This is a genomic window from Roseobacter sp., assembly GCF_039970775.1.
Lineage (GTDB): Bacteria > Pseudomonadota > Alphaproteobacteria > Rhodobacterales > Rhodobacteraceae > Roseobacter.
Genome location: NZ_JBDVLG010000049.1, coordinates 114,522 through 159,635, shown reverse-complemented (window position 1 = coordinate 159,635; position 45,114 = coordinate 114,522). Strand labels below are relative to the sequence as shown.

The following is a 45,114-nucleotide window of genomic DNA, read 5'->3' as shown; positions in this document are numbered from 1 at the left end:
CTTTGCGCTGTGCCTTGCGGCACCGGGTGGGTGGGATTAGGGCGCGGGGAATGTCAGCGTCAGCCCATCATAAGCGGGTTCGATATGGGGCGGGGTTTCGGCCATCACCGTGTCATAGTCGAGGTCGATATGCATATTGGTCAGCACCGCGCGTTTGGGGTTGACCCGGTCGATCCATTCCAATGTGCGCGCCAAATGGGCGTGGGTGGGGTGTGGTTCGCGGCGCAGGGCGTCAACGATCCAGCATTCAAGGTTGTCCAGCACAGGCCAGACCGTATCGGGGATCTGCGACACGTCGGGCAGGTAGGCGAGGTCGCCGATGCGAAACCCAAGGGCGTTGATGCCACCATGGGCTACTTCGAAGGGGGTAAAGGTGATATCACCTCCAGCGCCGCTGATGGTGACATCCCCGTGCATCAGGTTCATGTCGAGGATCGGCGGGTAGGTCGACCCTTGGGGTTGCACAAACGCATAGTCGAACCGGTGCAGCAAAGCATCACGGGTGGGTGCATCGGCCCAAACCGGCAGGCGCGCGCGCATGTTGAACACGATCATGCGCAGGTCATCTATCCCGTGCACGTGGTCTGCGTGGGAATGCGTGTAAATCACCGCATCAAGCCGCCCGATATCTGCGGCCAGCAGTTGATTGCGCAGATCGGGTGTGGTGTCGATGAGCACGGTTGTCGTGCCTGCCGCACCTTGCCGTTGCACCAAAAGCGAACAGCGTTGGCGACGGTTCTTGGGGTTGCTGGGGTCGCAGTCGCCCCAATGCCCGCCCAACCGGGGGACACCGCCGCTTGACCCGCAGCCCAAGACCGTCACCCGCAGGTCATCCATCAGGTGGTCCCTTTGAACTGTGCCACTTTGGTAAAGAGCCGGTCAAAGTTGGCCTGCGTGTGGGCTGCGAAATCGCCATATTCGAGGCCCATCGTTTCGGCACCCCGGCGCGCGGTCTGCGCGGTGTAGGCGGGTTCGTTGCGTTTGCCACGATAGGGGGGCGGTGCCAGGTAGGGCGCGTCGGTTTCCACCAAAATCCGGTCCATCGGGCAGGTGGCGAAAATATCGCGTAGGTCTTGCGATTTGGGAAACGCGGTAATGCCCGACATCGACAGATAAAATCCCAGATCCAACGCGGCCCGCGCCAGATCAGCCGAGGACGAAAAACAATGCAGCACACAGGTGTAGGCGCCGTTTTGGTGTTCTTCGGTCAGGATGCGCGCCATGTCGTCATCGGCGCCCCGCGCATGGATGATCAGCGGCAGGCCCGTGGTTCGCGCGGCCTCGATATGCACCCGCAGCGAGGTCTGTTGCACCTGCGCGGTTTCGGCGGTGTAGTGATAATCAAGACCCGTCTCGCCAATGCCAACGCATTTGGGGTTCTGGGCGATGGCCAGCAGATCGTCCAACGTGGCCATGGGCTCGCTGGCGACGCTCATGGGGTGGGTGCCTGCGGCATAAAACACCGGCGCATGGGCCTCGGCGAGGGCCCGCACGGCAGGTTCGTTTTTTAGCTTGGTGCAGATGGTCACCATGCGCGTCACGCCGGCCTCGGCGGCGCGGGCGATGACATCATCGAGCTGGCCTTCGAAATCGGGGAAATCAAGGTGACAGTGGCTGTCGGTGATCTGGGGTATGTCGGTCATGCCGGTCCGGTAATTGCGCGCCGGCGTTTGATTACGCTCTGGCGGTTTGGCTCATCTTGATCAGGGTATCTAGGACCAGCGCGGCAGGGTCAAGGTTCACCGCGATCCCGTGGCGGGCGCGGGCGCTGGTATCTTGTGCAATCTGCGCCCAAGCACGGGCGGCGGCCTGATCAGGGGCCAGCCGCGTTAGGGTTGCGGCCTCTTGGGCGGCGGCCTCAATGGCGGGGGGGTGGCCGGTTGCGCCGGTGCGGGCCAGCCGGGACAGGGCCAGATCGATCAGGTCAAACAACAGGTCGCGTTTTGTCTCGGCCCCGCGCGCGGCGGCGCTTTCGGCCAGTTTTAACGCAGCGGCGCGGTCAAATTGGGGCATCGACCCGATCAATCGGATCAGCGTGCCATAGGTGATCATCCCGTCCAGCGCCGCCAGCCGGATCGCCGCGCCCACAGACCCGCCCGCCAATTCGGCCAGTGCCTCGGCGCCGCCGCTGACATCGACCTGCGCCTGGTCAAAGGCCCGCGCCATATCTGCCGGTGCCAACGTGCCCAACCGCAACGTGCGGCACCGCGACCGGATGGTGGGCAACAACCCCGATGGCTGGTGGCTGATCAACAAAAGTGTCGCGCGTTCAGGGGGTTCTTCGAGCATTTTCAGCAGCGCATTGGCCGCGGAGGTGTTCATGTCGTCGGCGGCATCCACAATCACCACACGCCGCCCGCCATCGGTGGCCGACAGCTGAAAGAACCCCGATAACGCGCGAATATCATCGACCACAATCTGGTCGCGCATCCGGTCTGTGTTGGGGTTGGGCGTGCGGGTGATCGCCTTGAGGCCGGGTTCGGCACCTGCTGCAATGCGCCGCGCCACGGGGTGATCTGGGTCGATGTGCAGAGTTTCAGGCGGGGGCGGTGCGCCAAACAACCCGTCTTCATCCAGCGGTGGGGTCGCCAGCAAAAACCGTGCGATTTGCCATGCCAGCGTTGCCTTGCCCACGCCGCGCGGGCCGGTTAGCAGCCACGCGTGATGCAACCGCCCCGTGGCAAATGCATCCAGAAACGTCTGCTGTGCGGTGTCTTGGCCGAAAATCTGTGCGGTGTCGCGCGGGTGAGGCGCGCCGTCTATTTGGTCGGGCGTGGTCATGTGATCGTGGCCGTGACGATGGCGGCGATATCTTGGGCGATGGCATCTATTTCGCGCGCGCCATCCACAACGCGGAACCTGTCAGGCGCGGCCTGCGCCAGATCCAAAAAACCCTGACGCATGGCGGCTTGCAGGCCTTCGCCAAAGGCCTCGAACCGTTCATCGGCCGTTTGGCGCGACAAGGCACGGCTCAGGCCCACGGCGGGGTCCATATCTATCAACACTGTCAAGTCCGGTTCGCGCCCGATCATCAGGGTGTGCAACTGGTCGACCACGGCGCGCAGATCGCCGCGCGACAGACCCTGATACATGCGTGTGCTATCGGCAAACCGGTCACAGAGCACGATCTTGCCCGCCGCCAGCGCCGGTAAAATCGTGCGTTCCATGTGATCGCGGCGCGCAGCAGTGAACAGCAATATTTCGGTTTCAGCCGACCAGCGATCAGGTTCGCCCTGCAACACCAGCGCCCGAATTTCTTCGGCCCCGGCGGATCCACCGGGTTCGCGGGTGACAATCACATCGTGACCCTGTGCTGTAAGGTCGTCGGCGAGCCGTTTGATTTGGGTGGATTTTCCTGACCCGTCGATGCCTTCAAAGGTAATAAATCGTGCCGGGCCGGGCGCTGGTGCGCTCACGTTGTCTCCTCGGGCCCCTGAACGATCATTTTGAACAAAACGCGCGCGGCTGTGGTGACCCGGCTGAGGAAACCACCCGCCGCCACATCGCGGTCCGCGACCAATGGCACGCGGGTTTCGGGCAACCCATCCAAGGTAAACACCAGTTCGGCGACTTGGTCACCGGCGGCAATCGGCGCGCTTAGCGGGCCGGTATAAACGACCTCGCCCTTGATTTCGTTGGCGGCCAGTGCAGGCATCAAGACGCTGAGATCTTCGCCCGCGACCAACCCAACGGTGGGTTGATTGCCCATCCAGACGTCGGCCTGCGCGAATTGTTCGCCCTCTTTTGCCAAGGGCCGCATTGCAAACTGGCGGAACGCCCAATTGACCACGGCCTGCGATTCCTGCGCCCGCGCGCGCGAACTGTCTAACCCGGTCAGTACAAAAATAATCCGGCGGTCACCCTGTTTGGCGGATCCAGTCAAGCCATAGCCTGCCTCTTCGGTGTGGCCGGTTTTGAGCCCGTCCGCGCCGATCCCCATGGACAACACGGGGTTACGGTTGAGCGTGTTGCTGGGCACGCGATTGTCGAATTTAAATTCGGTTTCGGCAAACAACGGGTAAAATTCGGGGAAATCTGTGATGAGCCGGTTGGCGAGGATCGCCAGATCATGCATCGACATCAGGTGCCCGGCCTGTGGCCAACCGCTCGAATTTACAAAGCTGGAATTGGTCATGCCCAATTCTTGCGCGCGTTGGGTCATCAACCGTGCAAAACCGTATTCAGTGCCGTCGGGCGACAGAGCCTCGGCGATGACCACACAGGCGTCATTGCCCGACAAAACGATGATCCCGCGCAGCAGGTCTTCGACCAAGATCCGCTCGCCAGAGCGCAGGAACATGCTGGACCCACCGTAGGATTGCGCGTGTTCGGACACGGGCAATTCCTCGTTCAGGTCGAGCCCGCCGTTGGTTTTGCCGCGCCGCACCGCCTCAAACGCCATGTATAACGTCATGAGTTTGGACATAGACGCAGGCGGCAGCGGTTGATCGGCGTTTTTGTTGAGCAACACGGTTCCGGTCGTTTGATCAATCACAAACGCGGATGTGGCTTGGGTGTCAAAGGCCGACACGGATGTGGTGGACAGGCCGAGGGCCAGAAGGGCAGTGGCAAGACGGATCACGGATGAGCGCTCCTTTTTGCGTCTAGTTGGACACGGCGTAGGCATCAGAGAAACCCTCGCCTTTGATGGTGGACAGCAGTGTTTTTTGCTCGCTCGCAGAACCCGCAGGCCCCACAACGACGCGCCAAAACGGTTTGCCGCCCAGCTGTTGTTCTTTGACGGTGGGGATCAATCCGGCCCCGCGCATCTGTTTGGCGGCGCGTTGTGCGTTGGCCTGTTGGCTGAAAATCCCGATTTGGATGAACGGTTTTGACAGCGCCGATTGTGGCAGGCTGGATTGCACGACGGGGGCGGGGTCTGCGGCAGCGGGGCTTGCCGGGGTCGGGGCTGCGGCATCAATCGCGGCACCGGCTGCGGCAATCGGATCAAGAGAGGTCTCCGTGATCTCGGCGGGTTGGGCGATCGTGTCTTGCGCGGGGGGGGGCGTGGCCACAACGAGCTCTTTGCGCAGGGCCACGACCTCAAGGTCGGTCGGTGCACCGGCCAAAATGCCCAACGCCTCGGCCGCATCAGATGACATTTGCAGACGCGGGCCCGGAATATCGCGTTCGCGGCGGAACAGCGCGCCAACGACGAACTGCCCGTTGGACGCGTTGCGGATAAGCACCCGCTCAGGGTCCGTCACATCGGGGTGGGCCACCCAGACACCACCCAACGATGGCCGCCCATCCCACAACCCGGCTTCATTGGCGGCGAATATCTCGGGGGCTTCGACGTCTTGCTGGGTGCCATCCCCGGCGGCAGGCGCGGCAGCACTGGCCGCCGCTTGCGGTTTTGGTTTGAACGCATCGGCCAGATTAAAGCCGCCCGCGGTGTCGCATGCGCTGAGTAAGGTCATCGCAAAAATGCCAAAGGTGATCTGACAACCGGGTCTGAAATAATATCTGCTCTTGCCGCTCATGCTGAGTGTCCTTGCCTGTTCACCGATGATCCGGCGTGCTCTGCGTCCCACTAAAGAGGGATCTTGCGGGGCAGCCTACCGTGGTGCGCGGCGTCTGGGAAGACGTCAGGTATCAATTCGGCGACATTCCCCATCAAAAGATTGGGTTTTTTAGGTTTCAGAATCATTTTTGTCAGATTAGGACGGTTTCGTCGGAGGAGTGGCAGAGTGGTCGAATGCACCGGTCTTGAAAACCGACGTACGTGAAAGCGTACCGTGGGTTCGAATCCCACCTCCTCCGCCATGATCTGGCATTTACCCCCCTGAAATCTGAGTGCTGGGTACGGCATTGGCGATACCCCCTTCGGTCAGTCCCCCATTCAGTATCTGCAGACGATTTGACCCGGGGCACCCAGCCGCAGGTTCAGGGTTACTTTCCACATCTGAGTTGACGGTGGTCGCTTCAATAGTGGCGGTCAGTCGTTTTTGTTCTTTGGTATCGGCGGCCCCAATCTGATCACCTGTGATTGAAGTGGTCGCTCTTCGATCTGTGTAATGTGGGGCTGATTGCTTTGGGAAACTGCGTGGGGCAGGCACAATGCTGCGCGCGCAAGGGGAATCGTCGGCGGTAGCTGGGGCGTGCTGATGGGAATCATCCATGGCGATGGCGGGGTGATTGCCAAAATCTGCCAAGTGGTGTGCCGCGTGCGACCAACAAGATGTTGTGTTGGTTTTGGTGTATCGCCCATTGGCTCCCTATATATGGGGAGGCGACGGGCGGTATTTCGCGCCTCTGAGGTAAAACTGTAACACTTCGTGAGTGGGCCGCCCGCAATTTTGTGGATTGTTTGGTGTGACGGTCAAATTGTCGCTTTACCCCCAATTCTCTGTGGACAGTTTCGGGGTAAAATTTGCTCAAACAGGCTAAACGGGCCAAACCATTTAAGAAATTTGGGTTGGGTATTTGGCGTCGAAATCGGCGGGCTTGGGGATATTAACCTGCTGTTAATATGTTGAATCGGGTGGTAGGCCTGCCCCTCTAAAACGACCCATGCGTCAAGCCGCTAAACTACAAAAAAATGACAAAAATTGCGTTGACCGAATAGGGTCATATACGTCAATTTGTAGATGTTCACGATAACGCCACAAGATGTAGTACATACGCTCAAGGCGGGTCGACGGGACAAAGATGAGCAGACGATTTCATGGGTTTGATCCAAGGGTGGCAGCGCCAGACGGTTGCGCCACCACGTGGATGCTGTGTCTTTGATTTGCGGCGGATGGCTGGGGTGATGTCGCAATGACGATGTCGGTCTGAAAAGAAACGTGCTGGATATGAGGCAGCGAAAAAATGAAAATTGAACGCAAATTCACCAAAGCCGGGCAAGATGCATACGCAGAGCTCGATTTCGTGACCACCGTATCTGAAATTCGCAACCCAGACGGGACAATCGTGTTTCGTCTCGACCAAGTCGAAGTGCCCCAATCGTGGAGCCAGGTTGCCAGCGACGTCATCGCGCAGAAATATTTCCGCAAGGCCGGTGTCCCGACGGCGACGCGCAAAGTAAAAGAAAAAGGCGTGCCCGAATTTTTGTGGCGGTCTGTCCCAGCCGAAGGCGCGACCATGGGCGGCGAGACGTCGTCGAAACAGGTGTTTGACCGGTTGGCGGGCGCTTGGGCGTATTGGGGCTGGAAGGGCGGCTATTTCACCACCGAAGCCGACGCCAAATCGTATTTTGACGAAATGCGCCACATGCTGGCGTCTCAACGTGCGGCCCCCAACAGCCCGCAGTGGTTCAACACCGGCCTGCACTGGGCTTATGGCATCGACGGTCCGGCGCAAGGCCACCACTATGTGGACTACAAAACCGGCAAGCTGACCAAATCCAAATCGTCATACGAACACCCGCAGCCGCACGCTTGTTTCATCCAGTCCGTATCTGACGATCTGGTCAACGAAGGCGGCATCATGGATCTGTGGGTCCGCGAGGCGCGTCTGTTCAAATACGGGTCGGGCACGGGCACGAACTTTTCCAGCCTGCGGGCGGCGGGTGAAAACCTGTCGGGTGGCGGCAAGTCATCGGGCTTGATGGGGTTCTTGAAAATCGGCGACCGGGCAGCGGGCGCTATCAAATCGGGCGGCACCACGCGCCGCGCCGCCAAGATGGTGATCGTGGATGCGGATCACCCCGATATTCAGGATTTCATCAACTGGAAGGTCATCGAAGAGCAGAAAGTCGCGAGCATTGTCGCGGGCTCCAAAATGCACGAACAGAAGCTGAACGGTCTGTTTGAGGCGATCAAGACATGGGACGGCGCCGAGGCAGACGCCTACGACCCCGCCAAGAGCGACGCGTTGAAAATGGCGATCCGGTCGGCCAAAAAGGTAGCGATCCCAGAGACATACGTGAAACGCGTGTTGGACTACGCCAAGCAGGGCCACACCAGCATCGAATTTACCACCTACGACACCGATTGGGACTCGGAGGCGTATAATTCGGTCTCGGGGCAGAATTCCAACAACTCGATCCGGGTGACCAACGCGTTTTTGACAGCTGTTGAAAAAGATGCCGATTGGGAATTGATCAACCGCGTCGACGGCAAGGTCACCAAGACCGTGCGGGCCCGCGAATTGTGGGAACAAATCGGTCACGCCGCATGGGCTTGCGCCGATCCGGGCATCCAATACCACGACACGGTGAACGACTGGCACACTTGCCCAGAAGACGGCGCGATCCGGGGGTCGAACCCGTGTTCGGAATATATGTTTCTTGATGACACGGCTTGTAACCTTGCATCGATGAACCTGCTGACGTTCTTGCAAAACGGCGAATTTCAGGTCGAAGACTACATGCACGCCACACGTTTGTGGACGGTCACGTTGGAAATTTCGGTGACGATGGCGCAGTTCCCGTCCAAGGAAATCGCGCAGCGGTCTTATGATTTCCGCACGCTGGGTCTGGGATATGCCAACATCGGCGGGTTGCTGATGAATATGGGGTACTCGTATGACAGCAACGAGGGGCGCAGCCTGTGTGGTGCTTTGACCGCGATCATGACGGGGGTGTCTTATGCAACATCCGCTGAAATGGCGGGCGAATTGGGTCCGTTTGCCGGATACGCGAAAAACACCGACCACATGTTGCGGGTGATCCGCAATCACCGGACGGCTGCGTATGGTCGGGCTGGCGGCTACGAAAATCTATCGGTTGTGCCGGTGCCATTGGATTACAAAAACTGCCCCGATGACCGGTTGATCGACGTGGCCCGTGGCGCTTGGGATCAAGCGTTGGAGCTGGGCGAGGCGCATGGGTATCGCAACGCACAGGTGTCGGTGATTGCCCCAACAGGCACCATCGGTCTGGTGATGGATTGCGACACCACCGGGATCGAGCCTGACTTTGCATTGGTTAAATTCAAGAAGCTCGCCGGTGGTGGGTACTTCAAGATCATCAACCAGTCGGTGCCAGCCGCCCTTGAAAAACAAGGCTACGGGTCGGCGCAGATCGAAGAGATCGTGTCTTATGCGGTCGGTCACGGCACCATCGGCAATGCGCCGGGCATCAACCACACCTCGCTGGCGGGGCATGGGTTTGGCCCCAACGAACTGGCCAAAGTAGATGATGCGTTGGCGTCGGCCTTTGACATCCGGTTTGTGTTCAACCAGTGGACGCTGGGTGAAGAGTTCTGCACGCAAGTGCTTGGTATTCCTGCGGATAAACTGAATGATCCGACGTTTGATCTGCTCAAGCATCTGGGCTTTTCCAAGGCTGACGTGGATGCCGCCAACGATCACGTCTGCGGGACGATGACGCTGGAAGGTGCGCCGCACCTTAAAGAGGAACACCTGTCGATTTTTGATTGTGCCAACCCGTGCGGTAAAAAGGGCAAACGTTTCTTGGAAGTGAACAGCCACATCACCATGATGGCTGCGGCACAAAGCTTTATCTCGGGGGCGATTTCCAAGACGATCAACATGCCCAACGACGCGACGATCGAAGACTGCCAAAAAGCCTATGAGCTGAGCTGGTCATTGGGTGTGAAAGCCAACGCGTTGTACCGGGATGGGTCCAAGCTAAGCCAACCTTTGGCGGCGGCCTTGGTCGAAGACGACGAAGAGGCGCAAGAGATCCTCGAAAGCGGCTCGATCCAGGAAAAGGCGACGGTTCTGGCGGAAAAAGTGGTCGAGAAGGTGATCGTCAAAGAGATCGTCAAATCGCACCGTGAAAAGATGCCGCAGCGCCGCAAGGGCTATACCCAAAAGGCGATCGTTGGCGGGCACAAAGTGTACCTGCGCACCGGCGAATACCAAGACGGCAACTTGGGTGAGATCTTCATCGACATGCACAAAGAGGGTGCGGGTTTCCGGGCGATGATGAACAACTTTGCCATCGCGGTGTCGGTGGGGCTGCAATACGGTGTGCCGCTGGAAGAGTTCGTCGATGCGTTTACCTTCACCAAATTCGAGCCCGCGGGCATGGTGCAGGGCAATGAGACCATCAAGAACGCCACATCGATCCTGGATTACGTGTTCCGCGAATTGGCGGTGTCTTATCTGGATCGTACCGATCTGGCGCATGTGGCCCCCGAAGGGCACAGCTTTGATGACTTGGGTCAGGGGGAACAAGAAGGCGTGAGCAACGTGTCAGAGCTCTCTGAGAGCGCTGCGAGCAAATCTCTTGAGGTGCTGAAACAGATCAGCTCAACCGGGTACCTGCGCAAACGTTTGCCACAAGAATTGGTGGTGTTGCAGGGCGGACAGCAGGGGACAGCGGGCCAGCCCGTCAGCCTCGACAATATTGCGCCGGTGGCTGCGGGCAATGCGGCGGTTGCGGTGGCGACTGCGGCTGTATCCAGCAGCGCAACATCGATGGATGCGCGCACCAAGGCCAAGATGCAGGGCTATGAAGGCGAGGCCTGCGGTGAATGCGGCAACTACACATTGGTGCGCAACGGAACCTGCATGAAGTGCAACACCTGCGGCGGCACAAGCGGCTGCAGCTAAGGAGGGCGACGATGATTGAACGGTCAACAAACGCGGTCGCACAGCGACATTCCTACATCACTGCATCCGGGCGACGGTTTGAACTGACGGAGCATCCGATCGATGCGACGCCCGAAGCAGAGGATGGGTTGTTCCTGTTTTGCACCGAAGGGATTTTCTGGTTCAACCCGCTTTATGTGGGGCAGATCGAAGAGCTGCGCAGCCGGCGTGCGGCGCATGACAGACGCGGCGCCGCAAAGGCGCAGGGGGCCACGAAACTGTTGGTCGCGGCTGATCCCGATCTGCCCGCCTGTGGTCTGCAAGACGCTGAAATGGAGCTCATCGGCGAGCTGCGGCCCAAGTTGAACGTGCAACAGATGCGCACAGGTCCCACCACGCGGACCAACTAAGAGATCGCGTCCCAAAGGGGCGTGTAGGGGTCGCGGTTTTGCCTTGGCACACCGCACCCCGACGAAACAACGGGTGGGTTTGGCAGGTGCCGACCCCACCCAAAGACCAAGCGGGGTGAGATGCCGCAGAAAACCCAAGGGTTTTCGGGACGGTCTCCCGCAGGGGAAATCCGGTGGATTTCCAATATAATTGGGGACGGGCAGGGTGGGACCTTGGCCTCTCTGATATCCGGGGCGGGTGCGCTCGCCCCCGACGACGTTCAGGCCGCAGGCAAAAAAATACCGAGCGGTTAACAAAGAGAGCCTGAATGGCGAAACTGACCGGGGAGCGTTCGCGCTCCCCCTTTTTTGTGGGTTTCGATTGGGTGGCTACGGCATCTAATACAGGTCGGACACCGGCGCTTTTTGCGCAATCCCCATATCCGCGCGCAGCTTGGAGCGCGCACGCGCCAGCCGCGACATCACCGTCCCCAAGGGCAGGCCGGTCCGTTGGGCCAAAACGGTGGGGCTGGTTTCCCCCTCGGCGATCATATAGATCAACAGCGCCTGCGTTTCGGGTAGCTTTTCGACCGCTGCGGCCAAATCGGCGCAGGCCATGCGCGCGGGGGCCGTGGGGGGAACTGCCGCGCTGTCATCCTCTAACGGGGCGGTCGGCTTGTGCGACCGCCACCGTTGGCGCGCCAGATTGCGCAGGATCGTCATCGCGTATCGGTCGATGTCTTCTACGGGGGCGCCTTTGCGCAGCGCCGCCCAGAGTTTGAGCGCGGTTTCTTGGGCCAAGTCGTCGGCATCGCTGGCGCTATCGCTCAGCCGCCGGGCCCGAACGGCCAAACGGGGCAAGAGGGCATCGAGAACAGGAGAGATGTCGTGGGTCGGGCGCATATCGGGGCTCCTTTATTTGGGACCAACGCCAACATCGCAGGTCTGTTCCGGGGGGCTAGACGGGGGCTTATTGCCGATCGCCCATTTGGGGGCTTTTTCGGCGATCTGTCGCTCCTGCTGCGCGCCGCAATCGGCGAGGAACGGCCCGTACGGGGGCAGCCACCACCGTGCCGGGACGATATCGCCAAGTTGCGCATCTACAGTACTGAGGCGCCAAGCAGCGCCTTGGACACTATTGTTCAAACCTTAATGGGAGTACCCAAATGAAACTGATCACCAAAACCACAGTCGCGATGATTGCTATGATGTCGGCTTCTGCGGCATTTGCACAGTTGGCGGCAGATGCGAATGGCGATGGCGTTCTGACAATCGATGAGGTTCAGGTTGTGTATCCAGACATCACCGCAGAGTCCTTCACAACAATGGATCTGAACGCAGATGGTGCCCTGGACGAAGCAGAAGTTCTATCTGCTCAAGAAGCGGGGTTGATGCCGGCCTAACCCGGCACGCGGCCTGAACCCTCTCCATTTCCAAACCACACCACTGGTGTTCAGGCCGTCGAGGCCCGGCTTCTCCCCCAAGAGGCCGGGTCTCTTTTTATGTCCGTGATCTCACGCGGGCAGGTGAATGTTGAACCGCCCCCGCAACTGCGCATCCAATGCGGAGTCAAACCGGGCGGCTGCACGGTGTTCCAAAATCTGCACCTTGCGGGCCGTCGCCTTGGCGATCAGGTCAGGCTTGCCCAATTCGTCCCATTCCTTGGGGGATGTGCGGTCACCCAGCACCGGATAGACGTGGTCTTGCTCCATCCGGCCCAAGGTGTGTTGGGTGCCCAGATAGTGCCCCGGCCCCTCCAGACACACCGCGCGGATCTGATCAAGCGCCAGCGTGTCTTGGGTGACCTCAATGCCGCGCACGCAGCGCATTGCCTGACCAATCAGATCATTGCCCAAAATCAGAGATTCGTGGCAAAACCCCAGCAGGGACGCATGCATGCCCGCGGCCTCATAGACCATGTTCAGCCCCGCCAACCCCGCCATCACGTTGGAACACATCTGTTCCCAACCCGCCTGCATGTCGGGCAGTTTGGCATCGGCAATGCCCGCAGCGGCCCCGCCGGGCAGGTCGTAGTATCTGTGCATTTGCGCGCAACCCGCCGTCAGCAAGGCCTGTTCGCCGGACCCACCCGTCATCGCGCCGGTGCGCAGATCCAGACCAAAGGGCCATGTGCCAAACACCGCCGGGTGCCCCGGACAGATCGCATTCACATAGACCAACCCCGCCAGACATTCGGCCACCGCCTGCACGATCGCGCCCGCCACAGTCGATGGCGCCGTGGCCCCGGCCATGCCCGCAGACAATAACAACACCGGCATGCCGCCTTCGATGCAGGCCTCCATGACCTCGCAGGCTTCTGTCGCGAATTTCATTGGTGGCACGACAAAGCAATTGCTGTTGCTGATGAAAGGCCGCGCGCGCCACGCGTTTTCGCCGCCTGCGATCATGTGCAACATCTCGAGCCCGTGGCGCACGCTTTGGGGTTGCGAAAAAGACGTGCCGATGTGTTTGGTGGTCCCCGCTGCGCAGGCATAGATCGAGTTCAGATCCATCTCGAGGGTGTCTGTAATGTCGCGGCACACCATGGGGCGTTGCAAGAAATGGATGTTGTCTAGGGTGTCGGCGATGCGGGCGGCGTCATGCAGATCACGCACGCCGCATTCTCGGTATTGTCGGCCGTCGGCATCAACCAGATGCACCGCTGCACCAGCTGTGCCGTAGTGCACCCGCGCGCCTGACAGATCCAGATCGTGCCGAGGGTCGCGCCCCATCAAGGTCACCGACCGGTTGGCGCGCGCCAGCGTGTCTTCGACCAACGCGCGGGGGAAACGGATGCGCCCGTCATCGCCCAAAACCGCGCCCGCGCCGGTTAGATATGCAACCCCTGTAGCAGGCGCATCGGCCAGCCCGATCTGTTCGAGCGCCTCAAGAGCGGTGTGGTGGATGTTGTCTTGGTCGGTGGGGGTCAGCGGTGTGTAGGTGCCGCCGGACATACCAGGGCGTATGGGGCGCAGATGTGCGGCCAAGGGCGCCGCCCGTGCGGCACGGCGCGCTGCGCGACCGCCATTACGAGTGTGTGTTTTGGGCATTTTGGGGTGTCCATCGCTAAGGGAAAGGAAATGTGACCTTGTCCCTTAGGGTCGCCCGCGCGCCGCACGCCCGCGATCCGCACCGATGGTACGGACAATCAAGGTGATCTTGCTCAGATCGTCTTGCATGCGGGTGTCCTCTCTTGTGGTCAGTTTTTGGCAAAGGGCGGCAGCGGTCAATCGCGTTTGCGACGCCGCGTCGTTTTCAGACCTTTTTGCCGGGATCGAGGGACGCAGCAGAGGCCCGCCGATAAAACCGGACTGTTGGCGCCGGTTTAGGCCCTTTTCTGCCGGGTCACGTTTGATTGATCCGCTTGGCATTGAACCAAATCTGCGGATCCACAGGTATCACCCAAGGCGGCGGGCAAAACGTCGTCTGACCTCGAGCGAAAGGACAAGACAATGAAATACAGTTTGAGCGCAGCAGCCGTGATCACCGCAACAAGTTTGATGGCGGTGCCGGCGTTTGCCGGGTCTTTGGATCAGCCGGTGATCGAACCCGTGACCGCAGCGCCTCCGCCCGCGCCTGCGATCACAGGGGGCAACTGGACGGGGTTCTATGCCGGTGCGCAGGTCGGCAACCTTGATGTGGATGGCGAGGGCGGTCTTGCCGGTGCGAATGGCGATGACACCAGCTTTGGTCTGCATGCGGGGTATAACTATGATTTCGGCACTTGGGTCGTCGGTGGCGAGTTGGACTACGACGATGCCAGCATAGATTTGAGCGGGGGGACGGCTTCGGTTGATTCCGTCTGGCGCGCGAAGCTGCGTGGTGGGTATGATTTTGGCCGCACGTTGGTCTACGCCACAGCCGGTCTTGCCGAAATCGACACATCCGTGGGCAATGATACAGGCGATTTCTACGGTTTGGGCGTGTCCTACAAAGCCACCGAGCAATTCATCGTGTCAGGCGAATATCTGGTGCATGATTTCTCAAGCTTGGGCGGGGCTTCGGGTATCGACGCCGATGCCGATAGCTTTAGCATCCGGGCCTCTTGGCAGTTCTAACACTGCCTTTCCCTCCCCCGGTAGAAGGTCCGGTGCGCCTCCCCGCACCGGACCTTTGCGGGGCTTTAGGCGCGCAGGTCCGCGTGGGCGCAAAGCTGCCGCAGCGCGTGTTCAAACGCGTTGTCCTCGACGGTCATCGCCACACGGACGTGCCCGGCCGCAGACGCCCCAAAACTCTCACCCGGCATGACCGCGATATGATGCGTATCAAGCAGGTCATTGGCAAAGGCCTCGCCGGTCATGCCTGTCGCGCGGATGTCCAGCATCAGATACATCGCCCCCTGCGCAGGCACCAACCCGACGGTGTTTTGCGCCGCTAAAACCGTTTGCGCCAAGGCCCGGCGCCGCTGGAACGGTGCTGCGATTTCGGTTTCAAAGGCAGGCCCCTGTTGCAAAGCAAATTCGCTGGCGTCTTGGATGAAACCGGGGACCCCGTAGGTGGTGTGGGTCGCCAGCGTGATCAGATCCCCCACAACGGCCTCTGGCCCCACGATCCAGCCACAGCGCGACCCGGTCATCGCGTGGGATTTTGACATGGACCCCACAACCAGCGTGCGGTCGGCCATGCCGGGCAGGGCGCGCGGTGACAGGTGGCGGCCTTCCCAGATTTGGGTGTCGTAGACCTCGTCCGAGATCAACCACAGGTCGTGGTCGTGGCACACATCGGCGATGCCAGCCAAGGTCGCGTCGGAATAAACCACCCCTGTGGGGTTGTTGGGGGTGTTGACCAACAAAGACCGTGCGCCCGGTGCCTGCGCGCGGATGTCGTCGACACGCGGTTGAAACGCGTCTTCGGCGTGGGTGTGGATGGCCTGTGGGATCGCCCCAGCCCCACGCAACGTGCCGGGGTAGGTGGCGTAATACGGGTCGATATATAGGGCACGGTCGCCGGCATCACAGGTGGCCATATGCGCCGCAAACAGCGCGGCTTGCCCGCCCGGTGTGATCATCACGTTGTCGCGTGTGGTGGGCACGCCGGTGCGCGCCTGCACCCGTGCGGCCACCGTATCGCGCAGCCCATCCGTGCCCGGCACCGCCGCATAGCCCGTATGCCCGGCCAGCGCGTTTTCATGCATGTTTTGCAAGATCGGAGCCGCGGTGCGGATGTCATGTTCGCCGATGGTCAGCTCGGTGACGGCGACGCCCTGGGCGAGCATCCGGCGCGCCTTGAGGAATACGTCCCAGCCATCGGACCCGCCGCCCGTCAACCCCATGATCCGTTGTGATCTTTGCATGCCAGTCTCCATTCCGTGACGGTGCAGGGGCGCAGAGGCCATATGATTCGTCAATCAGCCTTGACCCCGCACAGCACCACAGGCTAGGAAAAGGCATGAACACCACGACAACCATTTGCTGTATTATTTGCTGAACTCCCCCAGCGGGCGGTTTTAGGTCGTTTTCATACCTCCAAGACATTGCTAAGCCCGCGCCACCCCTGCGCAAGGACGCCTGTCATGACGACACTTCATCTGCACAACACCAAGACCAAAGCCAAAGAGCGCTTTGCGCCAATCGACGATCAGAACGTGCGCATGTATGTCTGTGGCCCCACGGTTTATGACCGCGCGCATCTGGGCAACGCGCGCCCGGTGATCGTGTTTGATGTGCTGTTTCGTTTGCTGCGCCATGTCTACGGCGAAAACCACGTGACCTACGTGCGCAATTTCACCGATGTGGATGACAAGATCAACGCGCGCGCAGCCCAAAGCGGGCGCAGCATTGGTGACATCACCGATGAAACGATCCAATGGTTTCTGGGCGACATGGCCGCCGTTGGCGCGTTAGAGCCCACCGACATGCCGCGCGCTACGCAGTATATTCCGCAGATGGTGGCGATGATCGCAGACCTGATCGCCAAGGGGCACGCCTACGAGGCCGAGGGGCATGTGTTGTTCGCGGTCGATAGTTATACGGATTACGGGGCGCTGTCGGGTCGTGCGGTCGAAGACATGATCGCGGGCGCCCGTGTAGAGGTCGCGCCCTACAAGCGGAACCCGATGGATTTTGTGATGTGGAAGCCGTCGGATGCGCAGACGCCGGGGTGGGACAGCCCATGGGGGCGGGGCCGTCCGGGGTGGCATATTGAATGTTCCGCGATGGCGCGGGACCTGTTGGGCGCGCGGTTTGATATTCACGGCGGCGGGATTGACCTGCAATTCCCCCACCACGAGAACGAGATCGCGCAGTCGTGCTGTGCGGGCGATGGGTTCGCCAATGTCTGGATGCACAACGAGATGCTACAGGTCGAAGGCAAGAAGATGTCCAAATCCTTGGGCAATTTCTTCACGGTCCGCGATTTGCTGGACCAAGGCGTGCCGGGCGAGGTGATCCGTTTTGTGATGCTGTCCACGCATTACCGCAAGCCGATGGATTGGACAGAGAAAAAGCGGGACGAGGCAGAGAAGACCTTGCGCAAGTGGTCAAAGGCGCTGGATGGTGCTGAGGCCAACCAGCACCCGCATCTGGATGTCGTCGAGGCGCTCAGCGATGATTTGAACACACCACTGGCATTGTCGTTGCTGCACGCGCATGCCACCAAAATCGAAGACGCGGTGAGCGCGGGCCGTTTCAAGGCGACGCTTGCGGTGCTGGGCGTTCGCGCAGAAAACGTGACCGCCGTTGGGCAATCTGACGCACATGCAGTGGAAACCGCTGGCGTGTTGGATGACCTCATTGACCGTATGGCCAAAGCGCGCGCTGAAAAAGATTACGCCACGGCGGATCAGATCAAGGCGGGTTTGATGGATGCGGGTGTAACGGTCATGATCACCAAGGACGGGATCGAGCGCGAGCTTGGATCAGGTTTTGACCCTTCGAAGTTGGAGGCCCTGAAATGACGTGTTCAGATGCGCCGACGTATGTGTAGTATCGGCGGGGGAGTGTGTCGCATCCTGTGGACCTGAGGGTTTCATTCTATGCAACGGGCGTGTGGTCGAAAGACCAACTGCCCCACCTCCAACCCAACGGTGGCTTAACGGCCCTCTTACCCAACAGCCCAAAGATACGGCGGGCTCTAGGCACTTGTGCGAAAGACCATCATGACCGAACGCCTTTACCTATACGACACCACCCTACGCGATGGTCAGCAGACCCAAGGCGTGCAATTTTCGACCGAAGAGAAACACACCATTGCCGGGGCGCTAGACGCGCTGGGCATTGACTACATCGAAGGGGGGTGGCCCGGCGCCAACCCCACCGACAGCGCGTTTTTCGACACAGCCCCCAAGACCCGAGCAACCATGACGGCGTTTGGCATGACCAAACGGGCGGGGATGTCGGCGCAAAACGACGACGTCTTGGCGGCGGTCATGAACGCGCGCACGCAGGCCGTTTGTCTGGTAGGCAAAACCCATGATTTTCACGTGCGCACGGCGCTGGGCATTTCTGAACGCGCCAACACCGACAATATCGCGCAGTCCATCGCGCATATCACCGCGTCGGGGCGCGAGGCTCTGTTTGACGCGGAACATTTCTTTGATGGGTACCGCGCCAATCCCGCCTATGCGCTCGAAACGATCAAGGCGGCCTATGATGCGGGCGCGCGGTGGGTTGTGTTGTGCGACACCAATGGCGGCACGTTGCCACAAGACGTAGGGCGCATCACCGCCGCGGTCATCGCGGCGGGCCTTCCGGGTGATCATCTGGGCATCCACACCCACAACGACACCGAAAATGCCGTGGCCTGCACATTGGCGGCTGTGGATGCTGGTGCGCGGCAAATCCAAGGCACATTGAATGGGTTGGGCGAACGTTGTGGCAATGCGAACCTCACGACATTGATCCCGATTTTGTTGCTCAAAGAGCCCTACGCCAGCGCGTATGACATTGGCGTCACGCCGGACGCGTTGGCAGGCCTGACCCGCATCAGCCGGATGCTGGATGAGATCCTCAACCGTGTGCCGCACCGGCAGGCGGCGTTTGTGGGGTCGTCGGCCTTTGCGCATAAGGCGGGGTTGCACGCCAGCGCCATCCTCAAGGACCCGACCACCTACGAACACATCGACCCCGCAGATGTGGGCAACGCGCGTATTATCCCGATGTCGAACCAGGCGGGGCAATCCAACCTGCGCGAACGGCTTGCCGGGGCGGGTTTGACGGTTGCCAAGGGGGATCCGGCGTTGGGGGTGATCCTGGACCGGATCAAGGCGCGCGAGGCGGACGGGTATTCGTATGACACGGCGCAGGCCAGTTTTGAGCTACTGGCACGCGAGGCATTGGGCCAGATGCCAGAGTTCTTTGAGGTCAAACGGTACCGTGTTACGGTCGAGCGACGCAAAAACAAATATGACAAGATGATCAGCCTTTCTGAGGCGGTTGTGGTGGTCAAGGTAGACGGGGTCAAAAAACTGTCGGTCAGCGAATCTATGGATGAAACGGGGGGGGATAGAGGCCCCGTGAACGCTTTGGCCAAGGCGCTGGCCAAGGATCTGGGGCGTTATCAGGACATCATCGACGACATGCGGTTGGTCGATTTCAAAGTGCGCATCACCCAAGGTGGCACCGAAGCTGTGACCCGCGTGATCATCGACAGCGAAGACGGGCAGGGGCATCGTTGGTCGACGGTTGGCGTGTCGCCGAACATCGTGGATGCCTCGTTTGAGGCGCTGTTAGATGCGATCCGCTGGAAGTTGCTGCGCGACACAAAGGGTACGTCATGAACGCGGCCATCCGGGATGCGTTTTTTCAGCTGCACCGGGATTTGCCCCGCGAAGGACCCGGAGAGGCGGCAGATGTTGCTTGGGCGGCGGATGTGGCCGGCACGCCCGGTGATGCGCGGATATGCGATGCCGCCTGTGGGCCGGGGGCTGATATTGCGGCATTACGGTTGGTGGCCCCGCAGGGCCATGTAACGGCATTGGACAAAACCGCTCATTTTGTTGATCAGGCGCGCGCGGTGCATGGGCACGATGCGGGCGTCACGGTGGCAGCCGGTGATATGGCCACAATCGATGGCCCGTATGATCTGATCTGGTGCGCGGGGGCGCTGTATTTTCTGGGTGTGACCGAAGGGTTGCAAACTTGGCGCGCAGCGCTGGCCCCCGGCGGGGCGGTGGTATTTTCAGAACCGTGCTGGTTTACCGATGACCGCCCGCCTGCGGCCGTCGAGATGTGGGATGGTGAATACCCCACCATGCCAGATGCCGCCGCCATTGCCGCGCAGGTCACGGCGGCCGGGTACCGCACGATCGCAACGCGCGCCCTGTCGGCCGCCGCGTGGGAGGCGTATTACACCCCGCTTGATCAGCGCATTGCGATGCTATCACCGGGCGACACACCGGCCATGCAACATGTGTTGGCGGAGGCACGGCGCGAAACAGATGTTTGGCGCGCGCATTCCGATAGCTTTGGGTATTTGCTGAGCGTGGTGCGTCCTGATGGGGTTTGATGCGGATATCAACGCCTGCGCCGATTTGGTGCAGCAAGGCGACGCAGATCGCTTTGCCGCGACGATGGCCAGCCCGGTCGCCGCGCGGCGCATCCTGTTTCCGGTATACGCCTTTAACGTCGAGGTCTCGCGCGCGCCTTGGGTCACCAAAGAACCCATGATCGCAGAAATGCGGCTGCAATGGTGGCGCGACGCGTTGGAAGAGATCGCCGAGGCCCGCATTGTACGCCGCCATAACGTTGTGAGCCCGCTGGCAGATATATTGACACCAGATCAGGCCCAGACGCTGGATCGGCTGATCGAGGCGCGCCGTTGGGATATTGGGACGGATGCCTTTGATGACGCAGCAGCCCTTTGGACGTATCTGGACGCCACCACCGGTGCGTTGTTGTGGGTGACCGCCCAGGCGTTGGGGGCGCCGGACGCGGATGAATCCGCGGTGCGGCAGGTGGCGCGGGCGGTTGCGTTGGCCAATTGGATGCAGGCCTTGCCTGAGTTAGAAGCGCGCGGCAAACGCCCGATGCATGATGGGCGCGCGCAGACGTTGGCGCAGTTGGCCCACACGACGTTGCAAGACCTTGATGCGCAACGGGGGCTCAGCAAGGCCGCGCGGTTGGCGTTGATGTCGGGGTGGCGCGCGCGCGGTGTCCTTCGGGCCGTGGCACAGCACCCCCAACGGGTGGCGCGGGGGGATTTGGTGCAGGCGCAGGTGGCGCGCAGTGCCGGGTTGATCCGGGCGCGGGTGTCGGGGCGGATCTGACCCCTAGGCGGTTTGCGCCTTGGGTTGCATCAGCAACCAGATCAACGCGCCCCCGGCCAGTACCAAAAACGGCACCATCGCGAGGTTCACCGCCGCCCAGCCTTCTTGGGGCACACCGCCCGAGCAGTTCATCAACCCGCCCGACGACAACGACGCCACAGTGACCCCGCCGAACACCAACAGATCGTTGACGCCCTGCATGCGCCCGCGTTCTTCGGGGGCGTGGGCGCCCGCCAACATGGTTGTCGCGCCGATAAAGCCGAAGTTCCACCCCAAGCCCAAGAGCACCAAGGCGCCAAAGAAATGCGGCAATGCCACGCCCGATAGTGCCACAGCGCCCGCAGCCGCCAAGATCACCAAGCCCAACCCCAAGATCCGTTCGACGCCGAAGCGTACGATCAGGTGGCCGGTGAAAAACGACGGCACGAACATCGCCAAGACATGGGCGGTGACGACATTTGATGCATCTGCCACCGCAAACCCACAGCCGACCACCGCCAGCGGTGTCGAGGTCATCACCAGGTTCATCAAGGCATAAGACACCATGCCGCAGATCACAGCCACCATGATGCGCGGGGTTTTCAGCAGTTCTTTTACGGATCGGCCGCGCGGTGTGTCCTGGGTCGGTTTAGCGGGCGTTGGGCTGTCGAGAAAGGCAAACAGCACCATCCCCATCATGTTCAAGACCATGATTGCTGTATAAACCGGGAAAAACCGCATTTCCGTTGCATCGGGGTTGGTTGTGGTCAGATAGGCCACCAACTGCGGCCCGATGATGGCTGACAGCAACCCACCCGCCATGACGTATGAAATCGCCTTGGGGCGAAAGGCCTCAGAGGCGCTATCGGCGGCGGCAAACCTGAAAAACCCCTGTGACGACATATAGACGCCTGTCAGGTAGCTGCCGACCAGAAACACCCAGAAATTGGATATGCTTAGCGCGTAGGCACAAATGCCCGCTCCAATGAAACCACCGCAGGTGCCGGCCCAAAACCCTGCGCGCCGCCCAAACCGTTGCATCAATGGGGACAGCCACGGCGCTGTGGTCATCGACCCAAAGACGATCATCGATATCGGCAGCGTGGCCAAACAGACGTTCAGGGCCATTTGTTGCCCCGCCAACCCGCCGACCACAAACACCATGGACATCTGGCTGCCCAGAAACGCCTGTGCCAGCACAAGGACCATCACATTGCGTTTCGCGCGGGTATCGGTTGGGGAGGTCATGCCTATTGCGTAGTCTTCTTGCCGCAGAGTGGCAAGACCTCTTGCGCCGCCTGCGTGGTTGCCTAAAGTCGCGCCATGGTCAGCGGTGAAACAGTTCTGGTTATGGCTGGTGCCCGAGAGGCCCATGTCCTTATCCCCCATCTGCAGCAGCGGGGGCGGCGGGTGATTGCGAGCCTGTCGCAGCCCGAACGCAGCTTTGGCCCCTTGTCGGTGCCCACGCGGATCGGCGGGTTTGAGAGCACTGCGGCGTTTGCGGATTGGGTGCATAACGAAAATGTGACCTGTGTCATTGATGCCAGCCACGCCTTTGATGCGGATGTGTCGCGCACTGCGGCAGTGGCGTGCGCCGGTAGCGATCTGCGGTACCTGCGGATTTTGCGCGCCCCCTGGAAGCCGTCGCGGCTAGACAACTGGACAGTCCATGACTGCCTGCGCCAAGCGTCCGACGATGTACCGCCGGGTGCGCGGGTGTTCACGAACACCGGGCGTGCGACGTTGGGGGCGTTTGAAGGGTTCCGTGGGGCGGTGTTGTTTGTACGCCAAACCCACCCGCAACAAAACCCTGCGCCCTTTGATTTCATGCGGTTCGTCCCCGGCACGCCGCCGTTTTCGCAAGGCGACGAAGAAACGCTGTTTCTTAATTTGCAGATATCGCGGTTGGTGTGCCGAAACGTCGGCGGCAGTGCGAGCATGTCAAAATTACTGGCGGCGCGGCGGATCGGGGTGTCGGTGGGGATGGTGCAGCGACCTGCGGCCCCTGTGGGCGCTACCGTCGTCGAAACCGTACCCGAGGCATTGGCGTGGGAAGCCAACAGATGACCGCGGGCCGTATCATCAATACCGATGCGGATGTGGCTGAAGGTGCTGCGTGGTTGGCCGCGCATGATCCGTGGCTGGCTGCGGCGCTGGATATCACCGGGCCGTTGCCTCTGCGCCGCCGCCCGGATGGGTTTGCGCAATTGCTCAGCGCGATTGTCAGCCAGCAGGTTAGCGTCGCGTCGGCGCGCGCGATGTGGGCGACGTTGGAGGGGGCAGGCGTGACCACCCCAGACGCCGTGCGTGCCCGCACCGCAGACGAGTTGCGCGCCTTGGGGCTAAGCCGTCAAAAGGCGCGCTATGCCCATGCCTTGGCAGAGGCGGGCATCGACTATGATGCGCTGCGTCAGGCCCCTGATGCGCAGGTGATCAAAACCCTCACTGCGGTCACGGGCATTGGCGTTTGGACGGCTGAAATATACGCGATGTTCTCGCTGGGGCGGGCGGATGTGTTTGCGCCCGGCGATTTGGCCTTGCAAGAGGCCGCACGTGTGATCTACGCGCTGCCCGAGCGGCCAAAAGACCGTGCCTTGCGCGTGATGGCCCAAGATTGGTCGCCGTGGCGGTCGGTTGCGGCGCGGCTGCTCTTTGCGTACTATAGACATATAAAACAACGGGATGGGATCACATGACACGGGTATTGACAGCAGGGCGACGTGCGCCTGTTTCGGGGGACACGCGGTCTGTTGTGGTGTTCTTGCATGGCTATGGTGCGAATGGCGCTGACCTGCTGGGCTTGGCAGATCCGCTGGCGGAACATTTGCCCGATACGTTGTTTGTGGCCCCCGATGCGCCCGAGGCCTGCGCGGGCGCGCCCATGGGGTTCCAGTGGTTTCCGATCCCGTGGATCGATGGGTCGTCCGAGGAAGAATCAGAACGTGGCATGATGCAGGCCGTCGAGGACCTGAATGCGTTTCTTGATGCGTTGATGGTGGATGAAGACGTGCTGCCCGAACAGGTTGTGCTGTTTGGGTTTTCGCAGGGCACTATGATGGCGCTGCATGTGGCGCCACGCCGCGAAGACGAGATCGCCGGGGTTGTCGGGTTTTCGGGTCGGTTGCTGAGCCCCGAGACATTGGCCGACGAGGCCGTCGTGCGCCCGCCGGTCTTGTTGGTGCATGGCGATGCCGATGATGTGGTGCCGCCGCAGTCGTTGCCACAGGCCGTTGAGGCCCTGCAAGAGGCCGGCTGGCAGGGTGTATTCGCCCATATCATGAAGGGCACCGCGCATGGGATCGCGCCAGATGGCCTGTCTGTGGCGTTGGCATTTATGCGCGACAAGCTCAGTCTGTAACGACGCGCCGGTGAGGTCAGCGCCCCGCCTGAGCACGGGGGGGCGGTATCCAACCCAGAACCGCAGCTGAAACAGACAAACGCGATTTGGCAAGGTTTTGAAGCGTTGGCCGGGCAGGTCGAGGACTTGATTACCAGACGTGGGTCCGGCTGATCATGCTGACGGATGCGGTGCCAAAGCAGATGAACATCGCCGTGGGCATGACCTTAGAGTAGACATATTCCCGCTTTCGCGCCGCTGGGTGTTTTAGAACGCTTCGCTTTGGGCGCGACGCCCCCTTGCACCTTCGTGCCGGGGCACTTAGAAGAGCGGAAATTTTACGTCCGCGCCCGTTTGGCGCGCCTTTTTTACATGGAGCACACATGCAGGTCACCGAGACGCTGAACGAAGGTCTGAAACGCGGCTATGCCATCACGGTCACTGCGGCTGAGCTGGAAGCTAAGGTCAACGAAAAGCTGGCCGAAGCCCAGCCCGAAGTGGAAATGAAGGGTTTTCGCAAGGGTAAGGTGCCGATGGCGCTGTTGAAGAAACAGTTTGGCCAGCGCGTGATGGGTGAAGCGATGCAAGAGAGCATCGATGGCGCCATGTCCGAGCATTTCGAATCTTCTGGTGATCGTCCGGCGATGCAGCCTGAGGTCAAGATGACCAATGAAGACTGGAAAGAGGGCGACGACGTCGAAGTGACGATGGCCTACGAAGCGCTGCCAGAGATCCCCGCAGTGGATTACAAGGCGATCAACCTCGAGAAGATGGTTGTAAAAGCCGAAGACAGCGCCGTTGACGAAGCTTTGGCGAACCTTGCAGAGACAGCGCAGGACTTCAAAGCGCGCAAGAAAGGCACCAAAGCGAAAGACGGCGATCAGATCGTTATGGATTTCGTTGGCAAGGTTGACGGCGAAGCATTTGACGGTGGGTCGGCTGAAGATTACCCGCTGGTGTTGGGCTCCAACTCGTTCATCCCCGGCTTTGAAGAGCAGCTGGTGGGTGTAAAAGCGGGCGAGGAGACAGCCGTGAGCGTGACCTTCCCCGAAGATTATCAGGCCGAAAACCTGAAAGGCAAAGAGGCGACCTTTGATTGCACAATCAAAGAGGTCAAAGAGCCCGTTGCCGCCGAGATCAATGACGAGATGGCCAAGAAATTTGGTGCCGACGATCTGGAGGCCCTGAAAGGTCAAATCGCAGAGCGTCTGGAAGCAGAATACGCCGGAGCGGCCCGCGCCGTGATGAAGCGTGGCCTGTTGGACGCGCTGGACGGGTTGGTTGATTTTGATCTGCCGCCGTCGTTGGTTGACGCTGAGGCCAAGCAGATCGCGCATCAGCTGTGGCACGAAGACAACCCAGAGGTCGAAGGGCATGATCACCCCGAGATCGAAACCACAGAAGAGCACACCACGCTGGCGACACGTCGCGTACGTTTGGGGCTGCTGTTGGCTGAGATCGGTCAGAAGGCCGAGGTTGAGGTCAGCGATGCAGAGATGACGCAGGCGATCATGAACCAGGCGCGTCAGTACCCCGGCCAAGAGCGTCAGTTCTTTGAGTTTGTGCAGCAGAACCAGCAGATGCAGCAGCAGATGCGCGCGCCATTGTTCGAAGACAAGGTTGTGGATCACGTCTTTGATCAGGCAGAGATCGCTGAGAAAGAGGTCTCTAAGGATGACCTGCAGAAGGCTGTTGAAGCGCTGGAAGAAGAAGCGGCCTAAGCCCCTTCTTTATGGCGACAGACATAACAAAGGGCCGCGGCATATGCTGCGGCCCTTTTTGCGTGCATGGGGGGTGGCCACGCCCACACAATGTGCAGGCGTGGCGCCAGGGTTATTCGGAGTCCAAGAGGCCCGTTTTAAAGACCAGACCCGCGGCAACGGCGCCGATGATCGGTGCGACGATAAACAGCCACAGTTGGCTGATCGCAGCCCCGCCCGCAAAGAGCGCAGGCCCGATGGACCGCGCAGGGTTCACCGAAACGCCGGTGATGTTGATGCCCACCAAGTGGATCACAGCCAGTGTCAGGCCGATCGCCAGCCCGGCGATGGCAGGGGCCCCACCGGCGCCCGTGACGCCCAAGATGACGACCATGAACAAGAACGTGGCGACGACCTCAAAGAGGAAAGCGGCACCGATGGCGTATTCGCCCAGATACCCCAGACCCCAGCCGTTTTGGCCCAACCCGTTGGTGGCGACGTCATAGTCTGCTTTGCCACTGGCGATGATCCACAGGACCAATGCCGCGGCGATGGCACCTGCGACTTGGGCAATAATGTAGGAGATTGCGCCCGGCAATGTCATGCGACCTGCGGCGACCATCCCTAAAGATACGGCCGGGTTGATGTGGCATCCCGAAACGGGCCCGATGCCGTAGGCCATGCCGATCAGCGCGAGGCCAAATGCAAAGCTGATCCCCATCAAGCCAATATCGGCGCCGGCGATCACCGCCGACCCGCACCCAAATAGCACCAGTGTGAATGTGCCGATAAATTCTGCGACTTGTTTGTTCATTTTGTGTCCCTCTCGTTGAACTGTCATCCACGGCAGTTTTAGGTGCTGGGACATGCAAAGATAGGGGGAACTGACAGCCCGCTTTGGCAGGGGTGGTGCGCGCGTGGTATTGGGCACAAAAAAGGCCGGGCTCCGCGTGGGGGCCCGGCCAATGTTGTGGCGTGTGGTACGGCTTACGCCGTGCCTGTGGTGTCTTCCTGATCACCGGACGCGCGGTCGGCCGCAGGGCCGTCCCGGTCGTCGTCATCCGATGATGCGGCACCGATATCGTCAAAGAGCTCTGCGATTTCGAATTCTGCAGCGGCTTCTTCTTCGGCAGCCAACTCTTGGATGGATTTGCCGGAGGCTTGCAATTCGGCCTCTTCGACGGAACGTGCGACGTTCAGTTCGATCTTGGCTTCGACCTCTGGGTGCAACACGACGGTTACGGCGTGCAGGCCCAGATCTTTGATCGGTTCCAGAACAACCTGTTTGCGGTCCACAGAAAAGCCTGCTTCGGTTGCAGCTTCTGCGGCGTCGCGTGTTGTCACGGAGCCATAAAGCGAACCGGCGTCAGACGCAGAGCGAATCACGATGAACTGCTGACCTTCGAGTTTGTCAGCCAATTCTTGTGCTTCGGCTTTGGTCTCGAGGTTGCGCGCTTCGAGCTGTGCTTTTTGCTCTTCGAAGGCTGCGATGTTGGCTTTGGAGGCCGACAGTGCTTTGCCTTGTGGCAGCAGGAAGTTACGGGCGTACCCGGGTTTCACATCGACGACTGCGCCCATTTGGCCCAGCTTTGCGACGCGCTCAAGAAGGATAACTTGCATGATGGTCTCCTTACTTCACAGCGTAGGGCAGCAGGGCAAGAAAACGCGCGCGTTTGATGGCACGGGCCAACTCGCGTTGTTTCTTGGCAGAGACTGCGGTGATACGGGACGGCACGATTTTGCCACGCTCAGAGATGTAGCGTTGCAGCAGACGTGTGTCTTTGTAGTCGATCTTTGGCGCATTGTCGCCCGAGAAGGGGCAGACCTTGCGACGGCGGAAAAATGGTTTAGCGGCCATGGGTTATATCCTTGTCCTAATGTCGATCAACGACGCTCACGGCGGTCAGACCGCTCGTCGCGTTTCTGCATCTGCACGGATGGCAGTTCGGCGTGGGTGTCGACTTTGATGGTCAGAACACGCATCACGTCGTCATGCAGGCGCATCAGGCGTTCCATTTCCTGAACGGCCGGTGCGGGTGCATCGGAACGCAGGAAAGCATAGTGGCCCTTGCGGTTTTTGTTGATCTTGTAGGCCATCGTTTTGACGCCCCAGTACTCGTGATCCACGAGCGCGCCGCCATTGTCGGACAAAACGGCACCAAAATGTTCGATCAGCCCTTCGGCCTGCGTGCTGGACAAATCCTGGCGCGCGATCATAACATGCTCATATAAAGGCATGTGACTTCCTTATTTATATCAAGGCGCATTTCAAAGGTAGGGCGGTTACCCCTTTGCGGCCCCACCACGAGAGACTGCGCGGTTCATCGTCATGCAAAGGAAGGGCTCGTATACACGCTTTGCAATTTGGCGCAAGGGTTGCGGTGCACTGTGCGCATTGCCAGAAAAGATCTACGTATCGGCGGGCCAATTTATTCTGTGCACATCCGCACATAACCTAATCGTGAGTGATGTTTGCCTTTAAGATGAGATAGACCATTCTAGACGTCATCAATCATACCTTGGAGAACCATCATGTTTAAACCCGTTCTATTCGCAGCAGCGTTGGTTGCCAGCGCCTCTGCCGTCAGCGCCGCAGATACTTACGCGCTCGATGCCAGCCACAGCCAGGTGCTCTTCAACTACAACCACCTTGGGTTCTCGACGACCTTTGGGATGTTTTCCGGGTTTGAAGGCGAAATTCTGCTGGACGCAGAAAACCCTGCCGCATCATCGGTGACCGTGTCTATGCCCACGCTGAGCATGTTCACCGGTTGGGAAAAGCGCGAGGCGCATTTCATGTCGGGCGATTTCTTTGGCGCGACCGAAGACGACGTGATCACCTTTGCCTCGACGTCTGTTGAGCTGACGGGCGACGAAACGGCCAAGATCACCGGCGATTTGACGATGAATGATGTGACCAAATCGGTCGTGTTGGATGCGACGCTAAACAAAAAAGGCCCACACCCGCGCAGTGGTGTTGAATGGGCCGGCTTTAACGCCAGCACCACGTTGGTTCGGTCTGAGTTTGGGTTGGGGATTGGCGCCCCATTCGTCAGCGACGAAGTCGAGGTGATGATTTCGGTAGAGGCGATGAAGGTCGAATAATCGCAACTGCCGCGACATGTGATAGAAAGCCGCGCGGTGTGCGCGGCTTTTTTTATGGGCGGTTGATGGCGGGGTTATGGCCGGTTTATGGGGCGGCCCGCTGGGCGGTGAGCGCTACGGTGACATCAACGTTGAACCCCAGAGAGCCTTCGTCTTGTTGGCTGGCCCCGACGCCATAGGCAAGACGGTCCAAGCTGAGCGCGCCCTGCATTTGGGCCACACCATCGGTGATGTTGAGGTCAAACGTCAGCGTTGCAGGCTGGGTTTGGTCTTTGAGGGTCAGGGTGCCCACAGCCGTATATCCGGCAGCATCGCGGAGGATATCGGCGTTGAAGGTCGCAGTGGGGGTGCCTGTGGCGTCCAGATATTCTGTGCCAAGTGCCTCGGAGGTGACAGAACCGAGGGTCAAAGACCCGATAGACACCACCACATCGACCTGACCTGCGACGCCTTGGGTCACCGTTTCGTCAAAGCTGATGGCGGCTGTCCAATCGGCAAAGCTGCCGGTGACGGGCGTGCCCAACTGGGTCACGGTGATCTCTAGTGTGCCATCTTGCACGGTCCAATCGGAGTTTACGTCTGCGAGGGCTGCGGCCTGAACGGCGGTGTCGTGGCTGCCGTAGACGCCCAAGGCTGCGCCGGTGCCAAGGGCCGCGACCCAGATAACCAGCGCCGCGCCGATGGGGGCAGCGACACGGTGCGCCCCGGCGCGTGTGGGTATGTTGATCGCAGGCGTGCCGGGCAGCATACGGCGCAGGGTGGAGTCTTTGTCGATGACATGGTGTTTCAGCGCGCCGGCGATATGCAACAGAACCGACCCTGCGAGGACCCGTTCAAACACGATGTGCAGCCCGGCGGTTGTCGCGGCGATCGTGTCTGATTTGGGCACAAGCGGCAGGTTTTGGCCAAACGGCCACCAGATTGGGGCGAACCCAGAGGTGGCGGCGTGGTGAACCCACCCCGACAGCGGCACCAGCAGCAGCGACCCATAAAGCAGCCAATGCACGGTTTCGGCAGCCAAACTTTCGAGTTTGCGGTCGGGGTGCAGCAACGCGGGTTTGGGCTGGCTCAGCGCCCATAGGATACGCGCCAGAGCCACAAAAAATACCGTAACGCCCAGCGTTTTATGCAACGAGAATAACCATGCCTTTTGCGCCAGCTGTTCGGAGGTCTCATAGGGCAGGTCGTTGGCGTAGATCCCCAGTGGGATCAGGGTGACAATCAACAGCGCGGTGAGCCAATGAAATGTTTTTGTAATCCCACCATAGTGTGCGTTTGTATTCGACAGTGCCATTGGCGATCTCCCACGTCATGATCTGTTGAGACATAGACTACACATATTCGCTCGCGCACAAGACCCCGGCGCACAGGTCGGGGGTATGTTGGGGGTGCAGGCTTTCGCCAGTGGACCCGTTGCCTCTGCGGGGCGGGCAGGCTAAGCCGGAGATCACATAACGAAAATGGGGCATTATATGAGCATCGCATTTGTATTCCCGGGGCAGGGCGCACAAAGCATCGGCATGGGGCGCGCATTGGCAGAGGCCTATCCGGCGGCACAGGCCGTGTTTGACGAGGTCGACGCGGCACTGGGCGAAAAGCTAAGCGCGTTGATCTGGGACGGTGATATCGAAACGCTGACCTTGACGGAAAACGCGCAACCCGCGCTGATGGCCATGTCAATCGCGACGTTGCGCGCGTTGGAGGCCGAAGGGGTCACATTGGACCGGGCCACTTATGTGGCGGGTCATTCGCTGGGTGAATATGCGGCGCTTGCGGCGGCGGGTACGTTTTCTGTGGCCGATACCGCGCGGCTGTTGCGCACGCGCGGGTTGGCGATGCAGCAGGCGGTGCCTGTGGGTCAAGGCGCGATGGCGGCTGTGTTGGGGTTGGATTTCACGACGGCCACCAAGGTCGCGCAGGACGCCGCCCAAGGGCAGGTTTGTCAGGTGGCCAATGAAAACGACCCCGCGCAGAATGTCGTATCGGGTGACAAAGATGCAGTGGAACGCGCCTGTGTGTTGGCCAAAGAGGCCGGTGCCAAGCGCGCGTTGATGTTGCCCGTATCGGCGCCGTTTCATTGCGCGTTGATGGCGCCCGCCGCCGAAAAGATGGCCGAGGCATTGGAGAGTGTGACGATGCATGCGCCGACCGTGCCGTTGGTGGCCAACGTCAGCGCCGACGCCGTCAGTGACCCCGCGCAGATCAAGCAATTGCTGGCGCAGCAGGTGACCGGTCAGGTGCGGTGGAAGACATCTGTGGAATGGATGGTGGCGCAGGGTGTGACGGAGTTTTGGGAACTGGGCGCGGGCAAAGCGTTGAGCGGGATGATCCGGCGCATCGCCAAAGAGGCTGTGACCCGCAATGTGGGCGCGCCAAACGACATGACAGCAATTTTGGAAGGCTAGGCACGATATGTTTGATCTGACAGGAAAGACCGCGTTGATCACCGGCGCATCGGGCGGCATTGGTGCCGATATTGCGCGCCAGTTACATGGGGCGGGGGCCACGGTTGGGGTCTCTGGCACACGGGTTGCGCCGCTAGAGGCGTTGGCCGCTGAATTGGGCGGGCGTGCGCATGTGTTGCCTTGCAATCTTAGTGACGCCGATGCGGTTGCGGCCTTGCCCAAGCAGGCCGCCGAGGCGATGGGGTCGGTGGATATTTTGGTCAACAACGCAGGCATCACGCGCGACAATCTGTTTATGCGGATGTCGGATGAAGAGTGGCAGTCGGTTTTGGATGTGAACCTGACGGCGACCTTCAAGCTGTGCAAGGGCGTGATGCGGGGCATGATGAAGGCCCGCTGGGGCCGGATTGTGAACATTTCGTCGATCGTTGGGGCCACGGGCAATCCGGGTCAGGCCAATTATGCAGCGTCAAAGGCGGGTATGATCGGCATGTCCAAGAGCCTCGCCTATGAGGTGGCCAGCCGCGGCATTACCGTGAATGCGGTGGCGCCCGGATTTATCGAAACCGCAATGACCGACAAACTAACGGACGACCAGAAATCTGGCATCATGGGGCAAATTCCCGCCGGTCGCATGGGGACACCCGCCGAAATCGCCGGGGCGGTGCTGTATCTGGCCAGCCCAGAGGCAGGGTATCTGACCGGGACCACCTTGCATGTGAATGGCGGCATGGCCATGTTGTAAATCTGATCTGCGCCGCCCAACCTTAGCGTGCACAATGCGTTTGCCATCTGTGTCGCGTGTGCTAAAGGGGGCGCAGAATCTTAACCTGCTGTGTCGTATGTGGCATTCAGGTTGGTGTGAAACAGCACAATAACAGGTGTGCTGAACAAGACAGAGCCGCCCCTTTGGGGCAAAGGTTTGTGGTTTTGCCGGTTGGTGGGCTACGAACAACCGAAAGGGGCCAATTAGGCCCAAACGAATGAGGGATTACTATGAGCGACATCGCAGATCGTGTGAAGAAAATTGTTGTAGAGCACTTGGGTGTTGAAGAGGGCAAAGTGACTGAAAACGCTTCGTTCATCGACGACCTGGGCGCAGACAGCCTTGACACTGTTGAGCTAGTGATGGCCTTCGAAGAAGAATTTGGTATCGAGATCCCGGATGATGCGGCTGAGACCATTCAGACGTTTGGCGATGCGGTTAAATTCATCACCGAAGCGTCCTGATTTTAGTCGGGACTTCCCGAAACGGATCATTCAAAGGCGTCTTTCCGCAAGGAGGGGCGCCTTTTTGGTGGAAGGTCTCGCTCGGGGGTTGAAATAGGGCGCTGTGTTGCGCAATTCTGTGACGAGACGGCGGCAAGCCGCGAGTTAAGAGCCGAGGCTGCGATATGTCGCGCACGATACCCACCATCAACACGTCGCGATTAACGTTGCGCGGCATGCGGCCCGAGGATTTTCGGCGCTATGCCGATATTTGGGCGATGCCGGAGGTTGTCGCGCATATTAACGGCGAACCTTGGCCGCGGTCCAAGGCGTGGGATGCGTTCTTGCGCAATGCGGGGCACTGGCAGATCACCGGTTTTGGCCAGTGGGGGATCCACCGACACCGCGAACCAGAGATGGCGGGGCAGGTTGGGTTTTTCTATGCCAAGCGGGATCTGGGCGAGGATTTTGATAATTTTCCCGAAGCGGGGTGGGTGTTGTGCCCGCAGGCGCACGGTCAAGGGTTGGGCATGGAGGCTGCGCGGGCGGCGCATGACTGGTTTGACCGGGTGATTACGGGCCGGTTGGTGTGTCTGATTGAGCCCGAGCACACCGCGTCACTGCGCATTGCGCAGGCGATGGGCTATGAATTGATCCGAGAAACCGAATACGCGGGCGCGCAGGTCATGCTTTTGGCGCGCAAAGGCCCGCCACAATAATTTCCTTGCAGTGCATGTGCGGGCGCAGCGCTCTTGCATCAAAACCGTCGGGCACTGTATGGGGGGACACGAATTGGGAAGGGGCATTGCGATGCGCAGAGTAGTTGTCACAGGGTTGGGTCTCGTGACCCCATTGGCCGACGGTGTCGAGGCAAGCTGGTCACGGATATTGGATGGTCAGTCGGGCGCGGGCCCGATCACGGGGTTTGACCCCAGCAAGCTGGTCACGCAATACGCGTGCGAGGTGCCGTTGGGCGATGGGTCCGACGGAACATTCAACGCCAACACCTATATGGCGCCTAAAGATCAGCGCAAAGTGGATACGTTTATCCTGTTTGGGTTGGCCGCAGCGCAGCAAGCTGTCGAAGATGCGGGATGGCAGCCTCAGGATCGCGAGAGCCTTGAGCGGACCGGTGTTTTGATTGGATCGGGTATTGGGGGTCTGAATTCGATCGCCAACACCGCCGTCATGATGCACGAAAAGGGGCCGCGCCGGGTGTCGCCTTTCTTTGTTCCGGGTGCTTTGATCAATTTGATCTCGGGTCAGGTGTCGATCAAATACGGGTTCAAGGGGCCGAACCATTCGGTGGTGACGGCCTGTTCGACGGGCGCGCATGCCATTGGCGATGCGAGCCGTTTGATCCAACATGGGGATGCCGAAGTGATGATTGCAGGCGGGGCTGAGGCCGCGATCTGCGAGATTGGGATTGCCGGGTTTAACGCCTGTAAGGCGCTAAGCACCAAGCGTGGCGATGACCCCAAGAGCGCCAGCCGGCCCTATGATAACGACCGGGACGGGTTTGTTATGGGCGAAGGTGCGGGCGTTGTCGTGCTAGAGGAATATGAGCACGCCAAGGCGCGCGGTGCCAAGATTTATGCCGAGGTGTTGGGGTATGGGTTGTCGGGCGACGCCTACCACATCACCGCGCCATCTGAGGATGGTGAGGGCGGCGAGCGGTCTATGCGGGCGGCGCTGAAGAACGCCGGGCTTGAACCTAAAGACATCGATTATATCAACGCGCATGGCACGTCGACCATGGCGGATACGATCGAGTTGGGCGCGGTAGAGCGGATGTTGGGTGAGCATGCGGGCAATGTGACCATGTCGTCGACCAAATCGGCCACGGGGCATTTGTTGGGTGCTGCGGGGGCGATTGAGGCGATCTTTTCGATCCTTGCGATCCGCGATTCTGTGGCTCCGCCGACGATCAACCTGGACAACCCTGCCGTTGAGACAGCGATTGATCTGGCCCCCAATGCCAAGCGTGAGCGTGAGGTGAATGTGGCGTTGTCGAATTCGTTTGGGTTTGGCGGCACCAATGCGAGCGTTCTCTTTGGGAAAGTCAGCTAATGTGGCGGCATATCGCATCTAATGCGGTGACGATGCTGATCGTTGTGTTGTTTCTGATGGGCGGCGTCATCCTGTGGGGCAAGGGCCAGTATGAGGCGGACGGTCCGTTGGCGCAGGCGATTTGTCTGGATGTGCCCAGTGGGACCAACATGCGCCGTGTCAGCGTTGATCTAGAAGCGCAGGGCGCGGTGAGTTCGTCGACGATTTTCCGGGTGGGTGCGGATTATGCCGACAAGACCAGCCAGTTGAAGGCGGGTAGCTATTTGGTGGATCCGGGCGCGTCGATGCAAGAGATCGTTGATGTGGTCACGCGCGGCGGGGCCAGTACGTGTGGCACCGAAGTGGTGTACCGGATTGGTGTGAACCGGTTGGGGGTGCAGGTTCGCGAGCTTGATCCTCAGACTAACAGGTTTGTTGAGCAGGCGAGCTTTACCCCGGCAGAGGGCGAGACGTCGGTATTGTACACCGAGAGAAAAGCCGAAGCGGATACGCGGTTTCGGGTGGCGTTGGCCGAGGGTGTGACCAGCTGGCAGGTGGTTGAGAGCCTGAAGGCGATGGATGTATTGGAAGGGTCTGTGGGCGCGTTGCCGCCTGAGGGGTCTTTGGCGCCTGACAGCTATGAGGTGCGTCCGGGCGACAATCGGGGCGATATTATTGCCCGCATGCAGGCCGCCCAAGAGTTGCGCGTGGCGCAGGCGTGGTTGAACCGGGATGAGGGATTGCCGGTTGAGACCCCCGAAGAGTTGTTGGTGCTGGCGTCTATCATTGAGAAAGAAACCGGTGTTGCGGGAGAGCGCGGGCAGGTGGCCAGCGTTTTTGTGAACCGGTTGAACCGCGGCATGCGGCTGCAGACGGACCCTACGGTGATTTACGGTGTGACCGAGGGGCAGGGTGTTTTGGGGCGCGGATTGCGCCAGAGCGAGCTGCGTGCTGCGACCCCGTGGAATACCTATGTGATTGAAGGGTTGCCACCCACACCGATTGCCAACCCCGGGGCTGCAAGCCTTGAGGCGGCGGCGCGGCCGTTGGAGACAGAGTACATCTTTTTCGTGGCGGATGGTACGGGTGGTCACGCGTTTGCGGTGACATTGGATGAGCACAACCGCAACGTGGCGCGGTGGCGCGAGATTGAGGCTGACCGGGCGAACTGACGCATGCGTTGGTCGGACTGTTGAAGGTGCGGTTTTTGGGTTTTGTGAAAGCGGCCGATTGATTGGTGCAGGGGTGGGTTTTGTGATGGTGTGTGCCGTGCCGCTGCGTATTGTCTTGTAGACACTGCCCGACAGGAACGCGATATGAACGGACCTTTGACATCTGCGCCAACTCTTGAGACGGAGCGCCTCACCCTACGCGGGCCTCAGGAAGACGACCTACCCGAGTTTACGCATTTTGTGACCCGTTCGCCTAGGATGCAAGCCCAAGGGGAAACAGGCAGCCCAGAACAGGCGTGGTTTGGTTTTTTGATCGCGATTGGTCACTGGCAATGGCATGGCTTTGGGTTTTTCACGTTGGTGGAACGTCAAGGGAGCCGTCCTGTTGGCCGTGTTGGATTGCTTAAGCATTCAAATTGGCCCGAGGTTGAATTGGCGTGGCATCTTTTTGACGGTGCGGAGGGCAATGGATATGCGACCGAAGCGGGGCAGGCCGTTCGGAACTGGGCGTATCGCGCCCATGGCTTTGACCAATTGGTCAGCTATATCGGTTGCGGCAACCATCGGTCGCAAGCGGTTGCGAAACGTCTGGGTGCACGGACGGATGGGACACGTGCGGTTCATGAACCAGATGCAGAAATTTGGGTGCATCTTTCTGGCGCGGTTTGATTGGTGTACAGGTAGATCCCTGCGGTGTTTTACATGCTGTGACGGGGGTCTGAGCGGGGAAAACGTTAATGGCACCGTACGGTCGCAAACTCCCCCTGACTTGAAAATCCTTGACTTTGCGTACGGTTACACGTATAACTTGTGACATGCTAGAAGAAGTGGGCAAACGACCCCGGGAGTGATCCCGTCGGGTCGTTTTTTCGTTTCTCTCGTGCGGAGACTACGCGCATGAGAGGTATAAACCTGAATGACTTTAATCACCCTGGAGCACGTAGAGTCGCAAACCGAAGACCTGCTAAAGTCGGTCATCGGTTCCGTCAGAGATTTGCGTAAAGAACTCGAAGATCTAAGAAAACGAGTCCGCGATACTGATGGTGCAGTGACGGCACAGGGCTCCAAGACAGTGACACAAGCTGTGTCGCTTCTTGAGACCTGTCAAAAAGTGGAGAACCGCCTTGTCGAATGCCAAAGCAAACATGCAGGTATCGCCCACGGGGGCTATGCCCTCGATCTCGAGAGAGCACGGGCTACGATTGGGAGCAAGCTGGATCGGCTCCGCTGCACGCGATCTGCAGATACAATTTCTGAATGAACTTGATGAGGGAGAGCTTTTAGCTCTCCCTTTTTTGTTCGAGTTCTGGGCGATGGAGCATCAGGTGCCGCCAGAGGGAGACTGGCGGTCCTGGGTTATCATGGGCGGACGCGGCGCGGGTAAGACGCGCGCCGGGTCTGAGTGGGTACGAGCGCAGGTAGAGGGCGCGCGGCCCATGGACGAAGGGCGTGCGCGGCGCGTGGCCCTTGTGGGCGAGACGTTTGATCAAGTCCGCGAAGTTATGATTTTTGGCGACAGTGGCATATTGGCCTGTTCGCCGCCGGACCGGCGCCCCACATGGGAAGCCGGCCGTAAGAGGCTGGTGTGGCCCAATGGGGCCGTGGCCAGCGTGCATTCTGCGTTTGACCCTGAGGGGTTGCGCGGGCCGCAGTTTGATGCAGCCTGGGTGGATGAGTTGGCCAAGTGGAAGAAGGCCGAGGGCACCTGGGATATGTTGCAATTTGCCTTGCGTCTTGGGGACAAACCGCAGGTGTGTGTGACAACCACGCCGCGCAACGTGGGCGTGTTGAAGGATTTGTTGAAATCGCCGTCAACGGTGACCACGCAGGCCCCAACGGAGGCGAATGCGGTCAATCTGGCGGCGTCGTTTTTGGACGAGGTGCGGGCGCGGTATGACGGCACCCGTTTGGGGCGTCAGGAATTGGATGGCGTTTTGTTGGAAGACGCGGAGGGCGCGTTGTGGACGTCTGCAGGGATCGAAGGGTGCCGGGTGCGACGTGCGCCGGATTTGGACCGGATCGTTGTGGCGTTGGACCCTGCGACCACGGGGGGCGCTGGGTCAGATGAATGTGGGATCGTGGTGGCGGGGGTGCGCATGAGCGGCCCGCCGCAGGATTGGCGTGCGGTGGTCATGGCCGATTGCACCATTGCGGGGGCGTCGCCTGCCGGGTGGGCGCGGGCTGCGATTTCGGCGATGGAGCAGTATGGTGCGGATCGGTTGGTGGCTGAGGTCAACCAAGGCGGTCAGATGGTCGCCGAGGTGTTGCGTCAGGTTGATCCGTTGGTGCCCTACAAGGGGGTGCATGCCAGTCGCGGCAAGGTCGCGCGCGCAGAACCCGTTGCGGCGTTATACGAGCAGGGGCGGGTGAAACACATGTCGGGGCTGGATGATCTGGAAGATCAGATGTGCCGCATGACGTTGCACGGCTACGAGGGCAAGGGATCGCCTGACAGGGTGGATGCCCTTGTGTGGGCGTTGCATGAATTGATGATTGAGCCGGCCGCGAAATGGCGGGCTCCGCGCGTACGGTCCCTTTAAGGGTTCGGTAGGGTTTGCGTTTGCGCCTTGTTCCTAAGGGGATGAGGCAGCGTACGGTCTCTTTCAATCTATTAAATCTGATTATCACATTATCGAGGCAGCAAGATCAGCCCCGCCACGCAGATCTTTAGCGCGGCCGGTTTTGGCATGCGGGCGATCACATGAGGAGCAAACGACATGGTTTTTGACTTTCTAAAGCGCGGTGCAGTGACCGAAGCGCCCGAGCAGAAAGCGAGCGCCACCGGGCCTGTCGTGGCCTATCAGACGTCGGGCCGTGTGGCCTGGAGCCCGCGGGATGCGGTCTCTTTGACGCGGACGGGGTTTTCGAGCAATCCGGTGGGCTTTCGGTCGGTCAAGTTGATCGCTGAAGCGGCTGCGGCGTTGCCGTTGGTGTTGCAAGACACCGAGCAGCGTTACGATGTGCATCCGGTGATTGATCTGGTGACGCGTCCGAACCCTGCACAGGGCCGTGCGGAGCTGCTAGAGGCGCTGTATGCGCAGATGTTGTTGACCGGGAACGGCTATATTGAGGCGGTGACCGATGACGCCGCGCTGCCGGTAGAATTGCACGTGTTGCGGTCTGATCGTATGAGCGTTGTCCCCGGCAGTGATGGTTGGCCTGTTGCGTATGAATATGCGGTGGGCGGGCGCAAGCATCGGTTTGATGCCACTGGGCCGCAGGTGCCGGTGTGCCATATCAAAAATTTCCACCCGCAGGACGATCATTACGGGTTCAGCCCGATGCAGGCGGCGGCGATGGCTGTGGATGTGCACAATTCGGCGAGCCGGTGGTCTAAGGCGCTGCTGGACAATGCGGCGCGTCCGTCGGGGGCGATTATTTATCGCGGCACCGATGGGCAAGGGACGATGGCCTCGGATCAGTATGAACGTTTGGTCAGTGAAATGGAGAGCCATCATCAGGGCGCGCGCAATGCAGGTCGCCCGATGTTGTTAGAAGGCGGGTTGGATTGGAAGCCTATGGGGTTTTCGCCTTCGGACATGGAATTTCAAAAGAGCAAGGATGCCGCAGCGCGTGAGATTGCCTTGGCCTTTGGGGTGCCGCCGATGTTGTTGGGCATTCAGGGGGACGCTACCTATGCGAATTACCAAGAGGCCAATCGCGCGTTTTATCGTCTGACGGTTTTGCCATTGGCGACCCGTGTGACGGCGGCATTGGCGCATTGGATTGCGAATTACACCGGCGCGCAATTGTTGTTGAAACCTGATCTGGATCAGGTGCCTGCGTTGGCTGCTGAACGTGATGCGCAGTGGAACCGCGTTGCGAACGCTGACTTTCTGACAGACGCCGAGAAACGCGCGTTGTTGGGGCTGCCGGTTGAGGGTGGCGCCACGTGAGCGCACAGAACAAACGGCCGACGAGCCAACACGTTGTCTATCCGTTTGACGATTTCGAGAGCGTCTTTCAACGGATCGATCAGCGGATCATGGCGATTGAACGGACAACTGTTTTGTTGGAGCGCGAGTTGGCTGTGAGCGAGGAAAAACGCAAGTTTTTCGAGCAACGTTTTAACCGTGTCGACACGCGACTGGACCGGATTGATGGGCTTATCTCGCGGTTGGTTTGGTTGATCATCGCGGCGATCCTGGGCGGCTTTATGTCGTTCGTCATGAAGGGGGCGATGTTGGGTGTGTAACATGGGTTTTGTGATGCGTGCGTCGGTATTGTTGGCGCTTTGTATGGCGCTGGCACCGGTGGTGCTGACGGTTGGGCCATACTTGGAGAACCGGTTCTTTCCGGTGCTTCGTGGGCCGCAGATTTTGATCGAAGAGGCTGGATCAAACGGTGTCAGCTTCTTTGTGCGGCTCCACAAACTGCGCCCGTGCACCTTTGAGGGTGTGGTTTGGTACGCGGATGACGTGCAGATGCCCGTCGACATTGCGCCAAGCACCGGTGACGCACGGTCTCGCCCGCTTGACGGACCTTATGCGGGCCTTTGGTTGGTGCGGGGGGTGCAGACCACCACCGGCAGCCGGGCCTACGTTTATCATCGTTGCCACCCGTTATGGGTGACGATCACCGAATTCTACACAAGTTGACGGGTGTGCCCCCAAATCGGGCCGCGCTGCACCCCTTAGTCAGGAGAGTGACCATGGATATTGACACCGGATTAGAACGCAAGTTTGCCCGTTTTGGCAGCACCCTTGAGGTTGAAGATGGCTGTGTCATCAGCGGATATGCAAGCCTGTTTGGGGCTGTAGATCAGGGCAATGATGTCGTAGATACAGGGGCTTATGCCGCGTCGTTGGCGGCGTTGGCAGCCAAAGGCACCAAGGTCAAGATGCTATGGCAGCATGACCCGACCCAGCCTATCGGCATTTGGGACGAGGTGCGTGAGGATGGCAAGGGGCTTTGGGTCAAGGGGCGTTTGCTGGACAGTGTGGCCAAGGGCCGCGAGGCTGCTGCGCTGATTGAGGCCGGGGCCATTGACGGGCTGTCCATCGGGTACCGGACCCGGAAAGCCACCAAGAATTCCAAGGGCCAACGGCTCTTGCAGGAACTGGAGCTTTGGGAGGTGTCGTTGGTGACCTTTCCAATGCTGCCCAGTGCACGGGTTGCGGGCAAGTCGGAGGATACCGATTTTGACTGCTCCCTGCGCGACATGGCCGCCGTCTTTGCCGATGCGCGTGCTGATCTGGCACGCCGTTAACGCGCTGCTGTCGTCCCGGTCGCACGACGGGTTCGTGTGACCCAAACATTACCACTTTGAGGAACTGCCAATGAGCAAGACCGAACGCAAGGCGGCGGGCGGGGAAGGTTTGTCCCCCGCTGAGGAAATCAGACATGCTGTGACTGGGTTTGTCACTGATTTCAAAAGCTTCCGAGATGATATTGAGACAAAACTTCAACAAACAGAAGAGCGAATGACTATGCTGGATCGTAAGACATTTACCCCACAACGCAGCCCTCTTGGCGGCGCCACAGATGCCGGTGCACCGCATCAAAAAGCCTTTAACGCCTATCTGCGTTCTGGCGATGATGACGGTTTGCGCGGTCTCGAGATTGATGTGAAATCGCTATCGACTGCGGTTAATTCCGATGGCGGTTATCTGGTGGACCCACAGACGTCAGCGACTGTTAGTTCGGTTCTGAATGCGACGGCGTCGATCCGGTCAATTGCGGCTGTGGTCAATGTTGAGGCCACGTCATATGACGTGCTGGTTGATCACACGGATGTTGGCGCCGGTTGGGCTACCGAAAGCGGCACCACAGCCGAGGCAGACACGCCCCAGATTGACCGGATCACGATCCCCTTGCATGAGCTGAGCGCATTGCCAAAGGCATCGCAACGTTTGCTGGATGACAGTGCGTTTGATATCGAGACATGGTTGGCCGGGCGCATTGCGGACAAATTTGCACGCGCTGAGGCGGCTGCATTCGTGGGCGGCGATGGCGTGGATAAACCCAAGGGGTTTTTGACGCATGCTTCTGTCGACAATGACGTCTGGGCGTGGGGCAACCTTGGGTATGTGCCCACCGGCATTAATGGTGGTCTGACGGCGGATGCGATCATTGATTTGGTCTATGCCTTGGGGGCCGAATATCGCGCAAATGCGACGTTTGTGATGAATTCGAAAACCGCGGGTCTGGTGCGCAAGCTTAAAGACAACGATGGCCGCTTTTTGTGGTCAGACGGTTTGGCCGCGGCGGAACCTGCGCGGTTGTTGGGATACCCTGTGCTGATCGCTGAAGATATGCCTGATGCAAGCAAGGATGCCACGGCGATTGCCTTTGGTGATTTTGCAACCGGTTACACCATTGCGGAACGTCCTGACTTGCGTGTCCTGCGGGACCCATTCAGCGCCAAACCGCATGTTCTGTTTTACGCCACAAAGCGTGTTGGCGGTGATGTCAGTGATTTCGCCGCGATCAAGCTGCTGAAATTCGGCAACTCCTAAGGGAGGTGCCGACACCGGCGCGGAGATATCTTCGCGCCGGGCCGGGTGCGCGCCGGAACGTTTGTGTTGTCTAGCTGCTCCCCTCCGACCGAGCAATGCAGATGGGTGCGCGCCCGGTTTCATGGTGGTGGAGCAAAACGAATTGGAGACGTTCGATGATGTTGATCGAAGAAACGACGGTGCCGGATACGGCCCTACCGGTTGAAGAATTCAAAGCGCATTTGCGACTGGGCACCAGCTTTGGTCAGGATACTGCGCAAGACGAGGTGTTGGCTGGGTTTTTGCGTGCTGCCATGGCGGCCATTGAATCGCGCACCGGAAAGATATTGATGACCCGACCGTTCAGCTGGTCGCTGACCTTTTGGCGTGACCGCGATACTCAAGTGCTGCCGGTCGCGCCGATTTCGGGGCTGACGCGTCTATTGGTTGTGGCTCGGGACGGGACAACAACGCAGGTCGATGCGAGCCAGTATTGGTTGGAACGTGACAGTCAGCGCCCCCGTGTTCGGGCGGTTGGAGCCTGTTTGCCGATGATCCCGCAGGGCGGATCTGCGGTATTTGAATTTGAGGCGGGCTATGGGGCTGCGTGGGTGGATTTGCCGGCAGATATGCGCCAGGCGGTTTTGTTGCTGGCGGCCCATTATTATGAATACCGCGATGAGACAGCCGTCAGCGATGGCAGCATGCCTTTTGGTGTTAGCAGTCTGATCGAGCGCTACAAGGTCCTGCGGATGGGGCCGGGGGCGGTCCGATGACAACGCCGCGTCTGAACCGCAGGTTGCTTCTTGAAGCGCCGCAACGGTTGTCGGATGGCGCCGGTGGTTATGTCGAAACCTGGCAGGCTCTTGGTACGGTCTGGGCGCAGATAACGCCGAGATCTGGGCGCGAAACGGCGCAGCCCATCGCCGCCATGTCAAAGATGAGTTACCGGATTTTAGTGCGCGGCGCGCCTGTCGGAGACGCACAGCGCCCTGCACCCGATCAACGATTTCGGGAGGGCGAACGGTTGTTTACCATTCAGGCCGTGGCCGAGAATGACGCCAACGGACGGTTTCTGACGTGCTTTGCAACTGAGGAGGTCGCGGTATGAGCTATGCTATGTCAGGCGCGTTACAGGCGGCTATCTTTGACGCGTTGATCGCTGATGCGGCGGTGACCAACCTGATCGGAGGGCACGTTTATGACGCTGTCCCCTCAGGCGAGGTGCCCGAGACATATGTCAGTCTTGGCCGCGAGCAGGTGCGTGATGCGTCTGATCAAACGGGTAACGGTGCGCTGCACGATCTGGAGATCGCCGTGATCACCACACAGCCCGGATTTGCGGGTGCAAAGGCAGTGGCTGCCGCGATTTCAGACCGGTTGCAGGATGCGGATCTTACATTAAGCCGCGGACGTCTTGTGTTTCTGAAATTTCTACGCGCCGAAGCCAAACGCGTTGACGCCAACACGGGCCGTTCAATTCGCATGCGGTTTCGCGCGCGGGTTGATGCCGAATAATTTTTATTTCACACGAGGAGAGAACCCATGGGGGCTCAGAACGGAAAAGACCTTTTGATCAAGGTTGATATGACGGACAGCGGCACGTTCACCACGTTGGCGGGTCTGCGTGCCACGCGGGTGAGCTTTAACGCCGAAACAATCGATGTGACGACCCTAGAGAGCCAAGGCGGCTGGCGCGAGCTGTTGTCGGGTGCTGGCGTGCGGTCAGTTTCGATCAGTGGATCGGGGGTTTTCCGGGATGCGGATACCGATGAGCGTGCGCGTCAGTTGTTTTTTGATGGCGAGGCCCCGAATTTTCAAGTGGTGATCCCTGATTTTGGTGTTGTCGAGGGGCCGTTTCAGGTGACGTCGATTGAATATGGCGGCAGTCACAATGGCGAGGCAACGTATGAGTTGTCTTTGGCCAGCGCGGGTGTCTTGAGCTTTACGGCGATCTGATCATGGCAAATCCCTGGAGGGGCGATGTCGCCTTGGTGATCGACGGGCAGACACAGGTCATGCGTCTGACATTGGGCGCTTTGGCGGAACTAGAGACCGTGATGGTTTCGGATTCGTTGATGGCCATGGTGCAACGATTTGAGAGCAGCAATTTCACCAGCAACGATGTGTTGGCCTTGCTGCGTGCGGGTTTGCGCGGGGGCAGGTGCGATGTGTCTGATGAGGCGTTGCTGCATGCAGAGATCGAAGGGGGGCCGCTTGCGGCGGCGCGCGCAGCTGCGGAGCTGTTGGCGCGGGCCTTTACGGTGCCTCAGCCGTGACGCGATTGGATTGGCCAGCGTTGATGCGTGTCGGGCTGCTGGGAATGCGGCTGGAACCTGATGTGTTCTGGGCCCTTACGCCGGCGGAATTGCAGATGATGCTAGGCGATCCGAGCACGTCGGGGCCGCTTTTGAGTACGGGACTGGAAGCGCTGATGGCGGCCTATCCGGACAATGATGACAAGGACGATGGCGATGACGGATGACAGCGGTTTTGACGATTTTGAGGCGCGGGCCGATGGGTTAAATGAAACCCTGGGGCAGACCAGTGTTCTGGTGTCCGGCTTTGACAGTGAATTGCAGCGGATGAAAACCTCGCTGGCGGCCACGGGGCGCGATATTGCGGTGTTGGAGCGCGGATTGTCGAGCGGGCTGCGCAAGGCGTTTGACGGTGTGGTTTTTG

The 45,114-nt window shown here is 59.8% G+C and carries 49 protein-coding genes and 1 tRNA gene (1 of these 50 cut by a window edge); 35 read left to right on the top strand and 15 right to left on the bottom strand.

Translation table 11 applies throughout. From position 1 onward, the window contains the following. Nucleotides 1-36 precede the first annotated feature (36 nt). Genes ABJH13_RS12820 through ABJH13_RS12795 form a run of 6 tightly spaced genes read right to left on the bottom strand, consistent with a single transcriptional unit; the run spans nt 37 to nt 5,483 of the window. Nucleotides 37-837 (bottom strand): MBL fold metallo-hydrolase, encoded by an 801-nt coding sequence (locus tag ABJH13_RS12820; RefSeq protein WP_348406603.1) that lies wholly within the window; start codon nt 835-837, stop codon nt 37-39. Next, nucleotides 837-1,643: a TatD family hydrolase gene (locus ABJH13_RS12815; protein ID WP_348406602.1), complete on the bottom strand. Its 807-nt coding sequence runs from the start codon at nt 1,641-1,643 to the stop codon at nt 837-839. The genes ABJH13_RS12820 and ABJH13_RS12815 overlap by 1 nt, the downstream gene beginning before the upstream one ends. A 31-nt stretch (nt 1,644-1,674) precedes the next feature. Next, a complete protein-coding gene (locus ABJH13_RS12810; protein ID WP_348406601.1) occupies nt 1,675-2,781 on the bottom strand; it encodes a DNA polymerase III subunit delta' in 1,107 nt (368 codons plus the stop codon). After that, nucleotides 2,778-3,416 (bottom strand): dTMP kinase, encoded by a 639-nt coding sequence (tmk, locus tag ABJH13_RS12805; RefSeq protein WP_348406600.1) that lies wholly within the window; start codon nt 3,414-3,416, stop codon nt 2,778-2,780. The genes ABJH13_RS12810 and tmk overlap by 4 nt, the downstream gene beginning before the upstream one ends. Beyond that, nucleotides 3,413-4,582, bottom strand: coding sequence for a D-alanyl-D-alanine carboxypeptidase family protein (locus ABJH13_RS12800; RefSeq protein ID WP_348406599.1), 1,170 nt, complete (start codon nt 4,580-4,582; stop codon nt 3,413-3,415). The genes tmk and ABJH13_RS12800 overlap by 4 nt, the downstream gene beginning before the upstream one ends. A gap of 22 nt (nt 4,583-4,604) precedes the next feature. Continuing rightward, entirely contained in the window at nt 4,605-5,483 is an 879-nt protein-coding gene (locus ABJH13_RS12795; protein WP_348406598.1) for an SPOR domain-containing protein, read from the bottom strand. Nucleotides 5,484-5,676: 193 nt separating this feature from the next. Here ABJH13_RS12795 and ABJH13_RS12790 point away from each other — a divergent pair. From ABJH13_RS12790 to ABJH13_RS12780, 3 genes are all read left to right on the top strand, one after another. Then, a tRNA-Ser gene (locus ABJH13_RS12790) sits at nt 5,677-5,766 on the top strand. A gap of 1,047 nt (nt 5,767-6,813) precedes the next feature. Further along, nucleotides 6,814-10,467 (top strand): vitamin B12-dependent ribonucleotide reductase, encoded by a 3,654-nt coding sequence (locus ABJH13_RS12785; RefSeq protein WP_348406597.1) that lies wholly within the window; start codon nt 6,814-6,816, stop codon nt 10,465-10,467. Between the two features lie 11 nt (nt 10,468-10,478). Continuing rightward, complete coding sequence (locus ABJH13_RS12780; protein ID WP_348406596.1) at nt 10,479-10,856, top strand: hypothetical protein; 378 nt, start codon at nt 10,479-10,481, stop codon at nt 10,854-10,856. A 378-nt stretch (nt 10,857-11,234) separates the two neighbouring features. Here ABJH13_RS12780 and ABJH13_RS12775 read toward each other — a convergent pair whose 3' ends face one another. Then, nucleotides 11,235-11,738, bottom strand: coding sequence for an RNA polymerase sigma factor (locus ABJH13_RS12775; protein WP_348406595.1), 504 nt, complete (start codon nt 11,736-11,738; stop codon nt 11,235-11,237). A 263-nt stretch (nt 11,739-12,001) separates the two neighbouring features. On the opposite strand from ABJH13_RS12775, the gene ABJH13_RS12770 reads away from it, so the two are divergent. Then, a complete protein-coding gene (locus tag ABJH13_RS12770; RefSeq protein ID WP_348406594.1) occupies nt 12,002-12,238 on the top strand; it encodes a hypothetical protein in 237 nt (78 codons plus the stop codon). Nucleotides 12,239-12,349: 111 nt separating this feature from the next. Here the strand turns inward: ABJH13_RS12770 and ABJH13_RS12765 are convergent, their stop codons facing one another. Beyond that, nucleotides 12,350-13,885: a trimethylamine methyltransferase family protein gene (locus tag ABJH13_RS12765; protein ID WP_348406593.1), complete on the bottom strand. Its 1,536-nt coding sequence runs from the start codon at nt 13,883-13,885 to the stop codon at nt 12,350-12,352. A 402-nt stretch (nt 13,886-14,287) separates the two neighbouring features. Between ABJH13_RS12765 and ABJH13_RS12760 the strand changes: the two genes are divergently transcribed. Next, the gene (locus ABJH13_RS12760; protein ID WP_348406592.1) at nt 14,288-14,893 is read left to right on the top strand and encodes an outer membrane beta-barrel protein; all 606 of its coding nucleotides are present in this window, start codon (nt 14,288-14,290) and stop codon (nt 14,891-14,893) included. 65 nt (nt 14,894-14,958) lie between these two features. Here ABJH13_RS12760 and ABJH13_RS12755 read toward each other — a convergent pair whose 3' ends face one another. Next, a complete protein-coding gene (locus ABJH13_RS12755; RefSeq protein ID WP_348406591.1) occupies nt 14,959-16,128 on the bottom strand; it encodes a pyridoxal phosphate-dependent aminotransferase in 1,170 nt (389 codons plus the stop codon). Between the two features lie 219 nt (nt 16,129-16,347). Here ABJH13_RS12755 and cysS point away from each other — a divergent pair, with 219 nt between their 5' ends. The 4 genes from cysS (at nt 16,348) to ABJH13_RS12735 (ending at nt 21,039) form a co-directional block, all read left to right on the top strand. Further along, nucleotides 16,348-17,730, top strand: a complete 1,383-nt coding sequence (cysS, locus tag ABJH13_RS12750) for a cysteine--tRNA ligase (RefSeq protein WP_348406590.1) — start codon at nt 16,348-16,350, stop codon at nt 17,728-17,730. A gap of 198 nt (nt 17,731-17,928) precedes the next feature. Beyond that, complete coding sequence (gene cimA / locus ABJH13_RS12745) at nt 17,929-19,551, top strand: citramalate synthase (protein WP_348406608.1); 1,623 nt, start codon at nt 17,929-17,931, stop codon at nt 19,549-19,551. Further along, nucleotides 19,548-20,279 (top strand): class I SAM-dependent methyltransferase, encoded by a 732-nt coding sequence (locus ABJH13_RS12740; protein WP_348406589.1) that lies wholly within the window; start codon nt 19,548-19,550, stop codon nt 20,277-20,279. Before cimA ends, ABJH13_RS12740 begins: the two co-directional genes overlap by 4 nt. Continuing rightward, nucleotides 20,269-21,039, top strand: a complete 771-nt coding sequence (locus tag ABJH13_RS12735; RefSeq protein ID WP_348406588.1) for a squalene/phytoene synthase family protein — start codon at nt 20,269-20,271, stop codon at nt 21,037-21,039. The genes ABJH13_RS12740 and ABJH13_RS12735 overlap by 11 nt, the downstream gene beginning before the upstream one ends. A gap of 3 nt (nt 21,040-21,042) precedes the next feature. Here ABJH13_RS12735 and ABJH13_RS12730 read toward each other — a convergent pair whose 3' ends face one another. After that, entirely contained in the window at nt 21,043-22,266 is a 1,224-nt protein-coding gene (locus ABJH13_RS12730; RefSeq protein WP_348406587.1) for an MFS transporter, read from the bottom strand. Between the two features lie 102 nt (nt 22,267-22,368). Between ABJH13_RS12730 and ABJH13_RS12725 the strand changes: the two genes are divergently transcribed. From ABJH13_RS12725 to tig, 4 genes are all read left to right on the top strand, one after another. After that, nucleotides 22,369-23,085 (top strand): precorrin-6A/cobalt-precorrin-6A reductase, encoded by a 717-nt coding sequence (locus ABJH13_RS12725; protein WP_348406586.1) that lies wholly within the window; start codon nt 22,369-22,371, stop codon nt 23,083-23,085. Continuing rightward, on the top strand, nt 23,082-23,714 hold the full coding sequence (locus ABJH13_RS12720) for a DNA-3-methyladenine glycosylase 2 family protein (protein WP_348406585.1): 633 nt from the start codon (nt 23,082-23,084) through the stop codon (nt 23,712-23,714). The genes ABJH13_RS12725 and ABJH13_RS12720 overlap by 4 nt, the downstream gene beginning before the upstream one ends. Further along, nucleotides 23,711-24,376 (top strand): alpha/beta fold hydrolase, encoded by a 666-nt coding sequence (locus ABJH13_RS12715; RefSeq protein ID WP_348406584.1) that lies wholly within the window; start codon nt 23,711-23,713, stop codon nt 24,374-24,376. The genes ABJH13_RS12720 and ABJH13_RS12715 overlap by 4 nt, the downstream gene beginning before the upstream one ends. A gap of 362 nt (nt 24,377-24,738) precedes the next feature. Then, nucleotides 24,739-26,076: a trigger factor gene (gene tig, locus ABJH13_RS12710; RefSeq protein WP_348406583.1), complete on the top strand. Its 1,338-nt coding sequence runs from the start codon at nt 24,739-24,741 to the stop codon at nt 26,074-26,076. A gap of 112 nt (nt 26,077-26,188) precedes the next feature. Here tig and ABJH13_RS12705 read toward each other — a convergent pair whose 3' ends face one another. From ABJH13_RS12705 to rpsF, 4 genes are all read right to left on the bottom strand, one after another. After that, a complete protein-coding gene (locus ABJH13_RS12705; RefSeq protein ID WP_348406582.1) occupies nt 26,189-26,869 on the bottom strand; it encodes an aquaporin in 681 nt (226 codons plus the stop codon). Nucleotides 26,870-27,042: 173 nt separating this feature from the next. After that, entirely contained in the window at nt 27,043-27,675 is a 633-nt protein-coding gene (gene rplI, locus ABJH13_RS12700) for a 50S ribosomal protein L9 (protein WP_348406581.1), read from the bottom strand. 10 nt (nt 27,676-27,685) lie between these two features. Continuing rightward, on the bottom strand, nt 27,686-27,913 hold the full coding sequence (gene rpsR / locus ABJH13_RS12695) for a 30S ribosomal protein S18 (protein WP_005982441.1): 228 nt from the start codon (nt 27,911-27,913) through the stop codon (nt 27,686-27,688). Between the two features lie 26 nt (nt 27,914-27,939). Beyond that, nucleotides 27,940-28,293, bottom strand: coding sequence for a 30S ribosomal protein S6 (gene rpsF, locus ABJH13_RS12690; protein WP_348406580.1), 354 nt, complete (start codon nt 28,291-28,293; stop codon nt 27,940-27,942). Between the two features lie 294 nt (nt 28,294-28,587). Between rpsF and ABJH13_RS12685 the strand changes: the two genes are divergently transcribed. After that, nucleotides 28,588-29,160 carry a YceI family protein gene (locus ABJH13_RS12685; protein WP_348406579.1) on the top strand — a complete coding sequence of 191 codons (573 nt, stop codon included), beginning with the start codon at nt 28,588-28,590 and terminating at the stop codon, nt 29,158-29,160. Between the two features lie 85 nt (nt 29,161-29,245). On the opposite strand, the gene ABJH13_RS12680 is transcribed toward ABJH13_RS12685, so the two are convergent. Next, a complete protein-coding gene (locus tag ABJH13_RS12680; RefSeq protein ID WP_348406578.1) occupies nt 29,246-30,454 on the bottom strand; it encodes a cytochrome b/b6 domain-containing protein in 1,209 nt (402 codons plus the stop codon). A 178-nt stretch (nt 30,455-30,632) separates the two neighbouring features. Between ABJH13_RS12680 and fabD the strand changes: the two genes are divergently transcribed. The 21 genes from fabD to ABJH13_RS12575 form a co-directional block, all read left to right on the top strand. Beyond that, nucleotides 30,633-31,565, top strand: coding sequence for an ACP S-malonyltransferase (fabD, locus tag ABJH13_RS12675; protein WP_348406577.1), 933 nt, complete (start codon nt 30,633-30,635; stop codon nt 31,563-31,565). A 7-nt stretch (nt 31,566-31,572) separates the two neighbouring features. After that, nucleotides 31,573-32,310, top strand: a complete 738-nt coding sequence (gene fabG / locus ABJH13_RS12670; RefSeq protein WP_348406576.1) for a 3-oxoacyl-[acyl-carrier-protein] reductase — start codon at nt 31,573-31,575, stop codon at nt 32,308-32,310. Between the two features lie 251 nt (nt 32,311-32,561). Further along, on the top strand, nt 32,562-32,795 hold the full coding sequence (locus ABJH13_RS12665; protein WP_348406575.1) for an acyl carrier protein: 234 nt from the start codon (nt 32,562-32,564) through the stop codon (nt 32,793-32,795). Between the two features lie 164 nt (nt 32,796-32,959). After that, entirely contained in the window at nt 32,960-33,493 is a 534-nt protein-coding gene (locus tag ABJH13_RS12660) for a GNAT family N-acetyltransferase (RefSeq protein WP_348406574.1), read from the top strand. Nucleotides 33,494-33,584: 91 nt separating this feature from the next. Continuing rightward, complete coding sequence (gene fabF / locus ABJH13_RS12655; protein ID WP_348406573.1) at nt 33,585-34,844, top strand: beta-ketoacyl-ACP synthase II; 1,260 nt, start codon at nt 33,585-33,587, stop codon at nt 34,842-34,844. Next, nucleotides 34,844-35,995: an endolytic transglycosylase MltG gene (mltG, locus tag ABJH13_RS12650; protein WP_348406572.1), complete on the top strand. Its 1,152-nt coding sequence runs from the start codon at nt 34,844-34,846 to the stop codon at nt 35,993-35,995. Before fabF ends, mltG begins: the two co-directional genes overlap by 1 nt. Before the next feature lie 144 nt (nt 35,996-36,139). Continuing rightward, a complete protein-coding gene (locus ABJH13_RS12645) occupies nt 36,140-36,664 on the top strand; it encodes a GNAT family N-acetyltransferase (protein ID WP_348406571.1) in 525 nt (174 codons plus the stop codon). Between the two features lie 247 nt (nt 36,665-36,911). Next, nucleotides 36,912-37,256 carry a hypothetical protein gene (locus ABJH13_RS12640; protein ID WP_348406570.1) on the top strand — a complete coding sequence of 115 codons (345 nt, stop codon included), beginning with the start codon at nt 36,912-36,914 and terminating at the stop codon, nt 37,254-37,256. 52 nt (nt 37,257-37,308) lie between these two features. After that, nucleotides 37,309-38,535 (top strand): terminase family protein, encoded by a 1,227-nt coding sequence (locus ABJH13_RS12635; RefSeq protein WP_348406607.1) that lies wholly within the window; start codon nt 37,309-37,311, stop codon nt 38,533-38,535. A 177-nt stretch (nt 38,536-38,712) separates the two neighbouring features. Continuing rightward, on the top strand, nt 38,713-39,891 hold the full coding sequence (locus tag ABJH13_RS12630) for a phage portal protein (RefSeq protein ID WP_348406569.1): 1,179 nt from the start codon (nt 38,713-38,715) through the stop codon (nt 39,889-39,891). Further along, nucleotides 39,888-40,190, top strand: coding sequence for a hypothetical protein (locus ABJH13_RS12625; protein WP_348406568.1), 303 nt, complete (start codon nt 39,888-39,890; stop codon nt 40,188-40,190). Before ABJH13_RS12630 ends, ABJH13_RS12625 begins: the two co-directional genes overlap by 4 nt. A 1-nt stretch (nt 40,191) precedes the next feature. Beyond that, nucleotides 40,192-40,593, top strand: coding sequence for a hypothetical protein (locus tag ABJH13_RS12620; protein WP_348406567.1), 402 nt, complete (start codon nt 40,192-40,194; stop codon nt 40,591-40,593). Between the two features lie 53 nt (nt 40,594-40,646). Continuing rightward, nucleotides 40,647-41,204 carry an HK97 family phage prohead protease gene (locus tag ABJH13_RS12615; RefSeq protein ID WP_348406566.1) on the top strand — a complete coding sequence of 186 codons (558 nt, stop codon included), beginning with the start codon at nt 40,647-40,649 and terminating at the stop codon, nt 41,202-41,204. A gap of 70 nt (nt 41,205-41,274) precedes the next feature. After that, a complete protein-coding gene (locus tag ABJH13_RS12610) occupies nt 41,275-42,453 on the top strand; it encodes a phage major capsid protein (protein WP_348406565.1) in 1,179 nt (392 codons plus the stop codon). Nucleotides 42,454-42,608: 155 nt separating this feature from the next. Continuing rightward, a complete protein-coding gene (locus tag ABJH13_RS12605) occupies nt 42,609-43,208 on the top strand; it encodes a head-tail connector protein (protein WP_348406564.1) in 600 nt (199 codons plus the stop codon). Continuing rightward, complete coding sequence (locus ABJH13_RS12600) at nt 43,205-43,543, top strand: phage head closure protein (RefSeq protein WP_348406563.1); 339 nt, start codon at nt 43,205-43,207, stop codon at nt 43,541-43,543. The genes ABJH13_RS12605 and ABJH13_RS12600 overlap by 4 nt, the downstream gene beginning before the upstream one ends. Next, entirely contained in the window at nt 43,540-43,950 is a 411-nt protein-coding gene (locus tag ABJH13_RS12595) for a DUF3168 domain-containing protein (RefSeq protein WP_348406562.1), read from the top strand. Before ABJH13_RS12600 ends, ABJH13_RS12595 begins: the two co-directional genes overlap by 4 nt. A 27-nt stretch (nt 43,951-43,977) precedes the next feature. Beyond that, complete coding sequence (locus tag ABJH13_RS12590; RefSeq protein WP_348406561.1) at nt 43,978-44,391, top strand: phage major tail protein, TP901-1 family; 414 nt, start codon at nt 43,978-43,980, stop codon at nt 44,389-44,391. A 2-nt stretch (nt 44,392-44,393) separates the two neighbouring features. Further along, the gene (locus tag ABJH13_RS12585) at nt 44,394-44,711 is read left to right on the top strand and encodes a gene transfer agent family protein (RefSeq protein ID WP_348406560.1); all 318 of its coding nucleotides are present in this window, start codon (nt 44,394-44,396) and stop codon (nt 44,709-44,711) included. Next, entirely contained in the window at nt 44,708-44,917 is a 210-nt protein-coding gene (locus tag ABJH13_RS12580; RefSeq protein WP_348406559.1) for a rcc01693 family protein, read from the top strand. The genes ABJH13_RS12585 and ABJH13_RS12580 overlap by 4 nt, the downstream gene beginning before the upstream one ends. After that, on the top strand, nt 44,907-45,114 hold the beginning of the coding sequence (locus ABJH13_RS12575; protein WP_348406558.1) for a phage tail tape measure protein. The gene runs 452 nt beyond the window's last position; only the first 208 of its 660 coding nucleotides appear in the window; the start codon lies at nt 44,907-44,909; its stop codon lies beyond the right edge, outside the window. The genes ABJH13_RS12580 and ABJH13_RS12575 overlap by 11 nt, the downstream gene beginning before the upstream one ends.

Bases quoted from the DNA above. Each gene is read 5' to 3' on its own strand.
- ABJH13_RS12610 (WP_348406565.1), top strand. From the start codon at position 41,275: ATGAGCAAGACCGAACGCAAGGCGGCGGGCGGGGAAGGTTTGTCCCCC.
- ABJH13_RS12665 (WP_348406575.1), top strand. From the start codon at position 32,562: ATGAGCGACATCGCAGATCGTGTGAAGAAAATTGTTGTAGAGCACTTG.
- fabG (WP_348406576.1), top strand. From the start codon at position 31,573: ATGTTTGATCTGACAGGAAAGACCGCGTTGATCACCGGCGCATCGGGC.
- ABJH13_RS12760 (WP_348406592.1), top strand. From the start codon at position 14,288: ATGAAATACAGTTTGAGCGCAGCAGCCGTGATCACCGCAACAAGTTTG.
- ABJH13_RS12810 (WP_348406601.1), bottom strand. From the start codon at position 2,781: ATGACCACGCCCGACCAAATAGACGGCGCGCCTCACCCGCGCGACACC.
- mltG (WP_348406572.1), top strand. From the start codon at position 34,844: ATGTGGCGGCATATCGCATCTAATGCGGTGACGATGCTGATCGTTGTG.
- ABJH13_RS12780 (WP_348406596.1), top strand. From the start codon at position 10,479: ATGATTGAACGGTCAACAAACGCGGTCGCACAGCGACATTCCTACATC.
- ABJH13_RS12620 (WP_348406567.1), top strand. From the start codon at position 40,192: ATGGGTTTTGTGATGCGTGCGTCGGTATTGTTGGCGCTTTGTATGGCG.
- ABJH13_RS12640 (WP_348406570.1), top strand. From the start codon at position 36,912: ATGACTTTAATCACCCTGGAGCACGTAGAGTCGCAAACCGAAGACCTG.
- ABJH13_RS12820 (WP_348406603.1), bottom strand. From the start codon at position 837: ATGGATGACCTGCGGGTGACGGTCTTGGGCTGCGGGTCAAGCGGCGGT.
- cysS (WP_348406590.1), top strand. From the start codon at position 16,348: ATGACGACACTTCATCTGCACAACACCAAGACCAAAGCCAAAGAGCGC.
- ABJH13_RS12720 (WP_348406585.1), top strand. From the start codon at position 23,082: ATGACCGCGGGCCGTATCATCAATACCGATGCGGATGTGGCTGAAGGT.
- ABJH13_RS12815 (WP_348406602.1), bottom strand. From the start codon at position 1,643: ATGACCGACATACCCCAGATCACCGACAGCCACTGTCACCTTGATTTC.
- ABJH13_RS12705 (WP_348406582.1), bottom strand. From the start codon at position 26,869: ATGAACAAACAAGTCGCAGAATTTATCGGCACATTCACACTGGTGCTA.
- ABJH13_RS12775 (WP_348406595.1), bottom strand. From the start codon at position 11,738: ATGCGCCCGACCCACGACATCTCTCCTGTTCTCGATGCCCTCTTGCCC.
- ABJH13_RS12645 (WP_348406571.1), top strand. From the start codon at position 36,140: ATGAACGGACCTTTGACATCTGCGCCAACTCTTGAGACGGAGCGCCTC.
- ABJH13_RS12770 (WP_348406594.1), top strand. From the start codon at position 12,002: ATGAAACTGATCACCAAAACCACAGTCGCGATGATTGCTATGATGTCG.
- ABJH13_RS12595 (WP_348406562.1), top strand. From the start codon at position 43,540: ATGAGCTATGCTATGTCAGGCGCGTTACAGGCGGCTATCTTTGACGCG.
- ABJH13_RS12715 (WP_348406584.1), top strand. From the start codon at position 23,711: ATGACACGGGTATTGACAGCAGGGCGACGTGCGCCTGTTTCGGGGGAC.
- ABJH13_RS12740 (WP_348406589.1), top strand. From the start codon at position 19,548: ATGAACGCGGCCATCCGGGATGCGTTTTTTCAGCTGCACCGGGATTTG.
- ABJH13_RS12590 (WP_348406561.1), top strand. From the start codon at position 43,978: ATGGGGGCTCAGAACGGAAAAGACCTTTTGATCAAGGTTGATATGACG.
- ABJH13_RS12765 (WP_348406593.1), bottom strand. From the start codon at position 13,885: ATGCCCAAAACACACACTCGTAATGGCGGTCGCGCAGCGCGCCGTGCC.
- ABJH13_RS12785 (WP_348406597.1), top strand. From the start codon at position 6,814: ATGAAAATTGAACGCAAATTCACCAAAGCCGGGCAAGATGCATACGCA.
- rplI (WP_348406581.1), bottom strand. From the start codon at position 27,675: ATGCAAGTTATCCTTCTTGAGCGCGTCGCAAAGCTGGGCCAAATGGGC.
- rpsF (WP_348406580.1), bottom strand. From the start codon at position 28,293: ATGCCTTTATATGAGCATGTTATGATCGCGCGCCAGGATTTGTCCAGC.
- ABJH13_RS12660 (WP_348406574.1), top strand. From the start codon at position 32,960: ATGTCGCGCACGATACCCACCATCAACACGTCGCGATTAACGTTGCGC.
- ABJH13_RS12605 (WP_348406564.1), top strand. From the start codon at position 42,609: ATGATGTTGATCGAAGAAACGACGGTGCCGGATACGGCCCTACCGGTT.
- fabD (WP_348406577.1), top strand. From the start codon at position 30,633: ATGAGCATCGCATTTGTATTCCCGGGGCAGGGCGCACAAAGCATCGGC.
- ABJH13_RS12680 (WP_348406578.1), bottom strand. From the start codon at position 30,454: ATGGCACTGTCGAATACAAACGCACACTATGGTGGGATTACAAAAACA.
- ABJH13_RS12585 (WP_348406560.1), top strand. From the start codon at position 44,394: ATGGCAAATCCCTGGAGGGGCGATGTCGCCTTGGTGATCGACGGGCAG.
- ABJH13_RS12725 (WP_348406586.1), top strand. From the start codon at position 22,369: ATGGCTGGTGCCCGAGAGGCCCATGTCCTTATCCCCCATCTGCAGCAG.
- ABJH13_RS12615 (WP_348406566.1), top strand. From the start codon at position 40,647: ATGGATATTGACACCGGATTAGAACGCAAGTTTGCCCGTTTTGGCAGC.
- ABJH13_RS12730 (WP_348406587.1), bottom strand. From the start codon at position 22,266: ATGACCTCCCCAACCGATACCCGCGCGAAACGCAATGTGATGGTCCTT.
- tig (WP_348406583.1), top strand. From the start codon at position 24,739: ATGCAGGTCACCGAGACGCTGAACGAAGGTCTGAAACGCGGCTATGCC.
- ABJH13_RS12635 (WP_348406607.1), top strand. From the start codon at position 37,309: ATGGAGCATCAGGTGCCGCCAGAGGGAGACTGGCGGTCCTGGGTTATC.
- ABJH13_RS12795 (WP_348406598.1), bottom strand. From the start codon at position 5,483: ATGAGCGGCAAGAGCAGATATTATTTCAGACCCGGTTGTCAGATCACC.
- ABJH13_RS12735 (WP_348406588.1), top strand. From the start codon at position 20,269: ATGGGGTTTGATGCGGATATCAACGCCTGCGCCGATTTGGTGCAGCAA.
- rpsR (WP_005982441.1), bottom strand. From the start codon at position 27,913: ATGGCCGCTAAACCATTTTTCCGCCGTCGCAAGGTCTGCCCCTTCTCG.
- ABJH13_RS12685 (WP_348406579.1), top strand. From the start codon at position 28,588: ATGTTTAAACCCGTTCTATTCGCAGCAGCGTTGGTTGCCAGCGCCTCT.
- ABJH13_RS12600 (WP_348406563.1), top strand. From the start codon at position 43,205: ATGACAACGCCGCGTCTGAACCGCAGGTTGCTTCTTGAAGCGCCGCAA.
- ABJH13_RS12630 (WP_348406569.1), top strand. From the start codon at position 38,713: ATGGTTTTTGACTTTCTAAAGCGCGGTGCAGTGACCGAAGCGCCCGAG.
- fabF (WP_348406573.1), top strand. From the start codon at position 33,585: ATGCGCAGAGTAGTTGTCACAGGGTTGGGTCTCGTGACCCCATTGGCC.
- ABJH13_RS12755 (WP_348406591.1), bottom strand. From the start codon at position 16,128: ATGCAAAGATCACAACGGATCATGGGGTTGACGGGCGGCGGGTCCGAT.